This window comes from Bacteroidota bacterium (genome assembly GCA_038746285.1).
GTDB lineage: Bacteria > Bacteroidota > Rhodothermia > Rhodothermales > JANQRZ01 > JANQRZ01.
Genome location: JBCDKT010000009.1, coordinates 1 through 57,671 on the forward strand (window position 1 = coordinate 1; position 57,671 = coordinate 57,671).

The following is a 57,671-nucleotide window of genomic DNA, read 5'->3' on the forward strand; positions in this document are numbered from 1 at the left end:
CCCACTCCTCCCACTCCTCCCACTCCTCCCACTCCTCCCACTCCTCCCACTCCTCCCACTCCTCCCACTCCTCCCACTCCTCCCACTCCTCCCACTCCTCCCACTCCGTCAGCCCGGCAGGTATCGCTCGCGGAGAATCCGGGCGTGGTGCTGCTCGTGCCCGGCGGTCATCCACGCCAGGGCGCGGACCGTCACCGGGTACCCACTGGCCGTGCCGGCGCGGCGGAGCGCGGGGGCGTCGAGGCCCGCGAACAGTTTCAGGGTGGCCTTCCGCACATCGGCGAACTCCTCGGCGAGGTCGGCGAGGGAGCGGCGGTCGAACCCGGCGGCCTCGACGTACCCGTTCTGCTCGAAGCCCGGCAGGGGCGTCGGGTCGGCCCGTGCGATGCGGAGCGCCCGGTAGGCGAAGACGCGCTCGGTGTCGGCTACGTGCCCGACGACCTCCTTGACGCTCCACTTGCCCGGCGCATAGCGGTACCCCCCGCGGGCCTCGCCGAAGGCGCGAAGCAGGTCCAGGAATTCAGCTCCCTGGGTCTCGAGCATGCGTAGCAGGTCTCCGTTGGGGACGGCTTCGAGGTAGGGCCCGTAGTACAGGGCGTATTCACCGGACTCGGGGCGCGGAATGACGAGGTGCGACATGGCGGAAGGGAGAGTAAGGGCGCAGCGCTAAGGTACTGCGGAGCGGGCTACGGGCAGCGGCCTGTTTATCGTCACTCAAGAGCAGAAAAAAATTTGAGTGCTACTGGTTACTTTCTTAGATTCGACGCGCTAGGACGTGTAGCCGTCACTCTGGACCAGCCTGCACGGTCCAGACCCTCCCTCGGCCTAAGGGTTCTGCACCTCTCTGTCTCTGTTCACCTGACCCGGCCTCGAAGCCCCTCTCTTCCCACCTGATGCCTCCTGCTCCCCGCCCTTCGAGCGATAGCTACTCCGCCTCGGGGCGCGTTCACCGTCTGATCGAGTGGCTCCGCTCGGGCGAGCGCCTGACGACGACGCTGGCGGCCGAGGCCCTCGCCGTCTCCCGCCGCACCGTCGCCCGCGACCTCGCCTACCTGCGCGACGTGCTAGGCCTGCGCGTGGAGTACGACCCGGCGAAGCGCTCGTACGTGCTGGCCGACGGCCACGCAGCCCTCCCGTTCCTGCCGCACGCCTCCATCATTCCCGCCCTCGTGCGCGCGCTCCCGCCCGGCGTCCGCTCCGACGACAACGCCGAGTACCCAACCGTGCACCTGCGCTTCTCCGCTCGCGCGGTTGGCATCTACACCGACCGCGGCGGGACCCTGCGCTCCGGCACCCTCAACCCCGACGGCACCCTCGACCTGTACCTCTCGACGCCCAACATCCACGAGCTCGTCAACTGGGTCCTCTCCTGCGGCAGCGAGGTAGAGATCGTCGAGCCCCGGACGCTGCGGGGCCGCGTCCGCATGGAGATCCAACGAATGATGGAGATCTACGGCGCGGGCGAGACCTCGGCGACTTGACAGCGCGCAGGGCGGACGCGTAGCTTGGGGGTCCGCAAGCGGAACTAGCTCAGCTGGTAGAGCGCAACCTTGCCAAGGTTGAGGTCGCGGGTTCGAGTCCCGTGTTCCGCTCCACTTGCCGCCACGGCCCGATTCGTTATTTCTCGAGTCGGGCTTTTTTGCGGCATGCCGGCAGCGCGGACACCGGTTATATTGCATGGCTGCAGTACATACCAGAGGCCGGCCCGCGGGGAAAAGGACCGGCCTCTGATGCAATCGAGCAGGAGAGGTGCAGCGGAAGCACCGAAGAGGGGGACCAGCGGGGGCTAGCCAGGACTCCTGCGCTGAGGTGCACATCAAACATACACGTCACGCGTTGCGACCGTCTAGCGGTGGGAGTACGCGTTCGCGTCCCGGGGATTCCCCGAACACCCCCTCCCTGGCAGCCCCTGCCAGGGGTGGGACCTCCCGCTACCGCGCGATGGGCTGCACCCGCACCCGGTCCAGCACGACCTCGGACAGCAGCCTCAGCGAGTCCGCCTCCCACATCCGCCCGAGGGCTTCGAGCGGCGGTGCCAGCGGATCGGCGGTGTAGTTCTCGTAGTCCGCGAAACGGGCACCGCCTGCGGCGCGAGCGTTGACGGCCCGGCGGAAGCGCGCCCCGCCGCCGTTGACTTCGTAGGAGTAGGCGAGGTAGTCGACGGTACTCTGCTCGCGGTGGACCCAGTAGAGGAAGCGGTCCTGGTAGTCGCGCCCGCCGCCCTCAGGCCGGAAGGTCACCTCGACGAGGTCGTACACCTCGCCGCCGAGCGAGTCGGAGCCGAGGTGACGGGGCTGCACGGCGTCGTCGGCGAGGCCGTGCGGGATCAGGGCGAAGTAGACCACGGAGTTGACGGCTTCCTCGACTGCCAGCGCCTCGGCCTCGCTGAGCGCCACCGGCGTTCCGTCCACCGTGCGGCGGACGCCGCCGTTGTCGAGCACATCGCGGAGGGTCCTCCCGTCTTCGTCCCAGGTCCGGGCATACGCGAAGCGACCCCTGCTGCGCTCGGCGCGGAACGCGCGGCCCCGGAAGTCGAACGTGACGACCGACGCGTCGAGCAGGTCGGACCCGTGGGCGGCCCGTGTCCGCCCGATCACAGCCACGGCTACCGAGTCCGGCTCGGGGACAGCGTCAGGCGGAGCGGGCTGCACCGACGGACCGGCAGGGTCCGGCTCGGTGCAGCCCGCAACGAGCGCTGCGGCAAGGAGCGCAGCAGCAGCGAAGCATCGGGGCATCACGAGCCGGTCGAGATCGTGATCGGCACCTCGACCTCGTCCCAGTGCAGCACGAGCATGCCCTTGCCGGCTTCGACCATGTCGAAGGCGAAGGTCATCAGTTCGTCCATGTCGCCCATGCGCGGCTCCACCATCACGCGGAGCACGTCGCTGTCGGCGCTGTAGTCGTAGGCCCCCCACTGCTCGGCGACGCTGTTGAAGATCACGGTCCACTCATCCTCGCTGGGAATCGTGAACAGACCGTAGGTACCGGCTGCGAGGGACTGGCCCTCGACCATCACGTCGTCTGAGAAGGTGATCGTCGTGGCTTCGTTAGCACCGGTGCGCCACACGGCACCGTAGGGCTCTAGCTCGCCGAAGACGACGCGGCCGCGCACGCTCGGACGACCATAGGAGATCATCACGTCGGTCGTGCCGATGGTCTGGCCGATCATGGCGTTGGGACTGGTGCGGGCTTCGTCGTTGCCGCGCTCCTGCGCGGAGGCGGGGACGGCGAGGACGAGGGCGGCCCCGAGAAGGAGGACAAGGCGGAGAGGCATGGCTGCTTGGCGGTTGGACAGAAAGGGATGGCGGACCGAAGGTAGCACGGGTCCAACGGCACCAACGCTCACGCGGAGATCACGTTTCCCCAGAGCCCCGAGCGTCACGCCGAGCGCGTCAGGTCGAGGGTGACCGTCGTGAAGAGGTCCTCGGCCCCTTCGCGCGCCCAGAAGGCCCGGCCCCGCACGTTCCGGCTGAGGACGCCCGCCCGCAGCTGCGTCACGCCCTGGCTCCGCGCCCAGTCGCGCACGGCACCGAGCAACTGCGCGCCGATGCCCGCGCTTCGCTGGTCCGGCCGCACGATGAGTTCGGTGACATAGACCTCCCGCTCCTGCTCGTAGACCGGCGCGGGCCAGAACGGGTGCGCCGTCACGAGGCCGACCACCTCGCCCCCGCGCTCGGCGACGAAGACCCGGTGCTCCTCGCTCCCGACCCACACGCGGACGTCGTTCCGCCAGCGCTCGCGGGCGGTGTCGCTCGGCCGGTGGCGGGCGTCGAGGGCGCTGTGCTCGTCCTGAAGCTGCGCCCAGAGCCGGACGGCAGCGTCCACGTCCTCGGCCTGGGCGCGGCGGATCGTTACGCTCTCGCTCATGCGGCGGCGACGGCACGCGAGTCCGCCGTGCGGCTCGTGAGGCGGCCCTGCGCCTGCAGCAGTTCGGCGTTGAGGATGGCCCCGCCGGCCGCGCCCCGGATCGTGTTGTGCGAGAGCACGACGAACTTGACGTCGAACAGCGCGCAGGCGCGGACGCGTCCGACCGAGACCTGCATCCCGCCCCCGGCCTCGGCGTGGCGGCGCGGCTGCGGGAAGCGCTCGTCCTCGAACACGCGGACCGGCTGCGCCGGGGCGGTCGGGAGGTTCATCTCGGCCAGCGGAGACCGGAACGACGACAGGGCCTCGGCGACCTCGGCGGGCGAGGCCGGCGTGCCGAGCTTGACCGAGACGCACTCGAGGTGCCCGTCGAGCACCGGGACGCGGGTGCACTGCGCCGAGACCGTCACCTCGTAGGGCCGAACTCCGCCGTCGTCGAGCGTGCCGAGGAGCTTGCGCGGCTCGTGGACGAGCTTCTCCTCCTCCCCGCCGATGAACGGGACGACGTTGCCGAGCGCGTCGAGCGACGAGACGCCGGGATAGCCCGCGCCCGAGAGCGCCTGCATCGTGACCACATGGAGGGCCTCGACGCCGAACGCGTCGGCGAGCGGGCGGAGCGCCATCACGAGGCCGACGACCGAGCAGTTCGGATTCGTCACGATCCAGCCGGGCGTCATCTGCCGGTCGATGAGCGCCGTGTGCTCGGGGTTGACCTCGGGGATGAGGAGCGGCACGTCCGGGTCCATCCGGTGCGTGCGGGCATTCGAGATGACGGGCAGCCCGGCTTCGGCGAAGCGTTTTTCCAGCACGTCGGCCGCCGCAGCGTCGAGGCCCGAGAAGACGAAGTCGCAGTCGGCGAGGGACGGGTCCCGGAGCGCACCAGGCGCGGCGAGGACCACCTCGCGCTCGGCGAGGGCAGCGGGCATCTCGCGGCTCCCGATCCAGTTAGCGGCCTCGCGGTAGGGCTTGCCCGCCGAGCGCTCCGACGCCGCGAGGGCTGCGATCTCGAACTGGGGGTGTCCGTCGAGGAGTTCGACGAACTTCTGGCCGACCGCGCCGGTCGCGCCGAGGATTCCGACTTTCATTGGGTGATTCGCTGAATGGGTGATTGGCTGATTGCTGCGATACCGAAACGCTGCAACCGACAGTCTGTTCAGCCACACCGTTCGGGAGTAGTTTCCCACCGTCCACCGTCCCACCGTCCACCGAACCATGCCTGCCCACCTGATCGACGGAAAAGCCATCGCCGCCGACGTCCGCGCCGACGTCCGCGCCGGCGTCGAGGACTGGACGCAAGCCGGGCACGCGCCGCCCGCGCTCCGCGTCGTCCTCGTCGGCGAGCACCCCGCCTCGGCGTCCTACGTGCGCGCCAAGATCCGCGCCGCCGCCGAAGCCGGGATCGACAGCGAGACGATCCACCTGCCGGCCGACATCCCCGAGCCGAACCTCCTCGCGCTCATCGGCGAGCTGAACGCCAACCCAGCCGTCGACGGCATCCTCGTCCAGCTCCCCCTCCCCGGCCACATCGACGACCGGAAGGTCATCCACGCAATCGACCCCGACAAAGACGTGGACGGCTTCCACCCGGAGAACGCCGGACGGCTCGTGATCGGCGAGCCGGGGTTCGTGCCGTGCACGCCGGCGGGGATCGTCGAGATGCTCCGCCGGAGCGGGATCGAGACCTCGGGTGCGCACGCGGTCGTTATCGGGCGGAGCAACATCGTCGGCAAGCCGATGGCGAACCTGCTCCTCCGGCGCGGCACCGACGCGACGGTCACCGTCTGCCACAGCCGGACCCGGGACCTCGCGGGGATCGCCCGCACGGCCGACATCCTCGTCGCTGCCATCGGCCGGGCGCACTTCGTGACGGCGGACATGGTCAAGCCCGGCGCGGCGGTCATCGACGTCGGGATCAACCGGGTGGAGGACGCGGCGCGGGAGCGCGGCTACCGGCTCGTCGGCGACGTGGACTTCGAGGCCGTGCGCGAGACGGCGGGGTGGATCACGCCCGTCCCCGGAGGCGTCGGCCCGATGACGATCGCCCTCCTGCTCCAGAACACGCTCGTCGCCGCCCGACGCCGGCACGAGCACGCGGTCGGTGCCGAGGCATGAATACGCCGCCAGCCTGTCGGCGACGGACGACGGACCGCAGACCGCTGGACTGCACCATCCTCTGCCGTCTTCGGTCCGTGGTCGGCGGTCTCAGCTTCTGCTGCCTCGGTGCGAGACAAGCGCGCTACCCTGAATCGCTTCCCACAGTCTAGCCCATGCAAGACACCGCCCTCGCCGACTCCCTCGCCGCCGCGGCGGACTCGCTCGCAGCCGACACCGCCGCGGCCGACACGTCGAACGCGATCAGCCAGATCACGGAGAACATCCAGGAGACCGGGCGGGCGATCCGCGAGGGCCGCTTCGACGAGGTCTACGAGCGCCTCTCGTCCGCCCTGATCGACTTCGCCCTCAACGGGCTGATCCCGTCGCTGCTCACGCTCCTCCTGTTCTACCTCGTCTACCGGGTGGTGACGGGTCTGCTGGAGCGCGTGCTGAGTCGGAGCAAGCAGGTCAACCTCGGCGTGCGGCAGCTCCTCCTCAAGTCGTTCCGGCTCGTCTTCATCACGCTCGGCGCGATCGTCGTGCTCGACATGCTCGGGATGAACGTCGGGGCGCTGATCGCCGGCCTGGGGATCGCGGGCATCGCCCTCGGCTTCGCCGCGCGCGACACGCTCGAGAACTTCATCTCCGGCATCACGATCCTCCTCGACCAGCCCTTCCGCGTCGGCGACAACGTCGAGGTCGAGGGGACGTTCGGGTCGGTGCAGGAGATCACGCTGCGCTCGACGCGCATCCGCACGCTCAACAATGAGGTCGCCGTCCTCCCGAACGCGCACATGATCCAGCAGAAGCTCATCAACCACACGCTCCTGGGCGTCCTCCGGATCGTGGTCCCGTTCGGGATCGCGTACAAGGAGTACCCGCAGGAGGCGCGCGAAGTCGTCCTCAAGCTGCCCGAGGACGACGAGCGGCTCCACCCGGACTACACCCCGCAGGTCGTCGTGACGAAGATGAACGATTCGAGCGTGGACATGGAGCTGCGGCTGTTCCTGAAGGACCCGAAGCTCGAAGTGCCCGTCCGGTTCGAGTACATCGAGAAGGTCCGCGAGGCGCTGCGCGAGGCCGACATCGAGGTCCCGTTCCCGCACCTCCAGCTGTTCATCGACGAGGCGCAGGCGTTCCAGGACGCGCCGTTCATGCAGCCGGGCAACGGCTCCGGCACGAAGCCGCAAGCGGAAGCATGAGGCGAACGACGAGGTCCGAACGACGAGCGACGAACGGGCTCGCTGCGGCGCTGTGGCTGCTCTGCCTCGCCCCCGCCACCCTCGCCCCGAGCGCCTTCGGGCAGGTCAACACCGAGAAGCTGCGGATCGCCGAGGACGCCGAGGGGCTCGGCGCGACCGTCGCGGCCAACGCCCTCTTCCGCACCGGCAACGTCGAGGTGCTCGACCTCGGGCTGCGCGGGCGGCTCGACCTCCGGCGGGGCAACCTCGCCTCCTTCCTGATCGGCAACGTCACCTTCAGCGAGGCCGAGGACCGGGTGTTCCTCGACGAGAGCTTCGTCCACCTGCGGACCGTGCTCCGGCTGCCCGGCCTGGAGTGGGTCCGGCCCGAGGCGTTCGTCCAGACCCAGCGCGACGACTCGCAGCTCCTCACGCGGCGCTACCTCGCCGGGGCCGGCCTCCGGCTGCAACTCTACCAGGACAGCACGGCCGCCGCCTTCTTCGGGACGACGCCGATGGTCGAGTACGAACTCCTCGACCGGGGCGAAGTCCTCGTCGACCCCGAGACGACCGTCGGGCGCTGGAGCAACTACCTCGTCCTCAAGCTCGAGCTGACCGACCTCGTGACCTTCGCCGGCACGGCCTACGTGCAGCCGCGCTTCGACCGGTTCCGCGACGTGCGCGTGCTGGGCGAGGCCGGGCTCAACGTGCAGCTCACGCGGGCCCTCGCGCTCCGGGCGACGCTGAACCTGCGCTACGACAGCGAGCCGCCGGCCGACCTCGACCGCTTCGACCTCGCCCTGCGCAACGGCCTCGCCGTGACGTTCTGACGCAGCCCGTCACGGCGAGACCACCGTCCTACAGGATCGTCACGCGGCGAGCCTCGGCGAAGCTCGAACCGGCAGCGCGCACCACGTACACGCCGGCCGGCAGCCCCCGCCCGTCGAACCGCAGCGGATGCACGCCCGCCTCCAGCATCCCGTCGTGCAGCACCGCCACCCGGCGGCCCAGCAGGTCGAAGACCCCCACCTCGACCCGCTCCGCCTGCGGCACCGACAGCTCGACGGTCACCGAGCCGCCGGACGGGTTCGGGAACGCGTCCGAGAGCACCGCCTCACCGGGCACGGCGCGGGAGGCGGCGCTGTCCTCCCACGGCGTCGCCTCGGTCACACCCCAGACGCCGGCGGCCCCATTCGCCGACGACCCGGTGACCGTCAGCGCGAACACCTCGGAGTCGACGGCCTGGTTCGGGAAAGCGCCGATGCTCAGCGTGTAGACGTAGTCGCCCGTCGGCGCATTATTCGGCACCTGCTGGACGTACGACCCGGAGAGCGCCTGGCTGGCCGGCACGGTACCCGAGCGCACGACCGCCTGCGCGACGACCGCCTGCCCCTGCTGCGCGACGAAGTAGAGGTCGCCGGAGGCCGGGCTGCTGGTGTTGTTCTCGACGGTGTAGTCGAACCGGACCGAGCCGCCGGGGGCGACGGTCGTCTGGCTCGCCGTCGCGGTGAGGTTGAGGTCCGGGCCGGAGGCGAAGGGCCGCGCCGGGGTGAGCGAGACGAGGTGGGCGTGCCCGCTCCCGCGGAGGCTGCTTCGGAACCCGCCGACCATAATCACCCGCTCGCGCTTCTCGTCGAGCACGGTGGCGCTCGGCCGGAAGGTGACCGGCGGCGCGGCGTTCGTCAAGAGCGGGTCCCAGTCGCCGATCAGGTCGCCGGTGACGGCGTCGAGGGCGTATTCGCTCGTGTAGACCACGCCGCCCGCCGCCCCACCGCCGGGGCCAGGCTGGATCGTCAGTGCGGCTCCCCCTACCCCGGGGAAGTCGGACGCGGCCGGGTCGGGGACGAGGGGGAGCACGTCGCCGCCGGAGCGCGTGACGGCGGCAACGTTGTCGCGCGGCACGCCGCCGATCACGTCGAGGTTGAAGCCGCTCAGGTAGATCGCGTCCTCGCCCGGCAGCGCGGCGAGCGCAGCCCCCTGCTGCGGACCGGTCGGGTTGACGTTCCAGTCGAGCACGGCCCCGGTCTCGGCGTCGAGCGCGGCGAAGCGGTCGCGCTCCTTGAGGTCAGCATCGACGAAGGCGAAGCCGCCGGAGAAGAACAGCGTGTCGCCCGCCGCGCCGGGCGGCCCGGCCTCGACGAGGAGCAGTTCGTGGATCGGAAAGCCGGAGAGAGTCGAGAACTGGAAGGTCTCCCAGATCACGTTGCCGGTGGCGCGGTCGTAGCAGATGATGAACGGGACGAGCGGCCGGGAGCCTGCGTGGAAGTAGACCCGGTCCTCGGTCACGACGAGCGTGGAGTTGTCGGTGCGGATGCGGCTTCCGGTGGTCGTTCCGGTGGTCGCAGCCCGCGATGCCTCCGGCGAAACGGCGGGGGGCGTGAGCGGCGGGAGCGGCGAGCCGTCGGCGTAGGTCGCCACTGCCCCGGCTCCGCTCCGCGCGTCGGGGAACGCGAAGTCGCTGAACTGGCCCGTCTCCAGGTCGGCCAGCCCGATGCCGTTGAAGGTCTCGAAGTAGAGGAACCGCTCGTCCGGGCTGAGGCCGAGGCTGGTGACCGACGAGAGGATGTTGACGTCCTTGCCGAAGTCGGTCACGCGGCCCGTCGTGAGGTCGATGCCGGCGAGGGTCTGGCGCCGCACCCCGTCGACGCCGAACAGGTCCTTGCCGCCGACGAAGAGGCGACCCGTTGGTCCCGGCTCAACGGCCAGACTCTTGATACCCTCGAGGGAAGCCGCCACCCGGATCCGGTCGCCGCCGAAGAGGCCCGGCAGCACCGCGCCGGTCGCGGGGTCGAGCGCGAGGAGAAACTGCGACGGGAAAAAGTCCTCGGCGTTCGACACGTCGCGCGCGCCGAAGTAGAGCACGCCTTGCCCCCCGTTGCCGGACGGATCGAGCGCGAGGGCACGGCCCCGCGAGTATACGTTGTCGAAAAACTCGGTCTCGGCCCCCGTCGCCCGGCTGATGCGGTAGAGCGCTGCCGGGGTCGAGGTGAACCCGGGGGTCGACACCCACAGCACGTTGTCCGTCACCACGAGGTCCCCGGTGTTGAGTTCCACGTCCGTCTCCCACGCGGTCGGCGCGCCGCCTTCGCCCGTCACTGGGTCGGCGAGCGTGACCTCGGCGGCTCCGGTGAGGCGCTCCTCGCCGCGTGCGGCGTCGAAGAAGCCGGTCAGGTAGAGCGTCGTCTCGCCTGCGGCCGGCCCGATCCCGATCTGGAAGACGGAGGGACCGCCGCTGATCGCGTCGAGCCCGTCGGTTAGCCCGGCGTCCCACGGCAGCAGCGCGCCGGTCTGCGGATCGAGGGCAGCGACACCTCCACGGCCGGTCCCGTTGATCGTGTCGAAAAAGCCGCCGAGATAGAGCACCCCGTCGCGGACGACGATGGTCTCCACGGTCCCCTGGGGCGGGCCGCCGTTCGTGTTCCCGCTCCCGGTGTTGGTCATCGTGATCGACGCCGGCAGGACGGCCCCGGTCTCGGCGTCGAGCGCGGCGAAGTTGCGGCGCGGCAATCCACCCACCTCGTCGAACCGGCCGCCGACGTAGAGCACCCCGGCGTCGAGCGCGAGCGTCTCCACGTAGCCGAGGTCGAAGGGGTTGCCGACGATCTGCGGCGCGGGCCGGAAGGCCGGATCGACCGTCCCGTCGGGGCGGACGAGGGCAAGGTTGCGACGCGGCTCGCCGCCGGTCCACTCGATCTCGCCGGCCACGTACCACCCGCCCTGCCCGTCCGGCAGCACCGCGGTCACACCCTCGCCGAGGTTGCTGGTCTCGCCGACCCGGGCCTGCGCCAGGTCAGGCTCGCCGGTGGCCTTGTTGACCACCGCCGCCGGGCCCGTCGGCGGCGCGACGGTGACGAAGGTACCGCCGATGTAGAGCGTGTCACCCGCAACGACGGCCGCGACGACCGGGTCATCGGTGGTGTAGAGGTTGCGGTCGGCTTCTTGCGCATGGCCTGCGTTTGCCGCGAGCAGCAGGAGCAAGAGGCCGAAGCAGAGTCGGAAGGAGGTAGACATGGTGAGCGAAGTCTGGGGAAGGAAGGGTCGGCGCGGAGCATCTGCCGGCGTGCTGTTGACGATCCCAAACTCCTCTTTCTGGCAGTCCTTTTAATCACAGTATTCTAAAATCCATGTCACATCGGCTCCTGTCGAACGGTAGCTGCTGCTCGGCATCGGGCCATGCTGCTGCTTTGAGGGGTGGGGACCACGACACCGCCCGCCAGAGTTATGAACGTGACGTTGTCGTGAGACGCAGTACCTTGCACGGTCGCATCTTCCCCTCTCACCTCACCCCGCCCGACATGAACATCGGCATCATCGGCCTCGGCAAGATGGGCAGCGGCCTCGTCCGCCGCCTCCACCGCGGCGGTCACACCCCCATCGGCTTCGACCTCGACACGGAGGAACTCGCCAAGCTCGCCTACGACGACATCGGCACGGCCGAGTCACTCGACGAACTCGCCGGCCAGCTCGAAGCCCCACGCGTCTTCTGGCTCATGGTCCCGGCGGGCGAGGCCGTGGACAGCGTCCTCGCCGACCTCGAGCCGCACCTCGAAGCAGGCAGCATCGTCGTCGACGGCGGCAACTCGTACTACCAGGACTCGATGCGACGGGCGAAGGAAATGAAAGAAGACGTGGGCGCGCTCTACGTCGACTGCGGCGTCTCGGGCGGCGTCTGGGGGCTCGAAGGCGGCTACTGCCTGATGGTCGGCGGCGAGGACGAGCCCGTCGGGCACCTCCGCCCGGTCTTCGAGACGCTGGCCCCGGCGAAGGACAAGGGCTGGGGCCACATGGGGCCGAGCGGCTCCGGCCACTTCGTCAAGATGATCCACAACGGCATCGAGTACGGGCTGATGCAGGCCTACGCCGAGGGCTTCGCGCTGATGACGGCGAAGGAGGAGTTCGACCTCGACACGGTCGAGATCTCGAACGTCTGGCAGTACGGCAGCGTGATCCGCTCGTGGCTCCTCGAACTCGTCGAGAACGCGCTCCAGGAGGACGGCCCCGGCCTCTCGGACATCGCCCCCTACGTCGCCGACTCGGGCATGGGCCGGTGGACGGTCAAGGAGGCGATGGACCTCAACATCCCGGCTCCGGTGCTGACCCATTCGCTGATCGAGCGCATCCAGTCGCGCGACGACCGGGCGTTCTACAGCCGCCTCCTGGCCGCGCTCCGCAACCAGTTCGGCGGCCACGCCCTCAAGGCCGCCGTCTCCGGCGCGGACTCGGAGACCGGAACGTGACAGAGGGCGTGGAGGGAGCGGAAGGATAAAGAGGGCACCCACAGCAGCGCAGCGCGCGGCAGTCCCACCATCTTTCCTCGTCCTCACTCCGCGCCCCCCCCCCCCTCCATTCTCTCCCACCCCTCCACGCCCTCATCCCTCATGGACTCCAGCCTCTTCATCCTCCTCGGCGCCACCGGGGACCTCGCCAAGCGCAAGCTGATCCCCGCCATCTACCGCGGCCTCATCGACCGCGAGCGCGCGGGCGACGCGGACACCCGACCGGCTATCCTCGGCGTCGGCCGCTCCGGCTGGGACGACCAGCAGATGCGGGACACCTTCCGCGAGGCACTCGAAGACGAGGACCTCGGCGGCGAACGCGCCGACGCGTGGTGCGACACGCGGATGGCCTACGTCCAGGTCGACAGCACCGACGAACTCGGCGACGTCTTCGCGCGCGCCTCGGAGCTCGAAGAAGACCTCGGGCTCTCCGGCAACCGGATCTACTACCTCGCGATCCCGCCCTCGGCCTTTCCCAAAACGATCCAGGCCATCGGCGAGCAGGACGAGGCCGAGCAGCGGGGCGGCTGGACCCGCCTCGTCGTCGAGAAGCCCTTCGGGCACGACCTCGCCTCGGCGCGCGAGTTGAACGAGATCGTCCACGCGCACTTCGCCGAGGCGCAGGTCTACCGGATCGACCACTACCTCGGCAAGGAGACCGTGCAGAACCTCCTCGTCTTCCGCTTCGCCAACGCCCTCTTCGAGGCGCTCTGGAACCGGGAGCACATCGACCGGGTCGAGGTCACCGTCGCCGAGTCGATCGGGGCCGAGGGCCGGGCGGGGTACTTCGACACGTCGGGCACGCTGCGCGACATGGTGCAGAACCACCTCACGCAACTCGTCACGCTCGTCGCGATGGAGCCGCCGGCCCGCTTCGACGCGCAGTCGATCCGGCGCGAGAAGATCAAGGTGCTCCACTCGATCGCCCCTATCGACGAGGGCAGCGTCGTCTTCGGGCAGTACACCGGGGACGACGGCGCGGGGGCCGAGCACGAGGGCTACCAGGAGCACGAGGACACGCCGCCGGAGTCGGACACCGAGACGTTCGTCGCGCTCCGGCTCTACGTCGAGAACTGGCGCTGGCAGGGGGTGCCGTTCGTGCTCCGCACCGGCAAGCGGATGCCAGAGCGGCTGACCGAGATCAGCGTCCACTTCCGCTGCCCGCCGGTCCAGCTCTTCGGCGGCCCGAACCACTGCTCGATCAGCCGCAACGTGCTCCGCATCCAGCTCCAGCCGCACGAGGGCTTCACGCTCGGCGTGGAGGTCAAGCGGCCCGGCGACGGGTTCGACCTGTCGAGCCAGGAGTTCGACTTCGACTACGAACACGCCTTCGGGGCGCTCCCGTCGGCCTACGAGACGCTCCTGGCCGACGTCGTGGCGGGTGACCAGACGCTCTTCGTCCACGCCGACGAGACCGAGGCCGCCTGGTCGCTCTTCGAGCCGCTCCTGGAGGCCGGCCTCCCCGTCCAGGACTACGCCTCAGGCACCTGGGGTCCGGTCTCGGCCGCCTCGATGTTCGTCGCCGACCGCCGGGAGCCGACCCCGGAGGACGAGTTCGCCGTCTAGGAGCGAAAGGGGGCAAGCGAGGAAGAAGGGAAGAGGGCGTTAGCGCGAAGCGCAGCGGCCTCCGTAATTTTCCCAGCTTTGCCACGCTCTTCCGCTCTTCCGCTCTTCCGCTCATGATCGCCCCCGAAGTCTTTGCCTTCGCCAGCCCGGTCCGCGTTGCGCGTGCGGCGGCCGAGACGGTCGTCGAGACGCTGCGGGCGGCGCTGGCGGCGCGGGGCCAGGCGTCGCTCGTGCTGACTGGCGGCTCCACGCCGGGGCCACTCTACCGGCTCCTGGCCGCGAGCTACCCCGACGCACTCGACTGGGAGCACGTCCACGTCTTCTGGGGCGACGAGCGGCACGTCCCGCACGACCACGACGACAGCAACGCCCGGTTCGCCCGCGAGGCGCTCCTCGACGGCCTCGCCGTCCCCGACGCCCAGGTCTACCCGGTCCCGACCGGCGGCACGCCCGAGGCCGACGCGCGCGCCTACGAGCAGACGCTCCGCGCCTACTTCGGCGACGAGGCCACGCCGGCCTTCGACCTCGTCCTCCTCGGGATGGGCGGCGACGGGCACGTAGCCTCGCTTTTTCCGGACAGCCCGTCCCTCGGCGAAGCGGAGCGCTGGGTCGTAGCCACCGAGGCCCCGCCAGCGAGTCCGGTGCGCGACCGCATCTCGCTCACCTTCCCCGCCCTCGGGGCCACCCGCACGGTCCTCTTCCTCGTCACGGGCGCGGGCAAGGCCGAGGCCGTCGCCTCCGTCTTCAGCGACCCCGGCCGCACGCCCCCGGCCGGGCGCGTCGGCGCGCAGGAGCGGCTGCTGTGGTTCCTCGACGACGACGCACACGGCGGTACGGCCTGACCTCGGAGGGAGCACACCGGCGGGCGCTGGCGGCGAGGCCGGTGCGCAGCCCAGAGATACGACGGCCGGCACGTCCCGGTGAGGCCCGGACCCTTTAAGCCTGTCGTCTGGAGGCCGATCCTCAAGTACCACAGCCTCTCTGCACCCAATCCGCGCCTGCACGCCGGTGAGCGACGACTTTTACGCACGTCTACCTCCCCTTCAGCACTTCGCCGACATCACCGACCCGGCCCGCTACACGCCGCTGCCCGACGACTGGCTCGTCGTCGTGACCGACGTGGAGGGCTCGACGGCGGCGGTGCAGGCGGGGCACTACCGCGACGTGAACTACGTCGGGGCCGCCTCGATTGCGGCGGTGCTGAACCTCGCGGGCGAGACCAAAGTGCCGTTCGTCTTCGGCGGCGACGGGGCGACGCTGGTCGTTCCCCCCTCACTCCTGGAGCGGACGCAGGCGGCGCTCTCAGCGCTGCGCGTCCACGCGCGCGACACGCTCGGCTTGGCACTCCGGGTCGGCGTCGTCCCAGTGGCCGACGTGCGGGCCGAGGGCTACGGCGTCCGCGTGGCCCCGCTCGCCGTCTCCGAGAACTATACCCAGGCCATGTTCACCGGCGGCGGCCTCGCCCACGCCGACCGCCTGGTCAAGTCGCCCGTGACAGGGCCGGGCTACGCTGTGACCGGCGACTTCGCCGCGCCCGAGGGCGACCTCTACGAAGGGCTCGAGTGCCGCTGGCAGGACATCCGCGGGCGCAGCGAGACAGTCACGATCCTCGTCTCGGCCATCGGGGACGATCCGGCGGCGCACCACGCGGTCTACCGCGAGGTCGTCGAGGCCATCGAGCGCATCTACGGCCCCGGCACGACGCCTCACCCGGTCGCGCTCGACCGGCTCCGGCTGAGCTGGGACCCGCGCCTGTTCGCGCCCGAGGTCCGGCTCCGCACGCCCCGGCCGGACCGGTTTGGGCAGCGCTTGAAGCTGTGGGCGCTTAACGTGCTCGGCATGGTCCTGATCCGCTTCCGCCTCAAAACGAGCGAGACCGACTGGGGCCGGTACCCGGCGCTCCTGCGCGACGCCAGCGACTACCGCAAGTTCGACGACACGCTGCGGATGGTGCTCGCCGGCACCCCGGCGCAGCGCCGCCGCCTGGAAGACTTCCTCGACCGTCTCTACCGCCGCGGCGAGGTGGCCTACGGTATCCACGTCTCGGACCGCGCGGTGGTGACCTGCCTCGTCCACGAGCGCATGGGCCAGCAGGTCCACTTCGTCGACGGTGCCGGCGGCGGCTACACGGCCGCCGCGACCGACCTCAAGCGGCGCACCCGCACCCTGCCCACCTCTGCCTGAGCCCGATGCTCAACACGCCCATCAACACCATCCTAAGTCGCTCGCCGGGCCCGGCGCTGCACCGCGCCCGGCGGCTGCTGGACATCAGCCTCGCGCTCAACACCCTGCGCGACCCGGGGGACCTCCTCCTCTACATCATCGAGACCGCCACCGAGGTGCTGGGCTGCACGGCGGCTTCGCTCCTGCTCTACGACGACACCGAGCAGCGGCTACGCTTCGTCGCCGCGACAGGTGCGAGGGCGGAGACACTGGCTGAGATTCCTGTACCGCTCCACGGCAGCATCGCCGGGACCATCTTCCGCGAGAACCGGCCCGTCGTCGCCGGGAACGCGAAGCAGGACCAGCGGCACTTCCAGGGCGTGGCCGAGCGAACGGGCGTCCAGACCGAGGCGCTGCTCGGCGTGCCGATGTGCATCGACGGCGCTCCCATCGGGGTGTTCGAGGTCTTGAACCCGAAGGTGGGGTCGTTCTCCGAGGAGGATGTGGACACGCTCCTCCTCATCGCGTCCCAGGCCGCCGTAGCCATCGAGAACGTCCGGCAGCGCCGCGAACTCCGCGAGGCCAACGAGCGCCTCGCCAAGCTCGACCGGCTCAAGAGCGATTTCATGTCGCTCGCCTCGCACGAGCTGCGCACCCCGCTTGCCATCATCCTCGGGGCCGGCGACGTGCTGCGCGAGGAGGCGAGGCCGGACCTCCTCCCCTTCGCTGAGGACATCCGGGAAGCGGGCGACCGCATGCACGACCTCATCGAGACGTTGGAGGAGATGAGCTTCTTGCAGGAGGAGATGGCCTCGCTGGTCCTCCTGCCGGTCGTCCTCCAGGACACCCTGCGCGACGCCTGGGTGAAGGCGGAAATCGACGGCTCGGCGCTCCACGCGGTGCTCGACCTGCCCGACACTCCGCTCCGCGTAGAGGCCGACGCGCGCCGCCTCCAACTCGCCTTCGCCAACATCCTCAAAAACGCGCGGTCGTTCACGCCGGACGGCGGCACGGTGCGCGTCACGCTCCGCACGCAGAACGGCCAGGTGACTATCCAGGTGCAGGACTCGGGAACCGGGCTTTCGGAGGCGGACTGCCGGAGCGTCTTCCAAGCCTTCTACCAGGTCGAGGATGTCCTCACCCGGGGGCACGAGGGCCTGGGCATCGGCCTGACGATTGCCCGAGCGCTCCTCCGGCTCCACAAAGGCGACCTGTGGGCGACGAGCCCCGGGCTCGGGCAGGGCAGCACGTTCCACGTCACACTGCCACTCCTGGCCCCTGCCTCGCAGCCGGCCAGCTAGGTGCCGAAGATGCGGTCGCCCGCGTCGCCGAGGCCGGGGCGGATGTAGGCGTTCTGGTCGAGTTCTCGGTCGAGCGTGGCGGCGACGATGTCCACGTCGGGGTGGCGCTCTTCGAGGGTGCGCACGCCCTCGGGCGCGGCGACGAGGCAGACGAACCGGAGGCGCGTCGCGCCGCGCGCCTTGAGGTACGAGATCGCGGCGTCCGCGCTGCCGCCCGTCGCCAGCATCGGGTCCACGACGAAGACGATCCCGCCCTGCACCGAGTCCGGGATGTTGGCGTAGTAGTCCACGGGCTCGTGGGTCTCCTCGTCGCGGTACATCCCGACGTGCCCCACGCGGGCCTCGGGCACGAAGCGCACGAAGCCGTCGACGAGGCCGAGCCCCGCCCGCAGCACCGGCACCACGACGAACTCGTCCTGGAAGTAGTACCCCGTCGCCGCCTCCAGCGGTGTCTCGATGGGGCGCTCGACGAGCGGGAGGTCGCGCAGCGCTTCGTAGGCGAGGATCGCCGCCGCGTCGTTGACGGTCCGGCGGAACTGGCCGTGCGGCGTCGTCCGGTCCCGGAGGATCGTGAGGTCACGCCGGAGCAGCGGGTGATCGACGACGGTCAGCATAGGGGCGACGGTAGGGGCGACCGGCCGGTCGCCCGCACGGGCGGTTACACGTTCTTCCGGGACTTCTTCTCGGCCACGACGCGCTTGTGGACCTCGGCGTTCTCGAGCCAGGGCTTGCGCTCGAAGTAGCTCTTGGTCAGCTTCACGACGACGCCCGAGAGCAGGACGAGGGCGATCAGGTTCGGGAAGGTCACCAGGCCGAGCGCGATGTCGCCGATCACCCAGATCGTCGCCAGGCTCGCCACGGCCCCGACGAAGTGCATCACCACGAAGATGGCCTTGAACGGGAGGATGCCGGCCGATCCAAAGAGGTAGTTGGCGCAGCGGTCGCCGTAGTAGCTCCACGAGATGCTCGTCGAGATGGCGAAGAGGAGGACCGAGACGAGGACGATGATCTTGCCGAGCCCGCCGAGGCCGAACTGCCCGAGGCCCTGCTCGAAGGCCGCGCTCGTCAGCGGCGCGGCGGTCTCGACGGCGTCGCCGTAGAGCACGGTGTAGGCCGTCCCCGCGGCGTCGACCGCCTGGCCCTCGCCGGTCAGGATGCGCCCGGAGAAGGGGGTCTCGCGCGCCTCGTCCACCCAGAACTGCTCGACGGCCACGTCATGCCACGCGAAGGCGCGCTCGTCCGCGTCGTAGCGCGGGACGCCGCCCTCGACGAAGATCTCGGCCTCCGGCTCGCCGCCGGCGAAGACCCCGCGCTCGTCCGGGGCGACGTAGGTGATGTCGCCCGAGTCCAGCTCCATCACCGTCGGGATCGGGGTGTTCCAGACGCCCGTCGTGAGGATCACGAGGCCGGTCATGGAGCAGATGATGATCGTGTCGATGAGCGGCTCCAGGAGCGCGACCACGCCCTCCGACACCGGCTCGTCGGTTTTGGCCGCCGCGTGCGCGATCGGGGCCGACCCCTGGCCGGCCTCGTTCGAGAACAGCCCGCGCCGAACGCCCCACATCATCGTCAGTAGGAACACGCCCGTCCCGGTGCCCGCGACGCCCGCCGTCGGGTTGAACGCCTCGGTGACGATCAGCGCGAACGCCGCCGGGACCTCGGTGATGTTGGCCAGGATGATGGCGAGCGCGCCGACGACGTAGATCAGCGCCATCGCGGGCGCGAGCACGCCGGTCACCTTCCCGATCCGCCCGATCCCGCCGATGATGACCGTGCCGACGACCGCCGCCGTGATGAGCCCCGTCATCCAGGTGGCGATCCCGAACTCGGTGTTGACGATGTCGGCGACGGTGTTGGCCTGGACGGCGTTGCCGGTCAGGAAGCTCGTCAGCATGAGCGCGCCGGCGAAGAACACGGCGAGCGGCTTCCACGCCGGGCCGAGGCCTTTCTCTATGTAGTACATCGGCCCGCCCGAGACCGAGCCCTCCCACGCCTTGCCGTCGCGGTCGGGGTAGTCGACGACGCGGTAGTGCTGCGCGAGCGTGACCTCGGAGTACTTGACCGCCATGCCGAGGAGAGCCGTGATCCACATCCAGAAGAGCGCCCCCGGCCCGCCCCAGTGGATCGCGATCGCCACGCCGGCGATGTTGCCGATCCCGACCGTCGCCGAGAGCGCCGTCGTGAGCGCCTGAAAGTGCGGCACGTCGCCCGGCTCGTCGGGGTCGTCGTACTTGCCGGTCGTGACGGCAATGCCGTGCCCGAGGTGGCGGAGCTGGATGAACGCGAGCCGGATCGTCAGAAAGACGCCCGTCCCGAGCAGCGCGAGGACGATCAGCGACAGCTCGCCCCCGATCTCCGGCCACGACCAGACGAAGTATTCGAGTCGGCTGACGATGTGCTCAAAGGTTTCCATGGGACGGGCGGTGCGTTGGCGGGGAAGGACGGGGCGACGCGCGAGCGTCCGCCGAATATAGCGTCTCCGCGCAAACCTAGCACGCGCTGATCCTCACGGCAGACAGAGCGCGCCGAGCAGCGCCGGGCGCGACGCGCCGGTGACGGACGGCAGGCTGGTCGGGACGCCGTTTGCGAACTCGTGCGCGAGGACGGCAAAGCAGAGCGCCTCTTTGGCGTCGGGCTCGACCCCGTAGTCGGCCGTCGTGCGAACGCGAACCTGACCGAGAGCCTCGGCGAGGCGGCGCATGAGTTCGCGGTTGTGGATGCCGCCGCCGGAGGCGATCACCACCTCGGGCGCGACCGGGGCGAACCGGGCGAGGGCCTCGGCGACGGAGCGCGCCGTCAGTTCGGTCGCCGTGGCGAGGAGGTCGCTCGGCGAGAGGCCACGCGCGACGAGTCTTTCGACGTACGCCGTCCCGAACTGCTCGCGGCCCGTCGACTTCGGCGGGGGACCGTGGAAGTAGGGGTCGCCGAGCAGGTCCGCGAGCAGCGCCTCGTCGGCGGTTCCGCTAGCGGCGTGCTGCCCGTCGCGGTCTATGGTCTCGCCAAAGAGCCGCGCGGCGAGCGCGTCGAGGACCATGTTGGCCGGGCCGGTGTCGAAGGCGGTCACGTCGCCCGGCTCGCCTCCGGCCGGCAGGATCGTCACGTTTGCGATCCCGCCGAGGTTGAGGAGCACGCGGTGCTCGTCGGGGCTGCCGAAGAGCGCGTAGTCGACGTACGGCACGAGCGGCGCGCCCTGCCCGCCGAGCGCCACGTCCGCCGTCCGAAAGTCGCCGACGACCGGCACGCCGAGACGGGCCGCCATGCCGGGCGGGTCGCCGAGCTGGAGCGTCGAGGCCACGCCGTCGTGCCCGGCGAAGCGCTCCGGCACGGGGACGTGGTGGACCGTGTGGCCGTGCGAGCCGACGAGGTCGAGCGGGGTCCCGGCACGCGTGGCGGCGTCCGCGACGGCCTCGGCGAAGAGGCGGCCGAGGAGCGCGCCTAGTTGGGCGAGGTCGCGGACGCTGGAGGTCGCGGCCTCGACGTTGCGGTGGAGCGCCTCGCGGAGCGCCGGCGGATAGGGCGCGTGGCGCACGGCGAGCGTGTCCACCTCCAGCCCTCGTCCGCTGCCGGCGATCCGGGCAATCGCCACGTCGATCCCGTCGAGCGAGGTCCCGATCATCACCCCGGCGACGACGCGCTCCTCGTGCTCCAGCAACCGCCGCAGAGGGTTCATCCACCTGGCCTCAGAGCGTGCGCCGACGGTCGCCAAGCGGAGCAGCGTTCGGCGGATAGGGCTGGGTGCAGAGCAACGCGACGCGGCATCGTCAGGTCGAGGAGCCTTCGGTGAGGCGGCGAAGCTCCGCGGCTTTCGCCCGGAAGTCGGCGGCGCGGGCCGGCTGCGCATCGGCGAGCTGCTCGTAGGCGCGGGCCGCCGCCTCGTGCTCGCCCTGCGACGCGTAAATGCGGGCGAGGGTCTCGGAGACCACGTCCTCGCCGTCCGCGAGCGCGTCGAGCGACGAGCCGCCGTCCTCGAAGTCTGCGTCGGGCCGGATGCGCGGGGCGTTTTCGAGCCGCTCGATCAGCCCGTCGAGGTCGTCCACCTCGTCGATGAGCGAGTGGTCCGCCTCGGGCGGCACGGCGACCGCCGAGGCTACGTCCGGTGCCGGCGATACCGCGATCTCCGGCGCACCGCTCTGCGAGGAGGGCGTGGCGAGTAGGTCGGGCTCGGCGCGGAGCAGACGGGCGCGCTCGCGGAGCACGAGCGGGCTGCCGGGCATGAGGAAGTACGCGTCGTGCCAGGCCCCGAGCGCGTCGGCGGTCCGGCCGTGGGCCTCGTACGCCTTCGCCAGCAGGACGTGCGCCGTCACGTAGGCCGGAAACTCCGCCACGAGTTGCTCCAGCACGGCGACGGCTTCGCCCGTCCGGTTCTCGGCGAGGTGGCGGGCGGCGTCCTGGATTCCGGCGGGCGGGGCGGTCATGGGCAGGGTACTTCGGGGCGCTACACGGGGTCGGCGGAGAAGGTACGACGGTTTGCCGTGCGGCGGCGCTGCACCGCGTCGTGGAGGCAGACGAACCCGAACCCGACCGTAAACATCAGTTGGAACGGGGCCGCCACCCACTCGCCGCTTGCGACGAGCGCGACGAGGCCGGCGGCGCAGTAGAGCGCCAGGGCGGCCTCGAGGACCGTCAGCCACGTCACGCGGCTCCGCTTCCACCACGCCCCCTGGGGGGCCACGCTCAGCTTCGGCGTGCGGACGAACGGCGAGCGCCGCTGCACGAGCGCCTCCGCCATCCCCTTCGTGTTGGAGAGTGCGAGGCCCATCGAGGCGGTGAGGAACCAGGGGAACAGCAGCATCCGGCGGGGCCAGTCGGCGTAGAGCGCGCGCTGTGCGAAGAGGTGTGCGAGCGTCATCCCAGTGAAGGCGAAGAGCCCGAAGCCCATCACGCCGAGGTAGGCGTCCGACACCCCGAACCCGAGCGCGTGGGCCGTCAGGAGCGGCGCGTGGACGAGCGCGGCGAGGAGGATCGCCGGGAAGACGAGCCAGCCGGTGAGGTGGAGCGTGCCTTCGAGCCGGACCCGGAGCGGGAGCGGGGTCTGCCACAGGCGGCGAAGCGTCTTGCGGGCGGTCTCGGCGGTGCCCTTCGTCCAGCGGAACTGCTGCTGCCGCCACGCCGCCACGCTCACCGGCAGCTCGGCCGGCACGCCGAGGTCGGGCAGGAACCGGAACTGCCAGCCGCGGAGCTGGGCGCGGTACGAGAGGTCGAGGTCTTCGGTGAGGGTGTCCGCCTTCCAGCCGCCAGCGTCGTCGATGCAGGCGCGGCGCCACACGCCGGCGGTGCCGTTGAAGTTCATGAAGCACCCCGTCTCGTTGCGGACGCCCTGCTCGATCACGAAGTGCGCGTCGAGGAGGGCCGACTGTGCCGTCGTCAGGAGCGAGGTCTCGGCGTTGAGGTGCCCCCACCGCGCCTGCACGAGGCCGACGCGCTCGTCGGCGAAGTGCGGGACCGTCCGGCGGAGGAAGTCCCGCGTGGGGACGAAGTCGGCGTCGAAGATGGCGACGAGGTCGCCGCGCGCAAACGTCAGCCCGTTGGCGAGGGCACCGGCCTTGTAGCCCGTGCGCTCGGCCCGGCAGACGTGGACGATGTCGAGCCCGCGCTGCTGCCAGTGGGCGACGCGCTCGGCCACCACGGCGGTCGTCTCGTCAGTGGAGTCGTCGAGAACCTGGATTTCGAGGCGGTCCGCCGGGTAGTCGAGCGCCGCGCAGGTGTCGATGAGGCGGGCCGCGACCCAGCGCTCGTTGTAGAGCGGAAGCTGGAGCGTGAGCATCGGCCACGCCCCATCGCTGTCCGGCAGGTCGTCCGGCTCGGGGACCGGCCCGGCGCGGAGCCCGTCAGCGCGCGCCCAGCGCCAGGCCAGCCAGAACTGGTTCAGCCCGAAGACGAGCAGCACCACCATGGCGGCAGCGTAGACGATGGCAAGAGCGTTCATGGAGCGACGAAGTACGAGTGACGAGCTACGAACGGGTGCAGGACGGCAGCAAGATAGTGCCCGTCGTTCGTCGCTCGCACCTCGTCGTTACCAATCCGATGTGGCGGCGGTAAAGATGTCGTCGGCGATCTGGCTGAGGATGGTGCCGACGGTCTCGGCCTCGCGCTCGATCTCGGCGGCGGGGTACTGCTCGAACTGGCTGAAGCTCCGGGCCAAGACCTCCTCGTCCTCGACCTGGTCGAGGTAGACCACCTGCACGCTGATCGTCACCCGGTTGAGCGCGGCGACCTCGTTCCCCGTCACCGCGACCGGCTCGTTGCGGTAGCTCTCGATGACGGCCGTCAGCACGGCGTCGGCGGCGCCTTCGTCCGGCTCCAGGTCGAGCCGCGTCTGCCGGGCGAAGCGCTCGATCAGCAGGTCCGTCAGCTCCTGATCCAGTCCCGGCGTCCCGCCGAGGCTCCGGTCCTCGACGATGGGGATAGCGACCGTGCTGAGGTGCTCCGGGATGGACGCCCCGCTGAAGCTGTAGAACCAGCAGCCGGAGGACAGAAGACAGAAGACAGAGGGCAGAAGAGCCACTCGCCACACTGAGCGCGTGATATCGGTCCTCCGTCCTCCGTCCTCCGTCCTCTGCATCAAACCTCTACCCCCAGCGCTTCGAGGTCCTTGATCTTGCGGTAGAGCGTGCGCTCCGAGATGCCGAGCGCCTTCGCGGTCTCGCGGCGGTTACCGTCGAACCGGCGCAGCGCCTCGGCGATGAGCGCCTGCTCGGTCTCCTCCATCGTCGGGAGCGCGCCAGGGCCGAGGCGGAGGGCGCTGCCCTCGGTCAAGAGCCCCGTCAGATTGGGCTCGGTTTCTTCGCCGGTGGGCACGTCGCGTGGACCCTCGTCGCGTGCCGGCTCCTCGTCTTCTTCCAGCACGTAGGGCACGTCCTCGACGTAGCGGTCGTAATCCTCATCCTCTGCCGGCGGGGCGAAGGCCTCGTCGCCGCGCTCGCCGCCGAAGAGGCCGGTACTGCTGAAGAGGTCGGCGGCAGAGATCGATGCCGGGCCGTTCGGGTCGGGAGCGGCGAACGAGGCCGGGAGCGGGATCGCCTCAGCCGAGCCGGCGAGGCGGCGGAGCACGGCCTTGATGTCGTTGACCTCGCTGCGGAGTTCGAGCAGGGCGCGGTAGAGCAGCTCGCGCTCGCGGGCCTCGCCGTTCTCCTTCGGGAGCACCACGAGGCTGCCCGCGCTGACGCCGCGCAGGAACGGGCGGAGGTCGTCGGCGGTGACGGCGTTGCCCCGGATGAGGACGGCGGCCTGCTCGGCGACGTTGCGGATCTCGCGGACGTTGCCGGGCCAGTTGTAGCGCGTCAGGAGGTCGTGCGCCCCGGCGTCGAGCTTGCGTAGCGGCGCGTCGAAGCGCTGCGAGGCGCGGTAGAGCAGCGTCTCGAAGATCGGGACGATGTCCTCGGCCCGGCGGCGGATCGGCGGGATGCGGACGACGACCGTCGAGAGGCGGTAGTAGAGGTCCTCGCGGAAGCGCCCCGCCCCGACCTCGCGCCCGAGGTCCTTGTTGGTCGCCGCCACGACGCGGACGTCGACCTGCTGCTGCGTGCTCGACCCGACGCGGCTGAACGTTCCGTTCTCCAGTACGCGGAGGAGCCGGACCTGCGCCTGCACGGGTAGCTCGCCGATCTCGTCTAGGAAGATGGTCCCGCCGTCGGCCTCCTCGAAGTAGCCCGTGCGCCGCTCGACCGACCCCGTGTAGGCCCCCTTCTCGGCCCCGAACAGTTCGGCCTCGATCAGCCCCTCGGGGATCGCGCCGCAGTTGACGACGACGAGCTTCTTGTGCTTCCGGTCGCCGATGCCGTGGATGGCCTGGGCGAAGAGCTCCTTACCGACGCCCGACTCGCCTTCGAGCAGGACCGTGATGTCGGTCCGCGCGACCTGCCGCACGCGGTCGAGCACGCGCCGGAGCGCGTCCGAGGTACCGATGATGCCGAAGCGTTCCTGGAGGGCCTGCCTGTCCATGCCGAGGGGTCGAGGGGGAAGAAGTCGGCGGGCATACGCGGCACCCCCGCGTCGGCTCCCGGCTCAGTCGCCGAACGCTTCGCGCGCTTCGAGAATCCGCCGCGTCGCCGAGAAGCGGTCGCCGAAGCGCTCCAGCCCGTCGGCGCGCATCCGCTCGGCGTCCTCGTCGACGTAGCGCTGGAGGTCGTCGTGCGAGCCGAGGCGGTACCGGACGGACCAGCGCGGGTCGGCCCCCTCCTCCTCGTTGTAGTGCCTGTCCACGAGCCACTCGGCGGAGACAAACCCCGGCAGCGTCAGCATCTCCTCGATGTGCAGCCCGAGCCAGGCGGCATACGCGTCCGCGATGTCGCGGTCCACGGTGAGGTTGACTTCGTAGACGATCATAGCTTGATTCGTTGAGAACCTCAGATTTCAGTCATCCCGGACCCCGATCCGGGATCCAGAGGACAGGCCAAACCTGTGGATCCCCGCCTTCGCGAGGACGACCAGAAATGCGCGAGGAGCCTTTCAATAGAGCGACCATAGCTCAGGCTGCGAGGACGGACATTTCGGCGAGCGTCGTGCGGCGGACCGCCCGACCGAGGAGCGTGGCGGAGGTGCAGCCGGTGACCTCGACCTCGACGTATTCGCCCGCCCGGTAGGTCTCGCGGTCGAAGACGACCATGTGGTTGGTGTCGGTCCGCCCGCAGAGCTGGGCGTCGCTCTTCCGGCTCGGGCCCTCGACGAGCACCGGGTAGCGCTGCCCGATCTTCCGCCGGTTGATCTCGAGCGAGGTCTGGTTCTGGAGCGTGATGATCTCGGAGAGCCGGCGCTTCTTGACCGCGAGGGGCACGTCGTCCTCGTACTTCCGCGCGGCGTAGGTGTGGGGCCGCTCGGAGTAGTGGAACATGAAGGCGTGGTCGTAGCGGACGGCCTCCATGAGCGAGAGCGTCTCGGCGTGCTCGGCCTCGGTCTCGCCGCAGAAGCCGGTGATGAGGTCGGTCGAGAAGGCGATGCCGGGGACGATGCTCCGGGCGCGCTCGATGAGGTCGAGGTACTGCTCGCGCGTGTAGGTCCGGCGCATCCGCTGGAGCACGTCCGTGTTGCCGTGCTGGACGGGGAGGTGGATGAAGTCGCAGACCGTCGGGCGCTCGCGGTGGACGTGGAGGAGCGCGTCCGAGCAGTCCTTCGGGTGGCTCGTCGAGTAGCGGATCCGCAGCTCGGGCGAGAGGAGGCTGATCCGGTAGAGCAGCTCGGCGAAGTCGACCGCGTGGCCGTCCTGGTCGACGCGGTACGAGTTGACGTTCTGGCCAAGGACGGTCACCTCCTGGTAGCCCTGCTCGACGAGCTCGGCGCACTCGGCGAGGATGCTCGTCACGGGACGACTCCGCTCGCGGCCCCGCGTGAAGGGGACGACGCAGAAGGCGCACATGTTGTCGCACCCGCGCATGATGCTCACGAAGGCGCTGATGCCGTTCGTGTCGTAGCGGACCGGCGCGAGGTCGGCATACGTTTCCTCGCGCGAGAGGTGGACGTTGACGGCCGCCTGCCCGGTCTCGACGGTCTCGGCGAGCAGGCGCGGGAGGTCGCGGTAGGCGTCCGGCCCGACAACCACGTCGACGAGCTTCTCCTGGTCGAGGAGCTTGGTCCGCAGCCGCTCGGCCATGCAGCCGAGCACGCCAATCGTGAGGCCCGGCTTGACCTGGACTTTCTGCGCCCGGAACTTGGCGAGGCGGCCGCGCACGCGGTCCTCGGCCTTCTCGCGGATCGCGCAGGTGTTGATGAGCACCACGTCGGCCTCGTCCTCCTGTTGCGTCAGACCGTACCCCTCGGCCCCGAGGATCGAGGCGACGAGCTCGGAGTCGGCCACGTTCATCTGGCAGCCGTAGGTCTCGATGTAGACCCGGCGCTGCCCGTCGGCCGCGTCGGTCTCGTGCCCGAGCGTGCGCGGCGCGTCGACGCCGGCAGCCACGTCCGGCGCGGACGAGGTCGGCTGCAAGATGTCGAGGTCGGCGATGGGGTGCATGGGTCCGGCGTCGGTGAAGCAGACGAGAGAATCTAATACCAGTTCGGTGAAACGAGGGAAGACGAGGTCGGCCGCAGCGGCTATCCCGGTCGCCGTAGGGGCGTGCGGTCGTACGCCCTGCGACGGCAGGCGCGCACCACGAACGCAGGAAGGTAGCACAGGCCCGACTGCCGAGACATTCCCACGCAGACCGAGACGGCGTCGTCTCGTCCGGCTACCCTTCTCCGAAGCTGCGCTGGAGCGTGCGGACGACGTACTTCCCGATCATGTCGAACTCCAGGTTGACGGCGCGGCCCGCCTTCCAGTCCGAGACCGTCGTGTGGTCCCACGTGTGCGGGATGATGGCGACCGTCAGCGCCTCGTCGCTAAGCCGGGCGACCGTCAGCGAGATGCCGTCGAGGGTGACCGAGCCGACCGGGATGAGGTAGGACCCGAGCTCGACCGGGTAGCGGACGCGGACGAGCCACGAGTCGGCCAGCGTCTCGACGCTCGCCACCTCACCCGTAGCGTCGACGTGGCCCTGCACGAAATGGCCGTCGAGCCGGCCGTCGGGACGCATCGCTCGTTCCAGGTTGACGCGGTCGCCCTCGCGGAGGCTTCCGAGGGCGGTCTTGGCGAGGGTCTCCTCGACGGCGACGACGCTGAACGTCTGTTTCTCCTGCGCGACGACGGTCTGGCACGCCCCGTTGACCGCCACGCTCTGATCCACGCGCAGTTCGCCAGCGAACGACGCCTCCACCGTGAGCCGCTTTCCGCCCTCCAGCGCCTCGACCGCCGCGACCCGCCCGACCTCTTCGATGATGCCTGTAAACATGGTGGTAGTGAGAAGTGTAGATGACGTGGCGAGCACGAATGCACGGGTGAGGCCTCGGTAACGCTGCCGTAGCCTAGACCGGGTGCCGGTACCCTGTCAGCAAGATATCACTCCCGACCGGCTCCCACCGGTGTTCGGCAAAAGTCAGCGCCTCGGCCATCTTCCCGATCCCGAGGTCTCGCACCGAGCGCTGCCCGCCGACGAGCTTCGGAGCGATGAAGAGGGCGACCCGGTCCGCGAGGGCCTGTCCTGAGCCTGCCGAAGGATCGGCGCGCAGGAGCGCCGTGGCGAGGCCAGGTCCGGCCTCGACGAGCAGCGACTGCATCGGCCGCTGCCCTCCCACGCCTGTCCCGAGGCAGTCGAGGAGCACGCCGAGGTCGAGGTGGCCGTGCCGCTCCGGGACAGGCAGCATGAAACCGCCCCGCGCGCGCAGGTTGTCGGCGTAGACTGGAGCAGCGCCCTCGCCGACGACAGCGATAGTCCGGCCTGCGTGCTCGTCGGTGAAGAGCCGAAGGCCGGCCGGGAGCGAGCCGGTCCGGTCGAGGACGATGCGCACCGGCTGCCGGCCTTCGGCGTGGCGCACCGTCAGGGCAGGGTCGTCGGCCTGCGCCGTGCCGCTGCCGACGAGGACGCCGTCGAGCGCGGCCCGCCACCGGTGGACGAGCCGCCGCGACGCCTCGCCCGAGACCCACCGGCTGTCGCCGGAGGCCGTCGCTACCGACCCGTCGAGCGACTGCGCGATCTTGAGGGTGACGAGCGGCCGGCCGGTCGCGAGGTGGTGCGTGAACGCCTCGTTCAGCCGCTTCGCCTCGTGCTCCCGCACCCCGACCGTCACCTCGACCCCGTGCGCCCGCAGCCGCTCGATGCCAGCGCCGTCCACGCGGGGAAACGGATCGCGCATCCCGACGACGACGCGGGGGATGCCTTCCTCCAGGATGAGGTCGGCGCACGGCGGGGTCTTGCCGTAGTGGCTGCACGGCTCGAGGGTGACGTAGAGCGTGCTCTCGCGCAGCGCGTCGGGGCCGTGCTTTCGCTCGGCGTCGCGGACGGCCCACACCTCGGCGTGCGGCCCGCCGTACGCGCCGTGCCACCCTTCGCCGAGCACGCCGTCGTCCGGCCCGACAATCACGCACCCGACGAGCGGGTTCGGGCTGACGCGTCCTGCCCCTCGCCCGGCGAGGTCGAGTGCCCGCTGCATCCACCGTTCGTCCTTCGTCATGGGTCGCTCGCCATTCGCTAGAGTTCCTCTACCCACTCGGGCAGTGCGTCGAGGGTCCAGCGGTCGAAGTAGAACTTGTGCTCCGACCGGGCCCGCCGGTAGGGCATCACGAACCGCCGCACACCGTCCCCCGGATGCGCCCTGAGCGCGGCGACGAGGCGGTCCTTGACCGGAGTCGCGCTGAAGAGGCTCCAGTCGAACCCGTCGTGGGCCTGCTCCGGGAAGAGGACGACCGCCCCGCCGTCGAGCAGGCGTGTGAGCGCCGGGACGGCGTAGCGCCGCTCGACCGCTGCGACGGCCCGCAGGTCGGCTTCGCCGGCCGCGCCTCCGGCCAGCGCCTGCACGCCCGACGGGTCGCGCAGCACGGCGTCCAGGTCGCTGACCTCCGTAACCTCCTCCTCCCGCACCACGCGCCAGGCGAGCCCGCCAAACACGGCGAGCAGTGGCCCAGTGAAGGCTTCGGGATCCGGGATCGCGGTCAGCCCGACGCGGTCGCCGTGGCTGCCGGCGAGGTAGCCCCGGTAGTAGTTCGCCGGGTTGAGGAGCGCGGCGAGCGGCATCGCGGGCTCGTCGCGGCGCCGGGCGTCGGGGTCGGTCTCGGCCGAGAGTGCTTCGAGGTGGACCGGCTCCTCGTGGAAGTATTTGACGAGGGCCGGCGTCACGCCCGCTCGGCCACCGCGGGCGGCTGCTTCCCGTCCTCCGCCCGCTGTCGTTCGGCCACGGTCTCCTGCCCACTGTCCACCGGGTCGGCGTCGGGGACGACGGCGGCGACGGTGTGGGCCTCCTCCTCGCTCGTCAGGTGCTCGGGGCGCTTCGGCTTCGGCAGCAGCAGGGCGGCGTGCTTGACGAGCGCGTGCGAGCGCGGCAGCACCATGTCGACCCGCTGCGCGGTCCCGAGCCAGACCTCGGCGTCGCCCGCCGGGACGTCCGGCGGCAGCGTCACGTCGGCCGCGGAGCCGGACGGGATGACGACGTCCATCGCCCGCCGCCAGTCGCCGTGCGCGACCTCGCGGACGAAGACCATGGGGGCCCCGGCGTTGGCGATCTCGACCTGCCGCCCGGAGGCCTGGATCGACACGCCGAGGACGGGCTCGTCGCCCGGCCGGAACGGCGCGACGGCGATGCCGTCCCGGTCGTCGACGATGACGTCGAGGATTTCGATGAAGCTCGCCGAGTAGTCCTTGAGCCAGCCGCAGTAGCTCCGCCGCTGCCCGTCGCGGCTGACCTCGACCACGACGCGCTGCGAGAGGTGGCGCTCCAGGAGGGGGTCGAAGGCGTTGCCGGTGTAGCCGATGATCTCGTGCGAGAGCGACTTGAGGCCCTCCTCCTGCCCGGCGAGCACGGCCCCGCCCGGCGTGCGGGACTTCGCCATCCCGATCACCAGGCTGAGCGCCTGTACCACTGAATCCCGGACCATGCTGAACCAGTTGCGCAGCGTCCGCCCGAGGCGCCGCCACACCGACGGGCGCACAGTCTGGCGGAGGTCGTCGGCGCGGCGCGCGCGCTGCTCCGGCGGGAGGCCGAGCGGGTAGCGGTAGATCGCGTGGATGCTCGGGTACTGGTCCTTGTAGATCAGGAACGACTGTTCGAGGTGGCCCTGGTCCGTGTGGACCGGCGCGACGTAGCGGATCTCGAGGCCGGTCGCGTAGGTGTCGAGGTCGCCCCAGGCGAGGTCGCCGCCGGCCTCGCCGAGGGTGATGCGGTAGCCGTCGAAGTGGCGCAGGCACTTGTCGCGCCGCCGCGCCTGCAGCACGCCCACCACGGTCGCAACAGCGAGGACAAGCAGGATGGCGATGAGCGTCGGGTCCATTCGGTAGGTCAGAGGACGGAGGACAGTGAGACGGTGGACAGTGAGACAGCGGACAGTGAGACAGCGGACAGTGAGACAGCGGACAGTGAGACAGCGGACAGTGAGACAGCGGACAGTGAGACAGTGGGCGCGTTGCACGACGGCCTCGGTAACTTGTTCAGCTTTCTTTCGACTCACCGACTCACCGAGCCCGGCACCTCGGCGGGATTCCGGCGTAGGTTGGCCGCCGCTCCGCCCACCGCCCGCATGAAAGCTCTCCAGTCCGCCCTGATCTGGGCCGCCGAAGCGACGCTCGTCCTCCTCTGGCTCCCCCTCCTGGCCGTCGTCCGTCTCCTCGACCGAGACCCGGCGCGCTACGCGACGGGGCGGCTCTTCCGGCTGCTGGGCAACGTCATGACGCGCGTCAACCCGCTCTGGCGGGTCCACATCGAAGGGCCGTTCCCCGACCACCCGCGCCTCCCCTACGTCGTCGTCGGCAACCACCAGTCGAGCGCCGACATCCCGGTCATCAGCCGGCTGCCGTGGGAGATGAAGTGGGTGGCGAAGGCGGAGATGTTCCGCGTGCCGGTCGCTGGCTGGCTGATGCGCCTCGCGGGCGACATCCCCGTGGACCGGAAGGACGCGGCGAGCCGGACCCGCGTGCTCGGCGCGGCCCGGCAGGTCCTCGGCCACCGCTGCTCGGTGATGTTCTTCCCCGAGGGCACGCGCTCGCGCGACGGACGCGTGCGGCGATTCCACACCGGTGCCTTCCGCCTCGCCATCGACGCCGGCGTGCCGATCCTGCCGCTCGCCATCGACGGCACGCGGGACGCGCTCCCGAAAAACGGCTGGGTCTTCGGCAACGCCATCGACGCCCGCCTGAAGGTGCTACCTCCCATTTCCACCGATGGTCTCGGCCCCGCAAACGTGAACGCGCTTGCGGACCAGACCCGGGACCGCATCATCGCGCAGATCGCCGCGTGGCGCGGGACCGACCCAGCAGAGATAGACGCCCTCGCCGGCGCACCGGCGGCGGTGGCAAGCGGCGTGGAAGAAACCGCAAAGACCTCGCGCTGACGTTGGGCGCAGCGTCCGCGACTGTGTATTTTTGCTATTCAGTATTTGCCCGATAGCTCACTTGGCAGAGCACCACACTCTGGATGTGGGGGTTGAAGGTTCGAATCCTTCTCGGGCAGCCAAGCCACTCGCTCAAGCGGGTGGCTTTTTTCGTGCTCGTCCGCGGAGCTGGGCTGGTCTGGCGTGTTCTATGCACGGCTCTGTCAGATTCCGTACTTTAGCATTCTAACATATAACACACCTCTACCCTCCCATCCCCATGGTCCAAGCCATCATCGCCCTCGCCGTCATCGCCCTCATCGCCTCCTTGCTCGGATTCCGGGGCGTGGCGGGCCTGTCGGCCGGGTTCGCCAAAATCCTCCTCGTGGTGTTCCTCGTCCTCGTCGTGCTGGCGTTCGTGCTGTAGCGCAGGACCAGCAGGCAGGTAACTGATTTTCGTAGACCGCGACTGCAGCGGGGGGCGCTTCCGCCATGCGCCAGACCTCCCCGCTGCGTTGCGGAACCAGAGACTGTTTGGCAAGACGGCTTCCGGGCTGCGAGCGGCTACGCAGGCACGTCGGCGGCGTCGCCTTGCATCGCCGATGCGGGCGCATCGTCTGGTGGAGTCGCTGCGCTCCTCGATGCTTCGCATTCAGGCTCCTGGCCGCTGTCCTGCTCGCTCGCTCCCGCCTTCGGATCTGCTCACCAAACAGTCTCTACGTGCTGCGACAAGCTCACGTTGACAGGTGTGTCATCCTGAACGTGGTTCCCTGCGGGGAAGCTTCGCGTTCAGGATCTCCGAGCCACGCCCTAGATCCCGGATTGGGGTCCGGGATGACCAGGTGAAGCGACCTGTCAGTCTCAATGTGCCAGAGGACTAGGAGCGTTGCGCTAGGCGGAGGGAAAGACGATATTCGCCGCGTCGTTCTCCCTCCACCCTAGCCCTCCCCCGATGCGCTTTCTTCGTCCTCTCCTGCTCACCGGTGCGCTCGCGTGCTGCGCTGCCACCGCGCACGCACAGTCCGTCCGCCCTGCCACCCTGGACCTCGCTGCGGCTCCGCTCGCCAGTGTCGAACGCGTCCAGCTTCCTGCCCCCGACAACGACGCCCTCGTCGCCCGCGACCGGGCGCGCGCACTCGACGGCACGGCGCGCCCGCTCCGCTTCGCCGAGCCCACCGACATCACCCTCCGGCCCGAGACCCACGGGACGTGGGAGACGCTCGCCGACGGGCGGCGTGTGTGGCGGCTCCGCATCAGTTCGCCGGGTGCGTACTCGCTCAACGTCGGCTTCAGCCGCTTCCGGCTGCCCGACGGGGCGGCGCTCTGGCTCTACCCGGCAGGCGAGGAGCCTGCGTTCCGCGCCTTCACCGCGGCCGACAACGAGGCGCACGGCCAGCTCTGGACCCCCATCGTCCCCGGCGATGACCTCGTGCTGGAGCTCGATCTGCCGGCGGCCAAGCCCGGCGACGAGCCGGCGTTCGAGCTCGAGGTGCTCCGCGTGGGCCACGCCTACCGGCCCTTCGGGATCGCCCGCAGCGCGTGGGACGAGGCCGCCCAGGCGCGCTCCGGCTCGTGCAACGTGGACGTGGTTTGCCCCGAGGGCGACGGCTTCCGCGACATCATCCGCTCGGTCGGGGCCTACACCCTGAACGGCTTCGACACCTGCTCCGGCTCGGCGATGAACAACACGCTGGAGGACGGCAAGCCGCTCTTCCTCACCGCCGACCACTGCGGCGTCCGCGCCGGCAACGCGGCCTCGATGGTGATCTACTGGAACTACGAGAACTCGACCTGCCGCCCGCCCGGCTCCTCGTCGAGCGGCAACAACGGCGACGGCTCGCGCGAGCAGTTCTCGTCCGGCGCCACCCTCCTCGGCACCTCCGGCGGCGGCACCTCCGGCGGTCCCGACTGGACCGTCGTCGAGACCGACGACCCGATCCCGCCGGCGTTCAACGTCTACCTCAACGGCTGGGACCGCCGCGACCGAGGCACCGCCAGCGCGATTGCGATCCACCATCCCGGCGTCGAGGAGAAGCGGATCTCGTTCGAGAACGACCCGACGAACATCGACTCCTACCTCGGCCGGCCGGGCAACCCGTCCGGGACGCACCTCCGGGTCGACGACTGGGACCTCGGCACGACCGAGGGCGGCTCCTCGGGCTCGCCGCTGTTCAGCCCCGAGAAGCGCGTCATCGGCCAGCTCTCGGGCGGCTTCGCGTCCTGCACGAGCCAAACCGAGGACTGGTACGGTCGCATGGCGCGCAACATGACGACCGGGGCCGAGGCGTTCCTCGATCCGGCCGGCACGGGCGCGCCGTTCATCGACGGCAAAGAGGCCGGAGTCGGCGCGTTCGGGACCTTCGCCGCCGATCCGGCGAGCACGACGCCCGGCTCGACGGTCCGCCTCACGGCGACCTTCACGAACGCCACCGGCGGTGACCTCAGCGGCGTGACCTTCGAGGACGATCTCGCGGCGGGCCTCACGTACGCGGGCAACCCGTCCTCGTCGGCGGGCAGCGTCTCCCAGAGCGGCGGGACCGTCACCTGGACCTTCGACCTCGCCGACGGCGGGAACGCGACTGTGGCCTACGACGTCGCGCTCGGCACGAGCGTGGACGGCGACATCACGAACCTCGCCACCTTCGACCACCCGAGCCTCGACAACCCAGCGACGGTCGCGGTGACGATCGACGTGTTCGTCGAAGCGGACCTCATCTACACGAACGCGCAGACCGTCTCGATCCCGGACAACGCCTGCCCGTCGAACGTGACGAGCGCAATCACTGTCCCCGACGCCTTCGCGTGGGACCAGCTCAAGGTCGGCGTCACGATCAGCCACACCTACCGGGGCGACCTCCGGCTCGAGCTCGAAAGCCCCGCAGGCACGACGGTCGAACTGCTCCAGCGCGTCGGCGGCACGTCCAACAACCTCGACGCGCTCTTCAGCGACGAAGGCCCGTCCGGCGCGTTCGGCTCGGGCAACCACGACCTCGGGCTACCCAGCTATGAGGTCGAAGGCCGGCCACAGGGCACCGGGACCTCTCCGCTGAGCAGCTTCATCGGCGAGGATCCGCAGGGCACCTGGACGCTCTCCGTCTGCGACGATGCCGGAATCGACACCGGCAGCCTGGAGCAGTGGTCGCTCCTGTTCTTCACCCCGAACACGCCGGCCGACCTCGCCCTGACGCTAGTGCCGGACAGCGAGCCGGTCGTTGTTGGCCCCGAAGGCGGCACGTTCGGCTTCGCGGCCACGCTCGCCAGCGAGGGCGACGCGCCGGCGACCTTCGACGCATGGGCCGTGGCCGAGCTTCCGAACGGCGAGACCTTCGGCCCTGTCTTCGGCCCGGTTAGCGTGACGCTGAACGCGGGAGCAGCGGTCACCCGTGCGCTCACGCAGGACGTGCCGGGGACGGCCCCCAGCGGGGAGTACCTCTACGTCGGCTACGTCGGCGACTACCCGGACGGTGCCGTGGCCAGCGACGGCTTCGCGGTCGTCAAGTCGGCCACCCAGCGTGGCGACGGGCCGGCGGTCGAGGCTTGGGCGGCCCGCTACGCGGATACCGGCTCGCCCGTCGAGGTCGGCGACCGCTGGACGGACGAGCCGGCGCTTACCGCGACCGCGCCGGACGGGTTTGCTTTGGGTGCCGTCTACCCGAACCCGATGCGGGACCAGGCGGCGGTGCGCGTCCAGCTTGAGCAGGCAGCGGTGACGACGGTGTCGGTCTACGACCTCCTCGGGCGGCGCGTGGCGGTGCTCCACCGCGGCGAGCTTCCGGCAGGCGAGACCACGCTGCGCTTCGACCGCGCCGGCCTGGCCGACGGCACGTACCTCGTCCGCGCCGAGACCGCGGCGGGCGTCGCCACCCAGCGCGTGACCGTGCTGCGCTAGCGGAGCCTGACCGTCTTTACCAGCCGCGTGTGCCGACCTGGGCACACGCGGCTTTTTTCGCCCCCGGCGCGGGGGACGGACTGCCACTGGACCATCGCCTTCGACTTCTCCCTTCCACAGACGGAGGTTAGTTGGGGGCGAGGGGAACACAGGGCGGAGGGCAGGCCGTACCGGGCGCCCCCTTCTTTGAAACTGTTTGGTGAACGAACGTCGCGGCCTGCGACCGGCTACGACCGCCCGCTGCGGCGTCGCACTCCATCGCCGATGCCGGGCATCGGCTGGAGGAGTCGCTACGCTCCTCTGTGCTTCGCGTTCAGGCTCCTGGCCGCTGTCCTGCTCGCTCCGTCTCGGCTCCCCGCTCCTTTCCCAAACCGTTTCTTTCTCTCGCTCCCTCCTCTGTGCCCCCTCCCCTTGTAGACCTCACCGGCCGCGCGGCGCTCGTCACCGGTGCCTCCAGCGGCATCGGCCGCGCCGCCGCCGCCGAACTCGCCCGCCGCGGTGCCCGCGTCGCCGTCAACTACCCGAACGCCGACGAGGCCGATGAGGCCCGCGCCACACTCGACGCCGTCGCCCAGGCGCTTGACGGGCCGACCCGCGCCGTGTCCGAGGACGGCGAGACCCTCCTCGTCGGTGCAGAGGAACAGACGCTCGCTCTCACGGTCCGCGCCGACGTGTCGCAGGAAGAGGAGGTCGAGGCGATGACGGCCCGGTGCTTCGGCGGCTTCGGCGGACTCGACGTGCTCGTGTGCAACGCGGGCATCCAGGTCAAGGGCGCGGCGCACGCGACCGACGTCTCGGTCTTCGACGAGATTCTGGCGGTCAACCTACGCGGGGCCTACCTCTGCTGCCAGGCGGCGCTCCGGCGCTGGCTGGATGAGCCGCGCACCGCCGAGCGCCCCGGCGTCATCGTCACCGTCTCCAGCGTCCACGAGCGCATCCCGCGCCCGATGTTCGCCTCCTACGCCGTGAGCAAGTTCGGCCTCCACGGCCTGACGCAGTCGCTCGCGCTGGAGTACGCCGACCGGCACGTCCGCGTCAACGCCATCGGCCCCGGCGCGACCGTCACCGAGATCAACGCCGCCTGGAAGGACGACCCCGATGCGCGCGCCGCCGTCGCCGATCACATCCCGATGGGCCGCGTGGCCGAGCCCGAGGAGATGGCGCGCGTGATCGCCTTCCTCGCCTCCGACGCCGCGCCCTACATGACCGGCCAGACCGTCTTCGTCGACGGCGGCCTCACGCTCTACCCGGCCTTCGCCAAGCCCTGGTCGGGGTGACAGGAAAGGAAGAGCGGAGGACAGGAAGAGCGGAAGCGTCTCTGTCCTCATCCTCCTGCTCTTCCGCTCTTTCTCGCTTCCACTCTTCCGCTCCTGAACATGCACGCTGACGTTCTCATCCTCGGAGCCGGGGCGGCCGGCGGGGCCGTCGCCCGCGCCCTCGCGCCCACCGGCAAATCTATCCTTCTGCTCAACCGCGAGGCCTTCCTCCCGCGCGAGGCCGAGAACTGGAGCCCCGACCTCGTCTACCGCCGCGAGCGCTACAAGACCGAGGACCGCTGGCGCGACACCCTCTCCGACACCGACTTCCGCGCCTCGATGATCTACCACGTCGGCGGCAACACGAAGACCTACGGCGCGGCCATGCTGCGGATGCGCCCCGAGGACTTCGGTGCCGTCCAGACCGAAGACGGCCTCTCCCCCGCGTGGCCGATTTCCTACGACGACCTCGCGCCCTACTACGACCGCGCTGACGCCGACTACTTCGTCCACGGGGAGCGCGGGTCCGACCCCTTCGAGCCGCCTGCCGGGCCGTACCCGCACCCGGCGCTCGCACATGACCCGCGCATCGGCGAGGTCGGTGAGAAGCTGCGCTCGGTCGGGCTGAAGCCGTTCGCGCTGCCGATGGCGCTGCTGCGCAACCCGGAGCAGGACGCCGGCGGGCCGTTCGTGCTCCGCGAGCTGTTCCGCGCCCAGGGCCAGGAGACCTTCGACGGCTACCCCGACCTCACGCTCCTCAAGGCCGACGCCGAGACGTGCGGCGTCCGCCCTGCGCTCGACTACGACAACGTCGCGCTTCGGACCGGCGTCACGGTGACCCGGCTCGTCGCGTCGGCCTCGGGGCGCGAGATCACGGGCGTCGAGGCCGAGATCGACGGGCAGCGGACGACGTTCTCGGGCGACGTGGTGGTCCTCGCGTGCGGGGCCGTCAACACGGCCGACCTCCTCCTCCGGTCCGAGGTGGCGAACGGGTCGGACCGCGTCGGGCGGCACTACATGCGGCACATCACCTCCAAGTTCTACTCGGTCGACACCCGCACGCCGAACGAGACCTACTTCCAGAAGACGCTCGCCGTCAACGACTACTACTGGGGCGACGGCGCGCACGTCGGGCCGGGCGACGGCGGGACCCCACTCGGGCACGTCCACCTGATGGGCAAGCATCTCCCGGCGATGATCGGGGCCGACCTGAAGCTGTCGGACGACGAGGCCGAAGCCGTCTCCCGGCACTCGCTCGACTGGTGGGTGCAGGGCGAGGACCTGCCCCTGGCCGAGAACCGCGTCCGCCTCGGCGTCGGGGGCCGGATCGAGATCGACTACCGGCTGACGAACGAGGGCGCGCACGCGCGCCTGATGGACCTGTTCGAGGAGAAGCTCCGCGCCGTCGGGTTCGACCGGTTCTTCCGGGTGCCGATGCCGCTGCGGGTGATGAACCACCAGTGCGGCACGGCCCGGATGAGCGCCGACCCGGCGGACGGGGTCGTCGACCCGAACGGGCGGTCGCACGAGGTCGACAACCTCTGGATCGCCGACGCGAGCGTCTTCCCGTCGAGCGCGGCGACGAACCCGACGCTCACGATTGTCGCCAACGCCTACCGGACGGCGGAGCGCATCGCGGAGGCGCTGTAGCGCACCGCATTCGTCTGGCGCGGAGGGAGCGGAGCGTCGGTTCGGCGTGGAGGGCGGGGGTGCGCCTGCGGCGCATGGAATGGGAGGCATGGGGCGAACGGGCGGAAGGGGAAGAGCGAGCGTCGGCGCGGAGCGCGAGGGTCTCGTTAACTTTCTCAGCTTTTCTTCCCACTCCTCCCACTCCTCCCACTCCTCCCACTCCTCCCACTCCTCCCACTCCGAGCCCACCCGCGCCGTAGCTTGCGGGAACACGACCTGCCTCTGCCCCGATGCCTGACGACGCCACCCTCGTGCCCGACGGCCCCACTGTCGCCAACGTCTTCAAGCCCGCCCAGCTCGCCGAGTACGCCCGGCGTCTGGCCCGGGACCAGGCGCTCGTGGAGGAGAAACGCGTCTCCAAGCCGCTGCGCCCGCTCCTGCGCAGCGCCTACCGCGACCTCACCGACGCCTACCGCGCGCTCGCCGGGGCCGGGGCCGAGCGCGAGGTGGTCACGCCGGCGGCCGAGTGGCTGCTCGACAACTTCCACATCGTCCGGGACCAGGTCCGCGACATCGAGGACAACCTCCCGAAGAGCTACTACAAGCTGCTCCCCAAGCTCCGCACCGGCCCGTTCACCGGGATGCCGCGCGTCTTCGAGCTCGTCCACACCCTCGCCTCGCACACCGACAACACCCTCGACCAGGAGAACCTGACAGCTTTCACCCGGGCCTTCCAGGAGGTTGACCTCCTGACGCTCGCCGAGCTGTGGGCGCTCCCGATCATGCTCCGGCTCGTGCTGGTCGAGAAGGTGGTGGCGCTGACGGTGCAGATCATCGAGGCGCGGCAGGAGCGGCGCGCGGCGTCGAGGTGGGCGCGGCGCATCGCCCAGCGGGGCGACGAGGACCCGTCCGAGGTCGTCGGCATCCTGGCCGAGATGGCGCGGGAGCACTCGCCGCTCTCGGGGCCGTTCGTGACGACCTTCTCGAGCCGGCTCCAGGCGCAGGGGCCGAGCGCCGTGCCCGCGCTCGAATGGCTGGAGCAGCGCCTCCGCTCGCGCCGCGCCACGCTCGAAGACGTCGCGCGCCGCGTCACCCAGCGCGAGACGCAGTGGCAGGTCTCGATGGCGAACGCGATCCTCTCGCTCCGCCACACCGGCGAGACCGACTGGGGCGACTTCGTCGAGGACCTCTCGGCGGTCGAGGACACGCTGCGCGGCGACCCCGACGCCGTGTACCCGAAGATGGACCCCGGCACGCGCGACCTGTACCGCCACCGCGTCGAGACCCTGTCGCGCCACGCGTCCGAGACCGAGTTCGGCGTCGCCGAGCGGGCCGTCGCCCTCGCCGCGTCGGCAAAGGAGGCGGGGGAGCCAGACCCGGCCGGGCACGTCGGCTACTGGCTCATCGGGCCGGGGCAGCGGGCGCTCGGGAAGGAGGTCGGCTTCCGCGCACCGCTCCGGGAGCGCTTGGTGCGCATCGCCCACCGGCACCCGACGGCGGTCTACCTCGGCTTTATCACGGTCGTCACCCTCCTGGCGCTCGCCGGCGTGCTGTGGATCGCGCTCGGAGCCGGGGCCGGGCCGGGCCTGCTCGGCCTCACGGCGGCAGCGGCGTTCCTGCCGCTGCTCGACTTCGCCGTCACGTTCGCCAACTTCAACGCGGCGCGGCTCCTCCCCCCGTCGCAGCTCGCGCGGATGGACTTCAGCGACGGCATCCCCGAGGGCAACATGGCCTTCGTCGTCATCCCGACGCTGCTCTCCTCGCCCGAGAACGCCCGCGCCCAGGTCGAGGCGCTCGAGGTCCACGCCGCGGCCAACCCCGACCCGGCGCTGCGCTTCGCGCTCCTGACCGACTTCCGCGACGCCGAGGCCCAGCACGCGCCGGGCGACGACGCGATCGTCGAGGCGGCCGTCCACGCCGTGCGCGCGCTCAACGCCCGCACCGGGCGGGCCGGCGGCGATGGTGCCCCGGGCACCGACACCTTCTTCCTCCTCCACCGCGAGCGCCGCTGGAACGAGCGCCAGGGCGTGTGGATGGGCTGGGAGCGCAAGCGCGGCAAGCTCGAAGAGTTCAACGACCTCCTCCGCACCCCGCCTGATAAGTGGGCAGATGCCGAAACGACCTACACCGTCATCGAGGGCGACTTCCGCGAGACCGTCCAGGGCGACGCCGTGCGCTACGTCGTCACGCTCGACGCCGACACGCGGCTGCCGCCCGACGGGGCCGTGGACCTCATCGCCACGGCGGCGCACCCGGTCAACGTGCCGCGCTACTCGGCCGAGACCGGCCGCGTCGTCGAGGGCTACGGCATCCTCCAGCCCCGGGTCTCGGTCGTCCCCGAGGGGAGCCTGCGCAGTCCGTTCTCGCGCATCTACTCCGGCAACATCGGCGTCGACCCCTACACGACGGCCGTCTCGGACGCCTACCAGGACCTCTTCGGCGAGGGGATCTACACCGGCAAGGGGCTCTACGACGTCGACGCCTTCCGCCGGACGCTCGCCGGGTCGGTGCCGGAGAACGCCGTCCTCTCGCACGACCTTCTGGAGGGCAACCACGCCCGCGCCGCGCTCGTGACCGACATCGAGGTCTTCGACGACTACCCGAGCCGCTACAGCACGTTCGCGATGCGGCTCCACCGCTGGGTCCGCGGCGACTGGCAGCTCCTGCCGTGGCTGATGCCCCGCGTCCGCGACGCGCGCGGGCGCTGGCGCCGGACCCCGCTCTCGGTCGTCGGCCGGTGGAAGATCTTCGACAACATGCGGCGGAGCCTCACGCCGGTGGCGCTCGTCCTCTTCCTCGCCCTGGCCTGGACCTCGGTGCTGCCCGGCTCGCCGTTCGTGTGGACCGCGATTGCCCTCCTCGTCCTCGCCTTCCCGATCTACGCCCCCTTCATCGACGCCTTCTTCCGGCAGCCGGCCGACACGGTCTCGTCGAGCTACTTCCGCCACGCGTGGGAGGACCTCAAGCTGAACGCCCTCCAGACCGGCCTCTCGGTCGTCTTCCTGGCGCATCAGGCGGTCGTGATGCTCGACGCCGTCGGACGGACGCTGTGGCGGCTGTTCATCTCCCGCAAGAACCGGCTCGAATGGGTGACGGCGTACCAGGCTGAGCAGGGTGCCCGCGACATCCCGCGCTCGCTCTGGCTCTCGGTCGCGGTCGGCGTCGCGGTCCTCGTGCTGATCTCGATTGCCGAGCCGATCTCGTGGCTCGCCGCCCTCCCGTTCGCCGTCGCGTGGATCGCCGCGCCGTGGGTGGCGAAGGCCGTCAGCGCCCCGACGCGCCCCGAGCGCTACCGCCTCACCTTCGACGACACGCGGCGGCTGCGCACGCTCGCCCGCCGGACGTGGCGCTACTTCGACGAGTTCCTCTCGGACGACGACCGGTGGCTCGTCCCGGACAACTTCCAGGTCAAGCCCGCCCAGGGCCTCGCCCGCCGTACGTCGCCGACCAACATCGGCCTCGCTCTGAACGCGGTGCAGGTGGCGCGCGACTTCGGCTACCTCCCGCGCCAGGAGGAGGTCCGCCGGCTCGGCGCGATGCTCAGCGCCGTCGAGGGGCTGGAAAAGCACCGAGGCCACCTCTACAACTGGTACGCGACCGAGACCGGGGCGGTGATGCACCCGCGCTACGTCTCGACGGTCGACTCGGGCAACCTCGCCGGCTCGCTCGTCGTGGTCAAGCAGGGACTCGGCGAGGTCGCCGGGGCGGCCTGGCCGAGCCCGGCGCTCGCCGAGGGCGTGCGCGACGCGCTCTGCGCGCTCGACGAGACGCTCCGGCGGTGCCCGCCCGACGACTTCGACGCCGCCGAGATCGTCGCCGTCCGCGAGCGGCTCGGGGCGGCCCTCGACCGGCCGACGCCGGCGACGCTCACCGAGTGGCGGGACCGGCTCGACGCCCTCCTCGCCGCCGCCGCCGACCTCCACACGGCGGCGCAGTTCGAGCCCTCCCCGGTCTGGCGCGACCAGGACGTGGACGAGCTCCGCACCTGGGCCGGGCAGCCCCTCGCCCAGCTCCGCCTCGCCCGGAGCGAACTGCTCAGCCTCGCCCCCTGGCTCGAGGACCGGGACGTCGTCGACGACGACCTCAACCAGGTCTCGACGCTCGGCGCGCTCTTCGACCGGACGACGGCACTCCTGACCGACTCGGACCGGGCGATGGATACGGAGCGGCTCCGCGCTTCGGCCGATGCCGTGGGCGCGCTTCTCCACGACGCCCGCGACCTCGCCGCCCGCGCCGGCGCGCTCCTCCGGGGCATGGACTTCGCCATGCTCTACAACGCCGAGCGCGACCTCTTCTCGATTGGCTACGACGTGGACCGGGGCAGCTTCGACGACAGCACCTACGACCTCCTCGCCTCCGAGGCGCGGCTCGCCTCCTACCTCGCCATCGGCAAGGGCGAGGTGCCGCCGGAGCACTGGTTCCGCCTCAGCCGCTCGACCCGGAGCACGCGCGGGCGCAAGACGCTGCTCTCCTGGAGCGGGACGATGTTCGAGTACCTGATGCCGCTCCTGTTCATGCGGACCTATCCCCGGACGCTCCTCGACGAGACGCTCTACAACGCCGTCTCGACGCAGCGCTTCTACGGGCGCTCGAAGGGCCGCCCGTGGGGCATCTCCGAGAGCGCCTACTACACGCTCGACCTCCACCTGACGTACCAGTACCGCGCCTTCGGCGTGCCGTGGCTCGGCCTCAAGCGCGGCCTCGGCGAGGACTACGTGCTCGCCCCCTACGCGACGGTCCTCGCGCTCATGGTCCGGCCGGACCGCGCCCTCTCGAACCTGGGAAAGATCGACGAACTCGGGGCCTACGGGCCCTACGGCTACTACGAGGCCGTCGACTTCACCCCGGCCCGCGTCGCCACCCCCGGCGAGACGGCCAGCGAGGAGACGTTCCAGGTCGTCCGGTCGTACTTCGCCCACCACCAGGGGATGAGCCTGCTCTCGCTCGCCAACGTCCTCCTCGACAACCGCGTGCAGGACCGGTTCCACTGCGAGCCCTTCGTGCAGTCGGGTGAACTGCTGCTCCAGGAGCGCGTCCCGCGCGTGGTCGAGAAGATCGACGCCGCGCCGTTCGACGAGGGCGAGCTCGAGCCGGTCGAGGTGCAGCCGGTCGCCTCCTACGTCGAGCACCTCACGGGCGACGCGCTTGCGGACCCCGTGCCGCGCGGCGTGCTCCTCTCGAACGGGCGCTACACGGCCTACCTCACGAGTGCAGGGTCCGGCTACGCGCGCCAGGGTGAGATGGGCGTCACGCGCTGGCAGCCGGACCGCACGCACGACGCGCAGGGCTTCTTCGTCTACGTGCGCGACCTCGAGAGCAACCGCTTCTGGTCGGCCGGGCAGCAGCCGGTGCAGTCGGCGCTGCCGCCGGACCGCTACGAGACGTGGTTCCACGCCAACAAGGTCGAGACGGCCCGCGTCGACGACTGGATCGAGACGTTCACCGAGATCGTCGTCTCGCCCGAGGACGACGTCGAGGTCCGGCGCGTGACGCTGACCAACTACTCCGACCAGCCGCGCGTGATCGAGCTGACGAGCTACGCCGAGGTGGTCCTCTTCCCGCCCGTTGCCGACGCCGCGCACCCGGCCTTCTCGAAGCTCTTCGTCGAGACCGAGTACGTCCCCGAGCACAACGCGATCATCGCCACGCGCCGCCCGCGCAAGGAGGGCGAGCACCGCCCGTGGCTCGTCCACACCGTCGCCGACAAGGCCCTCGGGCCGGTCTTCGAGGAACTCCAGTTCGAGACCGACCGGGCCAAGTTCATCGGGCGCGGCCGGACGCTGGACCACCCGGCGGCGATGGACCCGAGCACCCGGCTCTCCGGCACCGACGGGGCCGTGCTCGACCCCGTCGTCTCGCTCCGCCGCGTCGTGGTCCTGATGCCGAAGGAGAACGTGACGGTCACCTTCTCGCTCGGCACGGCCGACTCGCGCGAGGACGCCGAGCGCCTCGTCGAGCGCTACGACCACCCCTACGCGGCGCAGCGCGCCCTCGAACTGGCGTCGGTCTACGGCCTCGTCGAACTCAAGCACCTCGGGCTACCGGGCGAGCGGGCGCTCTACTTCCAGCGCCTCGCCTCGCACATGCTCTACGGCGGGGCGGCTCTCCGCGCGCCCGAAGACGTGCTGCTCCGCAACCGGCGCCCGCAGTCCGGCCTCTGGGCGCACGGCATCTCCGGCGATCTCCCGATCCTCGTCTACCGCATCGCGAAGGCGGACGACATGCCCCACTTCCGGCTCCTCCTCAAAGCGCACGAGTACTGGCGGCTGCGCGGCCTGGAAACCGACCTCGTCATCCTCAACGATCACCCGCCGAGCTACGCGAGCGAGCTCCAGAACGCGATTCTCCAGGCGATCCAGACCTCGCCGCAGCGCGGCCTCCTCAACCAGCGCGGCGGCCTCTTCGTCCGCCGCACCGACCAACTCGCCGACGAGGACCAGACCCTCATCCTGACTGTCGCCCGCGTCGTAATCAACGGCCAGCTCCCGCAGTTCGACGCCGAAGACGACGAGCCTTCCGAGGCCGTACAGGTCGCCGAAAACGGTCAGGCCGAGCGCGTCTACCGCCCTACCCTCGACTCCGCGCTCACGGTCGAAGCCGACAGCCTGCCCCGGCCCGCCGGGGAGACGGCGCGCGAGGCCGACGCCGAGAAGCACGCCGACGACTTGCAGTTCTTCAACGGCTACGGCGGCTTCTCCGCAGACGGGACCGAGTACGTCGTCCGCCAGCACAGCCGCGCCGGGCGCGGCCTCGACCGGACCCCGCTGCCGTGGATCAACGTCGTCGCCAACGAGAACGCCGGGTTCACGGCGTCGGAGAGCGGCGAGGGCTATACGTGGTCCGTCAACTCGCAGCAGAACAAGCTCACCCCGTGGAGCAACGACCCGGTGATGGACCCGGCGGGCGAGGCCTTCTACCTGCGCGACGAAACCCCGACGGATCAGGGGAGCGGCGTCTTCTGGAGCCCGACCCCGCGCCCGGTCCCGGACGGCGAGCCCTACGAGACGCGCCACGGCTGGGGCTACACGAGCTACCACCACGCAAGTCACGGGATCGAACAGGAGGTCTGCCTGTTCGTCCCGCGCGAGGACCCCGTCAAGATCGCCCGCCTCCGCCTCACCAATACCAGGAGCACGAAGCGCAAGCTGACCGTCTTCCGCTACCACGAGTGGGTCCTCGGCGAGCGCCGCCCGCCGAACGCACCCTACGTCACCACCCACCACGACGAGGAGACGGGAGCCCTGCTGGCTCGCAACTACTACAACGGTACGTTCGCCCGCCGCGTGGCCTTCGCCGCGGCGCACGGAGCACCCGTAGCAGGCTTCACCTCGGACCGGAGCACGTTTCTCGGCCGAGGTGGGAGCACCGTGCTCCCAGCGGCCCTTGAGACCGATGCTCCGCTCGACGGGACCGTCGGCGCAGGCCTCGATCCGTGCGCCGCGTTCCAGGTTCCGGTCGAGGTCGAGCCGGGCGAGACCGTAGAGCTGCGCTTCCTGATCGGGCAGGCGGAGCACTCACACGCGGCGCGCACGATCGTCAAGCGCTACGCCACAGCCGAGGCCGTACAGGACGCTCTCGACGAGGTCACAGCGTTCTGGCGCGAACTGCTGTCCGCGACGCACGTCGAGACGCCCGCGCCGGAGATCGACGTGCTGGCGAACGGGTGGCTGCTCTACCAGAACCTCGCGTGCCGGTTCTGGGGCCGGAGCGCGTTCTACCAGTCCGGCGGCGCGTTCGGCTACCGCGACCAGCTCCAGGACTCGACCGCGCTCATCTACACGCGCCCCGACCTCACGCGCCAGCAGATCCGCCGCAACGCCGCCCACCAGTTCACCGAGGGCGACGTGCTCCACTGGTGGCACCCGATCACCGAGGCCGGCATCCGCAGCCGCTTCTCCGACGACCTCCTCTGGCTCCCCTACGCCGTCGCGTTCTACGTCCGCACGACCGGCGACGCCAGCATCCTGGATGAGGTCGAGCCGTTTCTGACCGCGCGGCAACTCGAAGAGGGCGAGGACGAGGCCTTCCTCACGCCCGGCGTCGCCGACGAGACGGGCACCGTCTTCGAGCACGCCGCCCGCACGATCGACCGCTCGCTCACGAAGGGCGAGCACGGCCTCCCGCTGATGGGCTCGGGCGACTGGAACGACGGCATGAACCGCGTCGGCAACGACGGGACCGGCGAGAGCGTCTGGCTCGGGTTCTTCCTCGCCCACATCCTCAAAGGGTTCATCCCGCTCTGCGACGAGCGGGGCGAGACCGAGCGCGCCGAGCGCTACCGCGCCTACCTCAAGGACCTCGAAGTCGCGCTCAACGACACCGGGTGGGACGGCGCGTGGTTCCGCCGGGCCTACTACGACGAGGGGGTCCCCCTCGGCTCTGCCCAGAACGACGAGTGCCGGATCGACGCGATTGCCCAGGGCTGGAGCATCATCTCGGGCGTCGCCACGCCGGAGCACGCGGAGCAGGCGCTCCGGTCGGTCGAGGAGCACCTCGTGGACGAAGAGGCCGGGATCATCCGCCTCCTCACCCCGCCGTTCGATAAAACGGAGCACGACCCCGGCTACATCAAGGGCTACCTCCCGGGCGTCCGCGAGAACGGCGGCCAGTACACCCACGGCGTCCTCTGGGCGATCCGCGCCTTCGCCGAGCAGGGCCACGGCGCGAAGGCGACGGACCTCCTGCGGATGATCTCCCCTGTCAACCACGCCCGCACGCGGGAGAAGGCCGACCACTACAAGACCGAGCCCTACGCGATTGCCGCCGACGTCTACAGCGTCCACCCCCACGAGGGGCGCGGCGGCTGGACGTGGTACACCGGCTCGGCCGGCTGGACCTACCGCGTCGCCGTCGAGTCCGTCCTCGGGCTGAAGGTCGAGGCCGATGCGATCTGGCTCGACCCGCGCATCCCTGCCGACTGGCCAGGCTTCAAGATCAGCTACCGCCTCCCGAGCGACAAGACGACCTACGTCTTCACCGTCGAGAACCAGGGCGTCGAGCACGGCGTCGTGGCCGTGGACGGAGCGAACGGAGCCGTCGTCGAAGGGGCTGCCCGCGTCCCCCGCGTGGACGACGGCGGGACGCACAACGTGAAAGTCACCCTCGGCGGCACCGGCGCGGCGACGAACGGCGCGCAGGCTGCCACCGAGCCGTCGTCGGTGTCGGACGATTCGCCGGAGCAACCGTAGCGGTCGCTGGCGCGTTAGCAAGCGCAGACAACCAACGTCCTCGACGCGAAGCAGATGGCGACGGCAAAGACACTCGACCAGCGTATCGTAGCGACTCCCGGCGTGTGCGGCGGCAAGCCGCGCATCGACGGTCACCGCATCACTGTCCAGAATGTGGCGATCTGGCACGACCGCCTCGGCTGGAGCGTGGACCGAATCGCAAGCGAGTACGACCTCGACCTGGCCGACATCTACGCAGCCCTTGCGTACTACTTCGCGCACCGCGAAACGATAGACCAGTCTATCGAAGCCGGACACGCTTTCGCTGAGGAGCTACGTCGCCAGACGCCGTCGCTTCTCGAGCAGCGCGTGCAGGGTGCCGCGTGACCCGCGTTCGGTACTACACCGACGAGCACATCGCGGGTGCCATCACGAAGGGACTGCGCCGACGTGGCCTCGACGTGCTTACGCTAGCGGAGGCAGGTACGCTCGCTGACAAACAATTACGGGTCATATAACCTCGCGCCGAGAAATGGGACCAGGTATAGAAGTAGCACTGCCGGAGTGGCCTCCCCCTCAACTCCCGCCACTCCGAGCACGGTTCGCAGAACTAGCCACTCACGTATCAGACCTCCCGGAGCTTCCGCGAATGAAACCCCGACAAGGGTGGAAACTCGTGTTCGGGAATAGAGCGGAAGCAATGGAGTTCGATGTTTCGTTTTCGATGTGGTGGGACGAGGATCCGGCGTTCAATGCAACATTCGGATGGGTGCCGAAGGGTGTAGTTGATCTCCACGGGTTCAGGTCCGCTGACATGCCTCGAACGGTTCGCACTCTTAGCACGCTCGCCTGTGAAACGGCTGAACGGCTCGGTGGCTTGATCGCACTGGACAAATCAAGTCCTAGCTCAGTGGGAGCACCGGGGCTACTGTACGATGTGAAGTATGGAGGAGAGCACACGGGAGAGCATGATTACTATGCTGACCCAGTTCGCTTCCGCTGGCTGGCTCGACAACCCAAATTCGAGATATCAGGATGGTCGGCGGTGTGACCTGTGACTGCTCCCACACGCAGTACCCTACCGATTTGCCCCATCCTACCGCTGATTCGCCCTGCGCAGCTGCATCGGACTCTTGTTAGCGCATAAAGTATCCTATGACCCGCCTGCCATTCCTTCTCTGCCTAGCCGCTCCAGCTCTTGCCCAACCGTCAGAGACACCGGTAGGATTACTCGGACGGTGGGTCGGGGCGAGCGTGGAGAACAGCAAGCCGCTTCCACACGTATGAGCGACTTGATTCGCCACTTCTAGACACGGTCTCTCCATGCATGCCACTATCTCTAAAGGCCAGATTGTCAAAGTCGTCGTCGACTTGCCGGAGGACGCGACGGTCGAGGATGCCATTGAGCGCCTGTTGCTACTGAGCAAGATCGAGCAGGGGCTGGAGCAGGCGCGGCGAGGAGAGACGATTCCACACGATGAGGTGAAGCGCCGGATCGAAGCACAGATCGCGTCGTGGCAGAGCTGATCTGGACGCCGCGAGCCTACGCCGACCTCGAATCTATCGGTGCCTACCATGCGCAGCAGTCGCCGGGGTATGCCGAAGTGATTGTTCGTCGGCTCATGCAGGCAGCAGAGCGGCTCGAAGTCTTCCCGACCTCGGGTCGCACCGTGCCGGAGATCGGGGACGAAACGATGCGGGAGGTGGTTCACCGGCAGTACCGTATCATTTACATGCACCTACCGGACGAAGACCGGGTGGAGATCCTCACCGTGTTTCATTCCTCGCGCCAGTTCGGAGCCTTGCCAGGGGAGAGCGATGCGTGATTCCAGACCCGTGATCCATCTGCTCCTTTTCCTCTGCCTCGCAGCCCCGGTAATCGCTCAGCCATCGGACGTGCCGCCAGGTCTACTTGGACGATGGGCCGGGGCGAGCATCGAGAGCGGCACGCCGCGCCTGTTCGAACTGCGGTTCAGCCTCGACGACGAGAACTCGCTTCGCACCGAACTGACGCTACCCTACAACGGCTACGACCGCTTCCCGTTCGCCTTCTCGTACGCGCCGGGCGGCACCTACGACGGCACGCTCACCTCGGGCCTCTTCGGCGACGCGATGCGGCTCGTTGTGGACCTCGGCGAGGGGCACCTCCGCGGGACGGTGACCGAAGCCGACTCGGTGACGGCGAGGGTCCACCTGCAAAAGGTCGTGGACTTCGACCTGCCGCCGATTGAGACCGAGGAGGTGCGATTCGCCGCCGGGCGCGACACGCTCGCGGGCACGCTCATCCGCCCCACCGGAGTCGAGCGCCCCCCGACGGCCGTTCTCGTCACGGGGCGCGGGTACGGCACGCGGGCCGAGATGTCGCTCTGGGGCCGGCTGCTGGCTCGCAACGGCGTCGCCGCCCTCGCCTTCGACAGTCGCGGGGCGGGCCGCTCGACGGGCACGCGCGGCACGGAAACGGCGGAGGACCGGTTCGACGATGTGCGCGCGGCCCTCGACGCTCTCGCGGCGCGGGGTGACCTTGGCCCGGTCGGACTCTTCGGCAACAGTGCGGCCGGGTGGATCGTCCCGGTGGTCGCGGCAGAGCGCGACGACGTGGCGTTCGTCGTCACGCTCGTCGGTCCGGCCGTCTCCCTCGCCGACCAGCAGGGCCAGGTCACGGCGGCCTTCATGCGCGGAGCGGACGAGGAATATTCCGAGGCCGAGTACGCCGCCGCGTTTGAGTACCAGCGGCAGACGGTCGTCCTCGCCCAGGCCGACGCGCCGTGGTCCGCCTTCGAGCCGATCAACGCCGAGGCGCGGGCCGCGCGCTGGGCCGAGCACGCCCTCATTCCCGACAGCCTGGATTTTCCTGACCTCGACTATTTCCGCCGTCGGCGCGGCTTCGAGGCCCCGCCGTGGAGCGAGGTCGACGTGCCGGTCCTCGCCGTCTTCGGGGAGAACGACCCCATCGTCCCGCCCGAGGACAACGTGCCGCTCCTCCGCGCTGCGCTCGCGGGCAACGGCGACGCGATCGTCCTCGTCTTGCCGGGCGTCGACCACACGCTCGCTCGACCCGCAGCGTTCGTCGGCGAGGGCGTGTGGCCGGACCGGTTCTACCGCCCGTGGACCCGCAGCCCGGTCCTGCTGGAGACCCTCATCGACTGGTTCGACGACCGCTTCGTCTCGCCATGACCGCGCATCACGAACCGCTGGCTGAGGTCGCAGGGCGTTGGGTGACCCTCGACGACGCGCAGCGCGACGCCCTCGCGGCGGCGTTCTCGGTGCGAACGCTCGAAGCCGGCGAGCACTTGGTCCTACCCGGCGCGACGCGGCACGAGGTGCTGTTCGTCGCCGAGGGCCTGCTGCGGTTCTACTACCCGGCCGACGACGGACGCGAGTCGAACAAGGCGTTCGTCGCCGAAGGCGAGTTCGCGGGCGCACTTGCGGCGGCAAACCTCGGGCTGCCCCTCCTCTACGGCGTCGAGGCACTGGAACCGACGACCGTCCTGACCGCAGCGTACACCGACTTCGTCGCCCTCATGGACCGCGACCCGGCGTTCGAGCGGCTCGGACGGAAGCTAGCCGAGCTGATCCTGACGCGGAAGGAGCTACGCACGCGCTCGCTCCTGCTCCAGAGCGCGACGGAGCGCTACCTCGATTTCGTAGCGCAGCACCCCGGGCTCGTGCAGCGCGTCCCGCTCTACCATATCGCCTCGCTCCTCGGCGTCACCGACGTTCACCTCTCGCGCATCCGGCGCGAACTGGCCGAGGCTGCCGTTTCTGAATAAAGGTTAAGGCGACCGCCTCGCCGCCCTGTGCATCTTTGGGTCTCACCAACCTGGAGATGCGATGCACGTTTCGATTCTCGGCCTCGGCGCGATGGGTGCCCGGATGGCCGCCCGCCTGCTCGACCACGGCCGCGCTGTCACCGTCTACAACCGCTCGCCTGAGCGAGCCGCGCCGCTCGCCGAGCGCGGAGCCACCGTCGCCGCCACGCCCCGCGAAGCTGCCGAGGGCAGCGACCTCGTCCTGTCCATCGTCCGCGACGACGCAGCGGCCGAAGCCATCTGGCTGGGCGAGAACGGAGCCGCGCGCGGACTCAAGCCTGGAGCCGTCGCGGTCGAGTCGAGCACGGTCACGCCTGGCTGGACCCGGCGGCTCGCCGAGGCGGTCGCCGAGCGCGACGCAGGGTTCCTCGATGCGCCGGTCGTCGGGTCGCGGCCCCACGCCGAGGGCGGGAAGCTGACGTTCCTCATCGGCGGCGAGGCGGCGGCGCTGGAGGCGGCCCGCCCTGTGCTCGACGTGCTCGGTGGGGCGGTGCATCACGTCGGGCTCGTCGGGTCGGGCGCGGCGATGAAGCTGGCCGTCAACGCCGTCTTCGCGGTGCAGGCGGCGGTGCTCGCCGAGATGATCGCGATGCTGCGCGGTGCCGGCCTCGGCGAAGCGGACGCTGTCGGTATCCTCAACGCGCTCCCCACAGCCAGCCCGGCCGCCGCGCGCCTAGCGACGCTGATGACCGAGCACGCCTTCGCGCCCAATTTCCCCATCGACCTCGTCGAGAAAGACCTCAGCTACGCCGTCGCCGAAGCGGAGCGGAGCGGTGTGGAGGCCTCGGTCGTGGCCGCGACGCAGGCAGCGTTCGCCGAGGCCAAGCGGCGCGGGTTCGGGGGCGGCGACATCGTCGGCATCGCGCAGTTGCATAGCGGCTGAGGAACGTGGCGGCAGGCCGGCGGTCAGAACCCGATGCCGCCCGCCCATCCCGATGCCTGAGCTGCCCGAGGACGCAACCTACCCCGCCGACCGCGCCGCGTGGCGGGCCTGGCTCGAAGCCCACCACGAGCGCGGCGACGGCGTCTGGCTCGTCCGCAACAAGAAGGCCGCCGGCACCCCGACCGTGAGCTACGACGAGGCCGTCGAGGAAGCGCTCTGCTTCGGATGGGTCGACAGCCTGCCGCGTGCCCTCGACGAGAAGCGGACGATGCTGTATTTCGCCCCGCGCAAGCTGGGCAGCGGGTGGAGCCGTCCAAACAAAGAGCGCGTCGCCCGGATGACCGCGGCCAGGAAGATGACCCCTGCCGGGCAAGCGAAAGTTGATGCCGCGAAGGCCGACGGGTCGTGGACAGCGCTCGACGCTATCGAGGACCTCGTCGTGCCGGACGATCTGGCCGCTGCCTTCGACGCCCATCCCGGGTCGACTGAGCACTGGGCCGCCTTTCCGCGCTCGGCGAAGCGCGGCATCCTAGAGTGGATAGCGACAGCGAAGCGCGACGCGACGCGGGCGCGGCGCATCGAGGAGACGGCCCGCCTCGCGCAGCGGAACGAGCGCGCGAATCAGTGGTCACGTTCGTGACCGTCTCGTGCTGAGCAGAGTGCAGACCGGGCGGTATTTTCTTGTCGCACTTCCTCATTCTTCGCCGCGCGCCCTTGCCCTCCCACATCGTCGACCTGACCGCCAGCGACCGCGACCTGCTGGACCAGCTTCAGGAGTCCACGTTCCGTTTTTTCTCCGAGCGGTCGAACCCCGAGAATGGGCTGGTGCCGGACAACTCCCGCGATGGGGCCGCTTCCAGCATCGCCGCGACCGGCATGGGGCTCGCGTGTCTCGTCGTCGGGGCCGAGCGAGGCTACATCGGCCGTGCCGAGGCGGCCGAGCGAGTCCGCACGACGCTCCGGTTTTTCCACGACAGCGAGCAGAGCGGCGCGCCCGACGCGACGGGCTACCGTGGGTTCTACTACCACTTCCTTGGCATGGAGACGGGCCGCCGGGCGATGGAGTGTGAGCTCTCGACGATCGACACGACGTTCCTGCTCGCCGGTGGCCTCCTCGCGGCGCAGTACTTCGACCGGAGCGACCCGGTCGAGACCGACCTCCGCACGCTCGCCGACACGCTCAACCGGCGCGCTGACTGGCCCTGGGCGACCAACGAAGGAACCGGGGTCTCGCACGGGTGGACGCCCGAGGAGGGCTTCCTCAAGGCGCGCTGGCAGGGCTACAACGAGTCGCTGCTGCTCTACGTCCTCGCCCTCGGCTCGCCGACCTTCCCCATCGGTCCCGAGCACTACGACTTCTGGCTGGAGACCTACCGCTGGAAGACGCTCTACGGCACCGACCTCCTGTGGGGCGGGCCGCTCTTCGTCCACCAGTTCTCCCATGCGTGGATCGACTTCCGAGGCATCCAGGACGCCTACATGCGAGACCGGGGGATCGACTACTTCGAGAACTCGCGGCGGGCGACGCGCGTGCAGCAGGCCTACGCGGTCCGCAACACGCGCGGGCGGCGTGGCTACGGCGAGCACGGTTGGGGCATCACCGCCTCGGACGGGCCCGGCCCGGCCCGGCACACCGTGGACGGCGAGGCCATCGACTTCTACCACTACCGCGCCCGCAGCGTCCCGTGGGGCCCCGACGATGGCACGCTCGCGCCGTGGTCCGTCGCCACCTCGCTCCCCTTCGCCCCGGAGATCGTGCTCCCGACGCTCCATCACCTCCACGAGAACGTGCCGCACTGCGAAGGCGACTACGGTTTCCTCGCTTCGTTCAACCCAACGTTCCCGAACGGCAGCACCCCCTGGGTCTCGTCAGACTACTACGGGATCGACCAGGGGCCGGTCGTGCTGATGATTGAGAACCACCGGAACGAGTTGCTGTGGCGGCTGATGCGCAGCTGCGACGTGGTCCTGCAGGGCCTGCGGCAGTGCGGCTTCACCGGCGGCTGGCTAGGCGAGGCGGGGTGAGTTCTTTCGGCGTGGAGGGTCAGGAGGGAGAGGACGGACGTGGGCGCGAGGCGTGACGGCTCCGATAGCTTTGGGGGCTATTCATTCCACACCCTCCGCACTCAGTTCAACACCCAGATTGAGAGGTTCAGCACGGCAGCGAAGCTGACCCAGAGGAGGTAGGGCACGAGCAGCCACCCGGCTGGGCGCGAGACCCGGAAGACCGCCCGCATCGTGAGCACGAGCGCTACCCACAGCGCGAGGATCACGACGGCCCCGCCGACAATCGACTCGGCCCCGAAGAAGACCGGCGTCCAGATGCCGTTGAGCACCAGTTGCGCGGCGAACAGTCCGAGCGCCACCCGCACCTCGCTCCGGTTCCGGTCCTCGCGCCACACGAGGTACGCCGACACGCCCATCATCGCGTAGAGCGTGGTCCACACAGGACCGAAAAGCCAGTTGGGCGGGTTGAACGGCGGCTTGGTCAGTCCGTCGTACCACGACGCGTCGCCCGTCACCGTAGTGAGGGCTCCGACCACCCCGACGAGTTCGCACCCGAGCACGAAGAGGCCAGCGATGCCGACCGAGGCCCAGCGGCTCCGTCCGTCGTTTCGGCTGTCCATGCCGTCTCAGTCCCCGACCGCGTAGTCCGCGTAGTTCAGCGTCGGCTCGTTCAGGGCTTGGGAGATGAGTTCGATGTTCTCCTCCAGTTCCTCCATCGTGTCGCCGCAGGTGTGGGCCGGTCGGTTGGCGATGCCAAGCAGCCCTTCGCGGTGGTCGTAGTAGGCTTCGTGGACGAAGAGCGCCGTCTCCCCCTCGTGCCGTACCACTCGGTAGCCCCAGTAGTTGATCGTCGCGATGTCTTCGAGTTCGCGGATAGTCGTGGTCGTGATGTCGAGCCCGCAGCTCGGGTCGAACGTAAGACGGCTCATGGCAGAGGGAGGATGGGCAAGATGCCGTAAGTATAGGCGGGAAGCAGAGTCTCGCCCAAGATGTGCACCGGAGAATAGCGCCGCGAGCGCTTTATTGTCTTCGCCGGGCGGACTAAACCGGGCACCAGGCTTCTTTTGCGAAGACGAAAGGAACTCAGCCCCGCTGGTTGGTCCGGCGCAGACTGGTGCGTATTTTCAGCGTCTGCACGCACCGCAGCGACCCTTTCCAGAGCGCCATGAAGCCCGAAATCCACCCCGACTACCACTTCGTCACCGTCAAGCTCGCCGACGGGACCACGTTCCAGACCCGCTCGACGATGAGCGGCGACACATACAACTCCGAGGTGGACTCGACGAACCACCCGTTCTACACCGGCAAGCGCCAGTTCGTGGACACCACGGGCCGCGTCGAGAAATTCCGCCGCCGGTACGGCAACAAGAACGCCGGCACCACCGAGGAAGCGGCCGACGAGAGCGCCTAGCCCCTCGCCCTTCCGGCTTCGCCTTGTCCGAGGCGGCTTGTCTACGCGGCAGGCCGCCTCGCTCTGCTTACGGTGCCAGCACGACCTTGCCTACGTTCCGGCGCTCCTCGATGTAGCGGTGCGCGGCGGCGGCCTCCCGGAGCGGGAAGACGCGGTCCACATGCGGCCGGATGTCCCCCTTCTCGTAGTAGCGCAGCAGCTTCCGCATCCAGCGCCCGACCTCGTCCTGCATCCCCCACAGGTGGCCGAGGTTGACGCCGAGCACACCGTGGTTGGCGTTCATCAGCGCAATCGGGCTGAACCGCAGCCACGGCACCTTCGCCGCGGCGCGCGCCAGCCCGAGCTTGCCGCCGCCCGTCGCCGCCGAGAAGCCGAAGACGACGAGCCGGCCGGTCGGGGCGAGCACCTCGAAGCTCTTGCGCCAGTGCGCCCCGCCGATGGGGTCGAGGACGAGGTCCACGCCACGCCCGCCGGTGAGGTCGCGCACGGCGTCGACCCAGCGGTCGTTCCGGTAGTTGATCGCGTAGTCGTAGCCGCGCTCCCGCGCGTAGTCGTGCTTGCTGGGCGAGGCCGTGCCGAAGAGTTCGACCCCGTAGATCCGGCCGAGGTCGCTCGCGGCCGTGCCGACGCCGCCGGAGGCCCCGTGGACGAGCACGCGCATCCGCTGCCCGGCCAGTTCCTGCGCGTGCCGCACGCCGCCCATCACGATCATCGCCTGGAACGCCGTGAGGTAGTTCACCGGAATCGCGGCGGCGGTGGCGGCGGGCATCCCGCCGGGCCGGGCGAAGACCTGCTCGGCGAGGAGGACGCGGTGCGACGCGTAGCCCTCGAACCGCGTGAGCGCCAGCACCTCGTCGCCCTCGGCCACGCTGGTCACGCCTTCGCCCAGCGCCTCGACGGTGCCCGCCACCTCGTATCCCACGACCGCCGGGAGCGGGGGCGCGTCGGGATAGAGCCCCTGCCGGGCCAGGATGTCGGCGAAGTTGATCCCGCCCGCCTCGATGCGGACGAGGACCTCGCCGGGGCCGGGCGCAGGCGTCGGCGCTTCGCGGACGTCGAGGACCTCGGGCGGGCCGGCTTTGGGAATCCAGACTTGATGCACGGGAGAAAGAGAACGTGGAGGGTGAGGAGGGAACGGAGGGACTCCCGTTCTCGGCCTCGGTGGTATCCTTCTTTTGCATCCCGAGTTCTCTCCCCACTCTCCTTTCCCTCCTCGCCCCTTGCTCTCGACCCCCGACCTTCTCCGCACCAAGCGCGACGGCGGCGCGCTCACCGCCAAGCAGATCACCGCCCTCATCGACGCCTACACGGCGGGCGACGTGCCGGACTACCAGATGAGCGCCTTCCTCAT

At 70.0% G+C, this 57,671-nt stretch carries 47 protein-coding genes and 2 tRNA genes (1 of these 49 running past the window's edge); 27 read left to right on the top strand and 22 right to left on the bottom strand.

What is annotated here, in order from left to right; all coding sequences use genetic code 11:
- Positions 1-108: 108 nt before the first annotated feature.
- Entirely contained in the window at positions 109-639 is a 531-nt protein-coding gene (locus tag AAGI91_04395; protein ID MEM1041850.1) for a DinB family protein, read from the bottom strand.
- A 254-nt stretch (positions 640-893) separates the two neighbouring features.
- Between AAGI91_04395 and AAGI91_04400 the strand changes: the two genes are divergently transcribed.
- Both AAGI91_04400 and AAGI91_04405 read left to right on the top strand, forming a co-directional pair.
- On the top strand, positions 894-1,481 hold the full coding sequence (locus AAGI91_04400; protein ID MEM1041851.1) for a WYL domain-containing protein: 588 nt from the start codon (positions 894-896) through the stop codon (positions 1,479-1,481).
- Positions 1,482-1,519: 38 nt separating this feature from the next.
- Positions 1,520-1,595 (top strand) — tRNA-Gly (locus AAGI91_04405).
- Positions 1,596-1,931: 336 nt separating this feature from the next.
- Here the strand turns inward: AAGI91_04405 and AAGI91_04410 are convergent.
- The 4 genes from AAGI91_04410 to asd all read right to left on the bottom strand — a co-directional run bounded on the left by AAGI91_04410 (position 1,932) and on the right by asd (position 4,949).
- Complete coding sequence (locus AAGI91_04410) at positions 1,932-2,735, bottom strand: DUF6503 family protein (protein ID MEM1041852.1); 804 nt, start codon at positions 2,733-2,735, stop codon at positions 1,932-1,934.
- Positions 2,735-3,274 carry a DUF2911 domain-containing protein gene (locus tag AAGI91_04415; GenBank protein MEM1041853.1) on the bottom strand — a complete coding sequence of 180 codons (540 nt, stop codon included), beginning with the start codon at positions 3,272-3,274 and terminating at the stop codon, positions 2,735-2,737. Before AAGI91_04415 ends, AAGI91_04410 begins: the two co-directional genes overlap by 1 nt.
- 104 nt (positions 3,275-3,378) lie before the next feature.
- A complete protein-coding gene (locus AAGI91_04420) occupies positions 3,379-3,867 on the bottom strand; it encodes a GNAT family N-acetyltransferase (protein MEM1041854.1) in 489 nt (162 codons plus the stop codon).
- Positions 3,864-4,949, bottom strand: a complete 1,086-nt coding sequence (gene asd / locus AAGI91_04425) for an aspartate-semialdehyde dehydrogenase (GenBank protein ID MEM1041855.1) — start codon at positions 4,947-4,949, stop codon at positions 3,864-3,866. The genes AAGI91_04420 and asd overlap by 4 nt, the downstream gene beginning before the upstream one ends.
- A 127-nt stretch (positions 4,950-5,076) precedes the next feature.
- Between asd and folD the strand changes: the two genes are divergently transcribed.
- The 3 genes from folD (at position 5,077) to AAGI91_04440 (ending at position 7,969) form a co-directional block, all read left to right on the top strand.
- Positions 5,077-5,976 (top strand): bifunctional methylenetetrahydrofolate dehydrogenase/methenyltetrahydrofolate cyclohydrolase FolD, encoded by a 900-nt coding sequence (folD, locus tag AAGI91_04430; protein MEM1041856.1) that lies wholly within the window; start codon positions 5,077-5,079, stop codon positions 5,974-5,976.
- Between the two features lie 155 nt (positions 5,977-6,131).
- Entirely contained in the window at positions 6,132-7,160 is a 1,029-nt protein-coding gene (locus AAGI91_04435) for a mechanosensitive ion channel family protein (protein MEM1041857.1), read from the top strand.
- Entirely contained in the window at positions 7,157-7,969 is an 813-nt protein-coding gene (locus tag AAGI91_04440; GenBank protein MEM1041858.1) for a DUF481 domain-containing protein, read from the top strand. The genes AAGI91_04435 and AAGI91_04440 overlap by 4 nt, the downstream gene beginning before the upstream one ends.
- 28 nt (positions 7,970-7,997) lie before the next feature.
- Here AAGI91_04440 and AAGI91_04445 read toward each other — a convergent pair whose 3' ends face one another.
- Entirely contained in the window at positions 7,998-11,150 is a 3,153-nt protein-coding gene (locus tag AAGI91_04445) for a PQQ-binding-like beta-propeller repeat protein (GenBank protein MEM1041859.1), read from the bottom strand.
- A 284-nt stretch (positions 11,151-11,434) separates the two neighbouring features.
- Here AAGI91_04445 and gnd point away from each other — a divergent pair, with 284 nt between their 5' ends.
- From gnd to AAGI91_04470, 5 genes are all read left to right on the top strand, one after another.
- The gene (gene gnd / locus AAGI91_04450; protein MEM1041860.1) at positions 11,435-12,376 is read left to right on the top strand and encodes a phosphogluconate dehydrogenase (NAD(+)-dependent, decarboxylating); all 942 of its coding nucleotides are present in this window, start codon (positions 11,435-11,437) and stop codon (positions 12,374-12,376) included.
- 141 nt (positions 12,377-12,517) lie between these two features.
- On the top strand, positions 12,518-13,981 hold the full coding sequence (zwf, locus tag AAGI91_04455) for a glucose-6-phosphate dehydrogenase (protein MEM1041861.1): 1,464 nt from the start codon (positions 12,518-12,520) through the stop codon (positions 13,979-13,981).
- Positions 13,982-14,094: 113 nt separating this feature from the next.
- Positions 14,095-14,823 carry a 6-phosphogluconolactonase gene (gene pgl, locus AAGI91_04460; protein MEM1041862.1) on the top strand — a complete coding sequence of 243 codons (729 nt, stop codon included), beginning with the start codon at positions 14,095-14,097 and terminating at the stop codon, positions 14,821-14,823.
- A gap of 166 nt (positions 14,824-14,989) precedes the next feature.
- Entirely contained in the window at positions 14,990-16,165 is a 1,176-nt protein-coding gene (locus tag AAGI91_04465; protein MEM1041863.1) for a DUF3095 domain-containing protein, read from the top strand.
- 5 nt (positions 16,166-16,170) lie between these two features.
- The gene (locus tag AAGI91_04470) at positions 16,171-17,445 is read left to right on the top strand and encodes a GAF domain-containing sensor histidine kinase (protein MEM1041864.1); all 1,275 of its coding nucleotides are present in this window, start codon (positions 16,171-16,173) and stop codon (positions 17,443-17,445) included.
- On the opposite strand, the gene upp is transcribed toward AAGI91_04470, so the two are convergent.
- From upp to AAGI91_04535, 13 genes are all read right to left on the bottom strand, one after another.
- The gene (gene upp, locus AAGI91_04475) at positions 17,442-18,059 is read right to left on the bottom strand and encodes a uracil phosphoribosyltransferase (GenBank protein ID MEM1041865.1); all 618 of its coding nucleotides are present in this window, start codon (positions 18,057-18,059) and stop codon (positions 17,442-17,444) included. The genes AAGI91_04470 and upp overlap by 4 nt on opposite strands.
- 44 nt (positions 18,060-18,103) lie before the next feature.
- Positions 18,104-19,858, bottom strand: coding sequence for a sodium:alanine symporter family protein (locus AAGI91_04480; protein ID MEM1041866.1), 1,755 nt, complete (start codon positions 19,856-19,858; stop codon positions 18,104-18,106).
- 93 nt (positions 19,859-19,951) lie between these two features.
- Entirely contained in the window at positions 19,952-21,115 is a 1,164-nt protein-coding gene (locus AAGI91_04485; protein ID MEM1041867.1) for an anhydro-N-acetylmuramic acid kinase, read from the bottom strand.
- Positions 21,116-21,206: 91 nt separating this feature from the next.
- Complete coding sequence (locus tag AAGI91_04490; protein MEM1041868.1) at positions 21,207-21,860, bottom strand: tetratricopeptide repeat protein; 654 nt, start codon at positions 21,858-21,860, stop codon at positions 21,207-21,209.
- 20 nt (positions 21,861-21,880) lie between these two features.
- Positions 21,881-23,371, bottom strand: coding sequence for a cellulose synthase family protein (locus tag AAGI91_04495; GenBank protein ID MEM1041869.1), 1,491 nt, complete (start codon positions 23,369-23,371; stop codon positions 21,881-21,883).
- Positions 23,372-23,458: 87 nt separating this feature from the next.
- A complete protein-coding gene (locus AAGI91_04500) occupies positions 23,459-23,950 on the bottom strand; it encodes an LptE family protein (protein MEM1041870.1) in 492 nt (163 codons plus the stop codon).
- Between the two features lie 56 nt (positions 23,951-24,006).
- Positions 24,007-25,386: a sigma 54-interacting transcriptional regulator gene (locus tag AAGI91_04505; protein MEM1041871.1), complete on the bottom strand. Its 1,380-nt coding sequence runs from the start codon at positions 25,384-25,386 to the stop codon at positions 24,007-24,009.
- Positions 25,387-25,449: 63 nt separating this feature from the next.
- Positions 25,450-25,770: a DUF4286 family protein gene (locus tag AAGI91_04510; GenBank protein ID MEM1041872.1), complete on the bottom strand. Its 321-nt coding sequence runs from the start codon at positions 25,768-25,770 to the stop codon at positions 25,450-25,452.
- Between the two features lie 142 nt (positions 25,771-25,912).
- Complete coding sequence (gene miaB, locus AAGI91_04515; GenBank protein ID MEM1041873.1) at positions 25,913-27,391, bottom strand: tRNA (N6-isopentenyl adenosine(37)-C2)-methylthiotransferase MiaB; 1,479 nt, start codon at positions 27,389-27,391, stop codon at positions 25,913-25,915.
- A gap of 214 nt (positions 27,392-27,605) precedes the next feature.
- The gene (locus AAGI91_04520) at positions 27,606-28,205 is read right to left on the bottom strand and encodes a riboflavin synthase (protein MEM1041874.1); all 600 of its coding nucleotides are present in this window, start codon (positions 28,203-28,205) and stop codon (positions 27,606-27,608) included.
- A gap of 73 nt (positions 28,206-28,278) precedes the next feature.
- Complete coding sequence (gene ribD / locus AAGI91_04525; protein ID MEM1041875.1) at positions 28,279-29,424, bottom strand: bifunctional diaminohydroxyphosphoribosylaminopyrimidine deaminase/5-amino-6-(5-phosphoribosylamino)uracil reductase RibD; 1,146 nt, start codon at positions 29,422-29,424, stop codon at positions 28,279-28,281.
- 17 nt (positions 29,425-29,441) lie between these two features.
- Entirely contained in the window at positions 29,442-30,086 is a 645-nt protein-coding gene (locus tag AAGI91_04530; GenBank protein MEM1041876.1) for a hypothetical protein, read from the bottom strand.
- A complete protein-coding gene (locus tag AAGI91_04535) occupies positions 30,083-31,234 on the bottom strand; it encodes a hypothetical protein (GenBank protein MEM1041877.1) in 1,152 nt (383 codons plus the stop codon). Before AAGI91_04535 ends, AAGI91_04530 begins: the two co-directional genes overlap by 4 nt.
- Before the next feature lie 246 nt (positions 31,235-31,480).
- Between AAGI91_04535 and AAGI91_04540 the strand changes: the two genes are divergently transcribed.
- The 15 genes from AAGI91_04540 (at position 31,481) to AAGI91_04610 (ending at position 54,927) form a co-directional block, all read left to right on the top strand.
- Entirely contained in the window at positions 31,481-32,290 is an 810-nt protein-coding gene (locus AAGI91_04540) for a lysophospholipid acyltransferase family protein (protein MEM1041878.1), read from the top strand.
- Positions 32,291-32,336: 46 nt separating this feature from the next.
- A tRNA-Gln gene (locus tag AAGI91_04545) sits at positions 32,337-32,412 on the top strand.
- Positions 32,413-32,549: 137 nt separating this feature from the next.
- Entirely contained in the window at positions 32,550-32,696 is a 147-nt protein-coding gene (locus tag AAGI91_04550) for a DUF1328 family protein (protein ID MEM1041879.1), read from the top strand.
- A gap of 525 nt (positions 32,697-33,221) precedes the next feature.
- On the top strand, positions 33,222-36,158 hold the full coding sequence (locus AAGI91_04555) for a proprotein convertase P-domain-containing protein (protein MEM1041880.1): 2,937 nt from the start codon (positions 33,222-33,224) through the stop codon (positions 36,156-36,158).
- A 398-nt stretch (positions 36,159-36,556) separates the two neighbouring features.
- Complete coding sequence (locus AAGI91_04560) at positions 36,557-37,435, top strand: SDR family oxidoreductase (protein MEM1041881.1); 879 nt, start codon at positions 36,557-36,559, stop codon at positions 37,433-37,435.
- Between the two features lie 99 nt (positions 37,436-37,534).
- On the top strand, positions 37,535-39,064 hold the full coding sequence (locus AAGI91_04565; protein MEM1041882.1) for a GMC family oxidoreductase: 1,530 nt from the start codon (positions 37,535-37,537) through the stop codon (positions 39,062-39,064).
- Positions 39,065-39,333: 269 nt separating this feature from the next.
- Positions 39,334-48,231, top strand: coding sequence for a glucoamylase family protein (locus tag AAGI91_04570; protein ID MEM1041883.1), 8,898 nt, complete (start codon positions 39,334-39,336; stop codon positions 48,229-48,231).
- A gap of 54 nt (positions 48,232-48,285) precedes the next feature.
- On the top strand, positions 48,286-48,597 hold the full coding sequence (locus AAGI91_04575; protein MEM1041884.1) for a DUF433 domain-containing protein: 312 nt from the start codon (positions 48,286-48,288) through the stop codon (positions 48,595-48,597).
- Positions 48,598-49,533: 936 nt separating this feature from the next.
- Positions 49,534-49,737 carry a hypothetical protein gene (locus AAGI91_04580; GenBank protein ID MEM1041885.1) on the top strand — a complete coding sequence of 68 codons (204 nt, stop codon included), beginning with the start codon at positions 49,534-49,536 and terminating at the stop codon, positions 49,735-49,737.
- On the top strand, positions 49,725-50,036 hold the full coding sequence (locus AAGI91_04585) for a type II toxin-antitoxin system RelE/ParE family toxin (protein MEM1041886.1): 312 nt from the start codon (positions 49,725-49,727) through the stop codon (positions 50,034-50,036). Before AAGI91_04580 ends, AAGI91_04585 begins: the two co-directional genes overlap by 13 nt.
- A gap of 10 nt (positions 50,037-50,046) precedes the next feature.
- On the top strand, positions 50,047-51,384 hold the full coding sequence (locus AAGI91_04590) for an alpha/beta hydrolase (protein MEM1041887.1): 1,338 nt from the start codon (positions 50,047-50,049) through the stop codon (positions 51,382-51,384).
- Positions 51,381-51,980 carry a Crp/Fnr family transcriptional regulator gene (locus tag AAGI91_04595; GenBank protein MEM1041888.1) on the top strand — a complete coding sequence of 200 codons (600 nt, stop codon included), beginning with the start codon at positions 51,381-51,383 and terminating at the stop codon, positions 51,978-51,980. The genes AAGI91_04590 and AAGI91_04595 overlap by 4 nt, the downstream gene beginning before the upstream one ends.
- Before the next feature lie 61 nt (positions 51,981-52,041).
- Positions 52,042-52,902 (top strand): NAD(P)-dependent oxidoreductase, encoded by an 861-nt coding sequence (locus tag AAGI91_04600; protein MEM1041889.1) that lies wholly within the window; start codon positions 52,042-52,044, stop codon positions 52,900-52,902.
- Positions 52,903-52,954: 52 nt separating this feature from the next.
- Positions 52,955-53,542: a YdeI/OmpD-associated family protein gene (locus AAGI91_04605; protein MEM1041890.1), complete on the top strand. Its 588-nt coding sequence runs from the start codon at positions 52,955-52,957 to the stop codon at positions 53,540-53,542.
- A 74-nt stretch (positions 53,543-53,616) separates the two neighbouring features.
- Positions 53,617-54,927, top strand: coding sequence for a glucoamylase family protein (locus tag AAGI91_04610; GenBank protein MEM1041891.1), 1,311 nt, complete (start codon positions 53,617-53,619; stop codon positions 54,925-54,927).
- Between the two features lie 101 nt (positions 54,928-55,028).
- On the opposite strand, the gene AAGI91_04615 is transcribed toward AAGI91_04610, so the two are convergent.
- Together AAGI91_04615 and AAGI91_04620 are read right to left on the bottom strand one after the other, a co-directional pair.
- Positions 55,029-55,529 carry a TspO/MBR family protein gene (locus AAGI91_04615; GenBank protein ID MEM1041892.1) on the bottom strand — a complete coding sequence of 167 codons (501 nt, stop codon included), beginning with the start codon at positions 55,527-55,529 and terminating at the stop codon, positions 55,029-55,031.
- A gap of 6 nt (positions 55,530-55,535) precedes the next feature.
- Complete coding sequence (locus AAGI91_04620; protein ID MEM1041893.1) at positions 55,536-55,838, bottom strand: hypothetical protein; 303 nt, start codon at positions 55,836-55,838, stop codon at positions 55,536-55,538.
- Positions 55,839-56,074: 236 nt separating this feature from the next.
- Here AAGI91_04620 and rpmE point away from each other — a divergent pair, with 236 nt between their 5' ends.
- The gene (rpmE, locus tag AAGI91_04625) at positions 56,075-56,320 is read left to right on the top strand and encodes a 50S ribosomal protein L31 (protein ID MEM1041894.1); all 246 of its coding nucleotides are present in this window, start codon (positions 56,075-56,077) and stop codon (positions 56,318-56,320) included.
- 67 nt (positions 56,321-56,387) lie between these two features.
- On the opposite strand, the gene AAGI91_04630 is transcribed toward rpmE, so the two are convergent.
- Positions 56,388-57,422 (bottom strand): medium chain dehydrogenase/reductase family protein, encoded by a 1,035-nt coding sequence (locus tag AAGI91_04630; protein MEM1041895.1) that lies wholly within the window; start codon positions 57,420-57,422, stop codon positions 56,388-56,390.
- 118 nt (positions 57,423-57,540) lie between these two features.
- Between AAGI91_04630 and AAGI91_04635 the strand changes: the two genes are divergently transcribed.
- Positions 57,541-57,671: the beginning of a thymidine phosphorylase gene (locus AAGI91_04635; GenBank protein ID MEM1041896.1), read on the top strand. The gene runs 1,216 nt beyond the window's last position; the window shows 131 of its 1,347 coding nt (coding positions 1-131); its start codon is at positions 57,541-57,543; the stop codon falls past the right edge of the window.

Bases quoted from the DNA above. Each gene is read 5' to 3' on its own strand.
- AAGI91_04395 (MEM1041850.1), bottom strand. From the start codon at position 639: ATGTCGCACCTCGTCATTCCGCGCCCCGAGTCCGGTGAATACGCCCTG.
- AAGI91_04400 (MEM1041851.1), top strand. From the start codon at position 894: ATGCCTCCTGCTCCCCGCCCTTCGAGCGATAGCTACTCCGCCTCGGGG.
- AAGI91_04410 (MEM1041852.1), bottom strand. From the start codon at position 2,735: ATGCCCCGATGCTTCGCTGCTGCTGCGCTCCTTGCCGCAGCGCTCGTT.
- AAGI91_04415 (MEM1041853.1), bottom strand. From the start codon at position 3,274: ATGCCTCTCCGCCTTGTCCTCCTTCTCGGGGCCGCCCTCGTCCTCGCC.
- AAGI91_04420 (MEM1041854.1), bottom strand. From the start codon at position 3,867: ATGAGCGAGAGCGTAACGATCCGCCGCGCCCAGGCCGAGGACGTGGAC.
- asd (MEM1041855.1), bottom strand. From the start codon at position 4,949: ATGAAAGTCGGAATCCTCGGCGCGACCGGCGCGGTCGGCCAGAAGTTC.
- folD (MEM1041856.1), top strand. From the start codon at position 5,077: ATGCCTGCCCACCTGATCGACGGAAAAGCCATCGCCGCCGACGTCCGC.
- AAGI91_04435 (MEM1041857.1), top strand. From the start codon at position 6,132: ATGCAAGACACCGCCCTCGCCGACTCCCTCGCCGCCGCGGCGGACTCG.
- AAGI91_04440 (MEM1041858.1), top strand. From the start codon at position 7,157: ATGAGGCGAACGACGAGGTCCGAACGACGAGCGACGAACGGGCTCGCT.
- AAGI91_04445 (MEM1041859.1), bottom strand. From the start codon at position 11,150: ATGTCTACCTCCTTCCGACTCTGCTTCGGCCTCTTGCTCCTGCTGCTC.
- gnd (MEM1041860.1), top strand. From the start codon at position 11,435: ATGAACATCGGCATCATCGGCCTCGGCAAGATGGGCAGCGGCCTCGTC.
- zwf (MEM1041861.1), top strand. From the start codon at position 12,518: ATGGACTCCAGCCTCTTCATCCTCCTCGGCGCCACCGGGGACCTCGCC.
- pgl (MEM1041862.1), top strand. From the start codon at position 14,095: ATGATCGCCCCCGAAGTCTTTGCCTTCGCCAGCCCGGTCCGCGTTGCG.
- AAGI91_04470 (MEM1041864.1), top strand. From the start codon at position 16,171: ATGCTCAACACGCCCATCAACACCATCCTAAGTCGCTCGCCGGGCCCG.
- upp (MEM1041865.1), bottom strand. From the start codon at position 18,059: ATGCTGACCGTCGTCGATCACCCGCTGCTCCGGCGTGACCTCACGATC.
- AAGI91_04480 (MEM1041866.1), bottom strand. From the start codon at position 19,858: ATGGAAACCTTTGAGCACATCGTCAGCCGACTCGAATACTTCGTCTGG.
- AAGI91_04485 (MEM1041867.1), bottom strand. From the start codon at position 21,115: ATGAACCCTCTGCGGCGGTTGCTGGAGCACGAGGAGCGCGTCGTCGCC.
- AAGI91_04490 (MEM1041868.1), bottom strand. From the start codon at position 21,860: ATGACCGCCCCGCCCGCCGGAATCCAGGACGCCGCCCGCCACCTCGCC.
- AAGI91_04495 (MEM1041869.1), bottom strand. From the start codon at position 23,371: ATGAACGCTCTTGCCATCGTCTACGCTGCCGCCATGGTGGTGCTGCTC.
- AAGI91_04505 (MEM1041871.1), bottom strand. From the start codon at position 25,386: ATGGACAGGCAGGCCCTCCAGGAACGCTTCGGCATCATCGGTACCTCG.
- AAGI91_04510 (MEM1041872.1), bottom strand. From the start codon at position 25,770: ATGATCGTCTACGAAGTCAACCTCACCGTGGACCGCGACATCGCGGAC.
- miaB (MEM1041873.1), bottom strand. From the start codon at position 27,391: ATGCACCCCATCGCCGACCTCGACATCTTGCAGCCGACCTCGTCCGCG.
- AAGI91_04520 (MEM1041874.1), bottom strand. From the start codon at position 28,205: ATGTTTACAGGCATCATCGAAGAGGTCGGGCGGGTCGCGGCGGTCGAG.
- ribD (MEM1041875.1), bottom strand. From the start codon at position 29,424: ATGACGAAGGACGAACGGTGGATGCAGCGGGCACTCGACCTCGCCGGG.
- AAGI91_04535 (MEM1041877.1), bottom strand. From the start codon at position 31,234: ATGGACCCGACGCTCATCGCCATCCTGCTTGTCCTCGCTGTTGCGACC.
- AAGI91_04540 (MEM1041878.1), top strand. From the start codon at position 31,481: ATGAAAGCTCTCCAGTCCGCCCTGATCTGGGCCGCCGAAGCGACGCTC.
- AAGI91_04550 (MEM1041879.1), top strand. From the start codon at position 32,550: ATGGTCCAAGCCATCATCGCCCTCGCCGTCATCGCCCTCATCGCCTCC.
- AAGI91_04555 (MEM1041880.1), top strand. From the start codon at position 33,222: ATGCGCTTTCTTCGTCCTCTCCTGCTCACCGGTGCGCTCGCGTGCTGC.
- AAGI91_04565 (MEM1041882.1), top strand. From the start codon at position 37,535: ATGCACGCTGACGTTCTCATCCTCGGAGCCGGGGCGGCCGGCGGGGCC.
- AAGI91_04570 (MEM1041883.1), top strand. From the start codon at position 39,334: ATGCCTGACGACGCCACCCTCGTGCCCGACGGCCCCACTGTCGCCAAC.
- AAGI91_04575 (MEM1041884.1), top strand. From the start codon at position 48,286: ATGGCGACGGCAAAGACACTCGACCAGCGTATCGTAGCGACTCCCGGC.
- AAGI91_04580 (MEM1041885.1), top strand. From the start codon at position 49,534: ATGCATGCCACTATCTCTAAAGGCCAGATTGTCAAAGTCGTCGTCGAC.
- AAGI91_04595 (MEM1041888.1), top strand. From the start codon at position 51,381: ATGACCGCGCATCACGAACCGCTGGCTGAGGTCGCAGGGCGTTGGGTG.
- AAGI91_04600 (MEM1041889.1), top strand. From the start codon at position 52,042: ATGCACGTTTCGATTCTCGGCCTCGGCGCGATGGGTGCCCGGATGGCC.
- AAGI91_04605 (MEM1041890.1), top strand. From the start codon at position 52,955: ATGCCTGAGCTGCCCGAGGACGCAACCTACCCCGCCGACCGCGCCGCG.
- AAGI91_04615 (MEM1041892.1), bottom strand. From the start codon at position 55,529: ATGGACAGCCGAAACGACGGACGGAGCCGCTGGGCCTCGGTCGGCATC.
- AAGI91_04620 (MEM1041893.1), bottom strand. From the start codon at position 55,838: ATGAGCCGTCTTACGTTCGACCCGAGCTGCGGGCTCGACATCACGACC.
- rpmE (MEM1041894.1), top strand. From the start codon at position 56,075: ATGAAGCCCGAAATCCACCCCGACTACCACTTCGTCACCGTCAAGCTC.